The organism is Mycobacterium sp. SA01 (genome assembly GCF_041287105.1).
GTDB lineage: Bacteria > Actinomycetota > Actinomycetes > Mycobacteriales > Mycobacteriaceae > Mycobacterium.
The window spans coordinates 55,753-111,634 of the sequence record NZ_JBGGNO010000018.1 but is presented as its reverse complement, the minus strand read 5'-3'; the positions used below and the strand labels follow the sequence as shown (position 1 = coordinate 111,634).

At 64.7% G+C, this 55,882-nt stretch carries 59 protein-coding genes and 5 tRNA genes (2 of these 64 running past the window's edge); 26 read left to right on the top strand and 38 right to left on the bottom strand.

Annotated features, from left to right (window positions below; all coding sequences use genetic code 11):
- From AB4879_RS13570 to AB4879_RS13560, 3 genes are all read left to right on the top strand, one after another.
- Window positions 1-27, top strand: partial view of a hypothetical protein gene (locus tag AB4879_RS13570; protein WP_370507992.1) — the 3' end only. It extends 582 nt beyond the left edge of the window; only the last 27 of its 609 coding nucleotides appear in the window; its start codon lies beyond the left edge, outside the window; it ends in the stop codon at window positions 25-27.
- Between the two features lie 363 nt (window positions 28-390).
- A complete protein-coding gene (locus AB4879_RS13565; RefSeq protein WP_370507991.1) occupies window positions 391-540 on the top strand; it encodes a hypothetical protein in 150 nt (49 codons plus the stop codon).
- 90 nt (window positions 541-630) lie between these two features.
- Window positions 631-888, top strand: coding sequence for a hypothetical protein (locus tag AB4879_RS13560; protein ID WP_370507990.1), 258 nt, complete (start codon window positions 631-633; stop codon window positions 886-888).
- Between the two features lie 35 nt (window positions 889-923).
- Here the strand turns inward: AB4879_RS13560 and AB4879_RS13555 are convergent, their stop codons facing one another.
- The 6 genes from AB4879_RS13555 to AB4879_RS13530 all read right to left on the bottom strand — a co-directional run bounded on the left by AB4879_RS13555 (window position 924) and on the right by AB4879_RS13530 (window position 2,745).
- On the bottom strand, window positions 924-1,454 hold the full coding sequence (locus AB4879_RS13555) for a hypothetical protein (protein WP_370507989.1): 531 nt from the start codon (window positions 1,452-1,454) through the stop codon (window positions 924-926).
- Entirely contained in the window at window positions 1,444-1,833 is a 390-nt protein-coding gene (locus AB4879_RS13550) for a helix-turn-helix domain-containing protein (RefSeq protein ID WP_370507988.1), read from the bottom strand. Before AB4879_RS13550 ends, AB4879_RS13555 begins: the two co-directional genes overlap by 11 nt.
- Before the next feature lie 44 nt (window positions 1,834-1,877).
- Window positions 1,878-2,102: a hypothetical protein gene (locus tag AB4879_RS13545; RefSeq protein WP_370507987.1), complete on the bottom strand. Its 225-nt coding sequence runs from the start codon at window positions 2,100-2,102 to the stop codon at window positions 1,878-1,880.
- A 381-nt stretch (window positions 2,103-2,483) separates the two neighbouring features.
- A tRNA-Val gene (locus AB4879_RS13540) sits at window positions 2,484-2,555 on the bottom strand.
- Between the two features lie 13 nt (window positions 2,556-2,568).
- A tRNA-Cys gene (locus AB4879_RS13535) sits at window positions 2,569-2,642 on the bottom strand.
- Window positions 2,643-2,672: 30 nt separating this feature from the next.
- Window positions 2,673-2,745: transfer RNA gene (locus tag AB4879_RS13530), tRNA-Gly, on the bottom strand.
- Between the two features lie 175 nt (window positions 2,746-2,920).
- Between AB4879_RS13530 and AB4879_RS13525 the strand changes: the two genes are divergently transcribed.
- Window positions 2,921-2,992 (top strand) — tRNA-Val (locus tag AB4879_RS13525).
- A 414-nt stretch (window positions 2,993-3,406) separates the two neighbouring features.
- On the opposite strand, the gene AB4879_RS13520 is transcribed toward AB4879_RS13525, so the two are convergent.
- Genes AB4879_RS13520 through AB4879_RS13480 form a run of 9 tightly spaced genes read right to left on the bottom strand, consistent with a single transcriptional unit; the run spans window position 3,407 to window position 12,585 of the window.
- Window positions 3,407-5,095: an FAD-dependent oxidoreductase gene (locus AB4879_RS13520; protein ID WP_370507986.1), complete on the bottom strand. Its 1,689-nt coding sequence runs from the start codon at window positions 5,093-5,095 to the stop codon at window positions 3,407-3,409.
- Window positions 5,088-5,351, bottom strand: a complete 264-nt coding sequence (locus AB4879_RS13515; RefSeq protein ID WP_370507985.1) for a UBP-type zinc finger domain-containing protein — start codon at window positions 5,349-5,351, stop codon at window positions 5,088-5,090. The genes AB4879_RS13520 and AB4879_RS13515 overlap by 8 nt, the downstream gene beginning before the upstream one ends.
- Complete coding sequence (gene trxA / locus AB4879_RS13510) at window positions 5,348-5,800, bottom strand: thioredoxin (RefSeq protein WP_370507984.1); 453 nt, start codon at window positions 5,798-5,800, stop codon at window positions 5,348-5,350. Before trxA ends, AB4879_RS13515 begins: the two co-directional genes overlap by 4 nt.
- A gap of 13 nt (window positions 5,801-5,813) precedes the next feature.
- On the bottom strand, window positions 5,814-8,438 hold the full coding sequence (gene clpB, locus AB4879_RS13505) for an ATP-dependent chaperone ClpB (RefSeq protein WP_370507983.1): 2,625 nt from the start codon (window positions 8,436-8,438) through the stop codon (window positions 5,814-5,816).
- Window positions 8,420-8,737, bottom strand: coding sequence for a chaperone modulator CbpM (locus AB4879_RS13500; protein WP_370507982.1), 318 nt, complete (start codon window positions 8,735-8,737; stop codon window positions 8,420-8,422). The genes clpB and AB4879_RS13500 overlap by 19 nt, the downstream gene beginning before the upstream one ends.
- Window positions 8,734-9,651: a DnaJ C-terminal domain-containing protein gene (locus tag AB4879_RS13495; RefSeq protein WP_370507981.1), complete on the bottom strand. Its 918-nt coding sequence runs from the start codon at window positions 9,649-9,651 to the stop codon at window positions 8,734-8,736. Before AB4879_RS13495 ends, AB4879_RS13500 begins: the two co-directional genes overlap by 4 nt.
- Before the next feature lie 6 nt (window positions 9,652-9,657).
- Window positions 9,658-10,182, bottom strand: coding sequence for a nucleotide exchange factor GrpE (locus AB4879_RS13490; RefSeq protein ID WP_370507980.1), 525 nt, complete (start codon window positions 10,180-10,182; stop codon window positions 9,658-9,660).
- 6 nt (window positions 10,183-10,188) lie between these two features.
- Window positions 10,189-12,078 carry a molecular chaperone DnaK gene (gene dnaK, locus AB4879_RS13485; protein WP_370507979.1) on the bottom strand — a complete coding sequence of 630 codons (1,890 nt, stop codon included), beginning with the start codon at window positions 12,076-12,078 and terminating at the stop codon, window positions 10,189-10,191.
- Window positions 12,079-12,081: 3 nt separating this feature from the next.
- Complete coding sequence (locus AB4879_RS13480; RefSeq protein ID WP_370507978.1) at window positions 12,082-12,585, bottom strand: general stress protein; 504 nt, start codon at window positions 12,583-12,585, stop codon at window positions 12,082-12,084.
- Between the two features lie 354 nt (window positions 12,586-12,939).
- Here AB4879_RS13480 and AB4879_RS13475 point away from each other — a divergent pair, with 354 nt between their 5' ends.
- Window positions 12,940-13,128: a hypothetical protein gene (locus tag AB4879_RS13475; RefSeq protein ID WP_370507977.1), complete on the top strand. Its 189-nt coding sequence runs from the start codon at window positions 12,940-12,942 to the stop codon at window positions 13,126-13,128.
- Between the two features lie 364 nt (window positions 13,129-13,492).
- On the opposite strand, the gene AB4879_RS13470 is transcribed toward AB4879_RS13475, so the two are convergent.
- The 5 genes from AB4879_RS13470 to AB4879_RS13450 all read right to left on the bottom strand — a co-directional run bounded on the left by AB4879_RS13470 (window position 13,493) and on the right by AB4879_RS13450 (window position 17,634).
- Window positions 13,493-14,335, bottom strand: coding sequence for an aldo/keto reductase (locus tag AB4879_RS13470; RefSeq protein WP_370507976.1), 843 nt, complete (start codon window positions 14,333-14,335; stop codon window positions 13,493-13,495).
- A gap of 109 nt (window positions 14,336-14,444) precedes the next feature.
- Window positions 14,445-15,008: a DsbA family protein gene (locus tag AB4879_RS13465; protein ID WP_370507975.1), complete on the bottom strand. Its 564-nt coding sequence runs from the start codon at window positions 15,006-15,008 to the stop codon at window positions 14,445-14,447.
- Between the two features lie 247 nt (window positions 15,009-15,255).
- Window positions 15,256-15,957, bottom strand: a complete 702-nt coding sequence (locus AB4879_RS13460; protein ID WP_370507974.1) for a ZIP family metal transporter — start codon at window positions 15,955-15,957, stop codon at window positions 15,256-15,258.
- Window positions 15,958-16,553: 596 nt separating this feature from the next.
- Window positions 16,554-16,850 carry a putative quinol monooxygenase gene (locus tag AB4879_RS13455; RefSeq protein ID WP_370507973.1) on the bottom strand — a complete coding sequence of 99 codons (297 nt, stop codon included), beginning with the start codon at window positions 16,848-16,850 and terminating at the stop codon, window positions 16,554-16,556.
- Window positions 16,851-17,067: 217 nt separating this feature from the next.
- A complete protein-coding gene (locus AB4879_RS13450; protein ID WP_370507972.1) occupies window positions 17,068-17,634 on the bottom strand; it encodes a type 1 glutamine amidotransferase domain-containing protein in 567 nt (188 codons plus the stop codon).
- 429 nt (window positions 17,635-18,063) lie between these two features.
- On the opposite strand from AB4879_RS13450, the gene AB4879_RS13445 reads away from it, so the two are divergent.
- The 3 genes from AB4879_RS13445 (at window position 18,064) to AB4879_RS13435 (ending at window position 22,850) form a co-directional block, all read left to right on the top strand.
- Window positions 18,064-19,203 (top strand): glutathione-independent formaldehyde dehydrogenase, encoded by a 1,140-nt coding sequence (locus AB4879_RS13445; RefSeq protein WP_370507971.1) that lies wholly within the window; start codon window positions 18,064-18,066, stop codon window positions 19,201-19,203.
- Window positions 19,204-19,260: 57 nt separating this feature from the next.
- Complete coding sequence (locus tag AB4879_RS13440; protein WP_370507970.1) at window positions 19,261-20,460, top strand: low temperature requirement protein A; 1,200 nt, start codon at window positions 19,261-19,263, stop codon at window positions 20,458-20,460.
- A gap of 1,040 nt (window positions 20,461-21,500) precedes the next feature.
- Entirely contained in the window at window positions 21,501-22,850 is a 1,350-nt protein-coding gene (locus tag AB4879_RS13435) for a PucR family transcriptional regulator (RefSeq protein ID WP_370507969.1), read from the top strand.
- Window positions 22,851-22,874: 24 nt separating this feature from the next.
- Here the strand turns inward: AB4879_RS13435 and AB4879_RS13430 are convergent, their stop codons facing one another.
- Window positions 22,875-23,339 carry an Hsp20/alpha crystallin family protein gene (locus AB4879_RS13430; protein ID WP_370507968.1) on the bottom strand — a complete coding sequence of 155 codons (465 nt, stop codon included), beginning with the start codon at window positions 23,337-23,339 and terminating at the stop codon, window positions 22,875-22,877.
- Window positions 23,340-23,438: 99 nt separating this feature from the next.
- A complete protein-coding gene (locus AB4879_RS13425; RefSeq protein WP_370507967.1) occupies window positions 23,439-23,891 on the bottom strand; it encodes a DUF1931 family protein in 453 nt (150 codons plus the stop codon).
- A gap of 350 nt (window positions 23,892-24,241) precedes the next feature.
- Between AB4879_RS13425 and AB4879_RS13420 the strand changes: the two genes are divergently transcribed.
- Window positions 24,242-24,303, top strand: a tRNA-Val gene (locus AB4879_RS13420).
- A gap of 29 nt (window positions 24,304-24,332) precedes the next feature.
- Here AB4879_RS13420 and AB4879_RS13415 read toward each other — a convergent pair.
- The gene (locus tag AB4879_RS13415; RefSeq protein WP_102806662.1) at window positions 24,333-24,809 is read right to left on the bottom strand and encodes a MarR family winged helix-turn-helix transcriptional regulator; all 477 of its coding nucleotides are present in this window, start codon (window positions 24,807-24,809) and stop codon (window positions 24,333-24,335) included.
- A gap of 126 nt (window positions 24,810-24,935) precedes the next feature.
- Entirely contained in the window at window positions 24,936-25,874 is a 939-nt protein-coding gene (locus tag AB4879_RS13410) for a hypothetical protein (RefSeq protein ID WP_370507966.1), read from the bottom strand.
- A gap of 695 nt (window positions 25,875-26,569) precedes the next feature.
- Here AB4879_RS13410 and AB4879_RS13405 point away from each other — a divergent pair.
- Together AB4879_RS13405 and AB4879_RS13400 are read left to right on the top strand one after the other, a co-directional pair.
- Complete coding sequence (locus tag AB4879_RS13405) at window positions 26,570-26,719, top strand: hypothetical protein (protein ID WP_158249001.1); 150 nt, start codon at window positions 26,570-26,572, stop codon at window positions 26,717-26,719.
- Window positions 26,720-26,732: 13 nt separating this feature from the next.
- On the top strand, window positions 26,733-27,911 hold the full coding sequence (locus tag AB4879_RS13400) for an FAD-binding domain (protein ID WP_370507965.1): 1,179 nt from the start codon (window positions 26,733-26,735) through the stop codon (window positions 27,909-27,911).
- 50 nt (window positions 27,912-27,961) lie between these two features.
- Here the strand turns inward: AB4879_RS13400 and AB4879_RS13395 are convergent, their stop codons facing one another.
- Complete coding sequence (locus tag AB4879_RS13395; RefSeq protein WP_370507964.1) at window positions 27,962-28,498, bottom strand: MarR family winged helix-turn-helix transcriptional regulator; 537 nt, start codon at window positions 28,496-28,498, stop codon at window positions 27,962-27,964.
- A gap of 124 nt (window positions 28,499-28,622) precedes the next feature.
- On the opposite strand from AB4879_RS13395, the gene AB4879_RS13390 reads away from it, so the two are divergent.
- The 11 genes from AB4879_RS13390 to AB4879_RS13340 all read left to right on the top strand — a co-directional run bounded on the left by AB4879_RS13390 (window position 28,623) and on the right by AB4879_RS13340 (window position 40,433).
- Window positions 28,623-29,150: a hypothetical protein gene (locus tag AB4879_RS13390; RefSeq protein ID WP_370507963.1), complete on the top strand. Its 528-nt coding sequence runs from the start codon at window positions 28,623-28,625 to the stop codon at window positions 29,148-29,150.
- Window positions 29,147-30,949, top strand: a complete 1,803-nt coding sequence (locus AB4879_RS13385) for a glycoside hydrolase family 15 protein (protein ID WP_370507962.1) — start codon at window positions 29,147-29,149, stop codon at window positions 30,947-30,949. Before AB4879_RS13390 ends, AB4879_RS13385 begins: the two co-directional genes overlap by 4 nt.
- Window positions 30,946-31,962 carry an SDR family oxidoreductase gene (locus tag AB4879_RS13380; protein WP_370507961.1) on the top strand — a complete coding sequence of 339 codons (1,017 nt, stop codon included), beginning with the start codon at window positions 30,946-30,948 and terminating at the stop codon, window positions 31,960-31,962. Before AB4879_RS13385 ends, AB4879_RS13380 begins: the two co-directional genes overlap by 4 nt.
- Window positions 31,963-32,016: 54 nt before the next feature.
- Window positions 32,017-33,813 (top strand): thiamine pyrophosphate-requiring protein, encoded by a 1,797-nt coding sequence (locus AB4879_RS13375; protein WP_370507960.1) that lies wholly within the window; start codon window positions 32,017-32,019, stop codon window positions 33,811-33,813.
- Window positions 33,810-34,262, top strand: coding sequence for a hypothetical protein (locus tag AB4879_RS13370; protein WP_370507959.1), 453 nt, complete (start codon window positions 33,810-33,812; stop codon window positions 34,260-34,262). Before AB4879_RS13375 ends, AB4879_RS13370 begins: the two co-directional genes overlap by 4 nt.
- Window positions 34,262-34,972, top strand: a complete 711-nt coding sequence (locus AB4879_RS13365) for a gluconate 2-dehydrogenase subunit 3 family protein (protein ID WP_370507958.1) — start codon at window positions 34,262-34,264, stop codon at window positions 34,970-34,972. The genes AB4879_RS13370 and AB4879_RS13365 overlap by 1 nt, the downstream gene beginning before the upstream one ends.
- 85 nt (window positions 34,973-35,057) lie before the next feature.
- The gene (locus tag AB4879_RS13360) at window positions 35,058-36,608 is read left to right on the top strand and encodes a GMC family oxidoreductase (RefSeq protein WP_370508313.1); all 1,551 of its coding nucleotides are present in this window, start codon (window positions 35,058-35,060) and stop codon (window positions 36,606-36,608) included.
- Complete coding sequence (locus tag AB4879_RS13355; RefSeq protein WP_370507957.1) at window positions 36,605-37,699, top strand: enolase C-terminal domain-like protein; 1,095 nt, start codon at window positions 36,605-36,607, stop codon at window positions 37,697-37,699. The genes AB4879_RS13360 and AB4879_RS13355 overlap by 4 nt, the downstream gene beginning before the upstream one ends.
- A gap of 79 nt (window positions 37,700-37,778) precedes the next feature.
- Window positions 37,779-39,026, top strand: coding sequence for a glycosyltransferase (locus tag AB4879_RS13350; protein WP_370507956.1), 1,248 nt, complete (start codon window positions 37,779-37,781; stop codon window positions 39,024-39,026).
- A gap of 1 nt (window position 39,027) precedes the next feature.
- Window positions 39,028-39,735, top strand: a complete 708-nt coding sequence (locus AB4879_RS13345; protein ID WP_370507955.1) for a PAS and ANTAR domain-containing protein — start codon at window positions 39,028-39,030, stop codon at window positions 39,733-39,735.
- Between the two features lie 359 nt (window positions 39,736-40,094).
- Window positions 40,095-40,433 (top strand): hypothetical protein, encoded by a 339-nt coding sequence (locus AB4879_RS13340; RefSeq protein WP_370507954.1) that lies wholly within the window; start codon window positions 40,095-40,097, stop codon window positions 40,431-40,433.
- Between the two features lie 44 nt (window positions 40,434-40,477).
- On the opposite strand, the gene AB4879_RS13335 is transcribed toward AB4879_RS13340, so the two are convergent.
- Entirely contained in the window at window positions 40,478-40,876 is a 399-nt protein-coding gene (locus AB4879_RS13335) for a nitroreductase family deazaflavin-dependent oxidoreductase (protein WP_370507953.1), read from the bottom strand.
- A 24-nt stretch (window positions 40,877-40,900) separates the two neighbouring features.
- Complete coding sequence (locus tag AB4879_RS13330; protein WP_370507952.1) at window positions 40,901-41,728, bottom strand: RsiV family protein; 828 nt, start codon at window positions 41,726-41,728, stop codon at window positions 40,901-40,903.
- 169 nt (window positions 41,729-41,897) lie between these two features.
- Between AB4879_RS13330 and AB4879_RS13325 the strand changes: the two genes are divergently transcribed.
- Complete coding sequence (locus AB4879_RS13325) at window positions 41,898-44,444, top strand: ABC transporter (protein WP_370507951.1); 2,547 nt, start codon at window positions 41,898-41,900, stop codon at window positions 44,442-44,444.
- Here the strand turns inward: AB4879_RS13325 and AB4879_RS13320 are convergent.
- From AB4879_RS13320 to AB4879_RS13280, 9 genes are all read right to left on the bottom strand, one after another.
- The gene (locus AB4879_RS13320; protein ID WP_370507950.1) at window positions 44,430-45,101 is read right to left on the bottom strand and encodes a TetR/AcrR family transcriptional regulator; all 672 of its coding nucleotides are present in this window, start codon (window positions 45,099-45,101) and stop codon (window positions 44,430-44,432) included. The genes AB4879_RS13325 and AB4879_RS13320 overlap by 15 nt on opposite strands.
- Window positions 45,094-46,347: a cytochrome P450 gene (locus tag AB4879_RS13315; protein ID WP_102806680.1), complete on the bottom strand. Its 1,254-nt coding sequence runs from the start codon at window positions 46,345-46,347 to the stop codon at window positions 45,094-45,096. Before AB4879_RS13315 ends, AB4879_RS13320 begins: the two co-directional genes overlap by 8 nt.
- A 205-nt stretch (window positions 46,348-46,552) precedes the next feature.
- Window positions 46,553-47,419, bottom strand: coding sequence for an ABC transporter substrate-binding protein (locus AB4879_RS13310; RefSeq protein WP_370507949.1), 867 nt, complete (start codon window positions 47,417-47,419; stop codon window positions 46,553-46,555).
- Window positions 47,420-47,425: 6 nt separating this feature from the next.
- Complete coding sequence (locus tag AB4879_RS13305) at window positions 47,426-48,169, bottom strand: SDR family NAD(P)-dependent oxidoreductase (protein WP_370507948.1); 744 nt, start codon at window positions 48,167-48,169, stop codon at window positions 47,426-47,428.
- Entirely contained in the window at window positions 48,169-49,131 is a 963-nt protein-coding gene (locus AB4879_RS13300) for an aldo/keto reductase (protein WP_370507947.1), read from the bottom strand. Before AB4879_RS13300 ends, AB4879_RS13305 begins: the two co-directional genes overlap by 1 nt.
- A 184-nt stretch (window positions 49,132-49,315) precedes the next feature.
- Entirely contained in the window at window positions 49,316-49,903 is a 588-nt protein-coding gene (locus AB4879_RS13295; protein WP_370507946.1) for a TetR family transcriptional regulator C-terminal domain-containing protein, read from the bottom strand.
- A 164-nt stretch (window positions 49,904-50,067) separates the two neighbouring features.
- The gene (locus AB4879_RS13290; protein WP_370507945.1) at window positions 50,068-50,352 is read right to left on the bottom strand and encodes a hypothetical protein; all 285 of its coding nucleotides are present in this window, start codon (window positions 50,350-50,352) and stop codon (window positions 50,068-50,070) included.
- Window positions 50,353-50,477: 125 nt separating this feature from the next.
- Window positions 50,478-50,861, bottom strand: coding sequence for a DUF6319 family protein (locus AB4879_RS13285; protein ID WP_370508312.1), 384 nt, complete (start codon window positions 50,859-50,861; stop codon window positions 50,478-50,480).
- A 179-nt stretch (window positions 50,862-51,040) separates the two neighbouring features.
- The gene (locus tag AB4879_RS13280; protein ID WP_370507944.1) at window positions 51,041-52,393 is read right to left on the bottom strand and encodes a cytochrome P450; all 1,353 of its coding nucleotides are present in this window, start codon (window positions 52,391-52,393) and stop codon (window positions 51,041-51,043) included.
- 160 nt (window positions 52,394-52,553) lie between these two features.
- Here AB4879_RS13280 and AB4879_RS13275 point away from each other — a divergent pair, with 160 nt between their 5' ends.
- The 3 genes from AB4879_RS13275 (at window position 52,554) to AB4879_RS13265 (ending at window position 54,855) form a co-directional block, all read left to right on the top strand.
- A complete protein-coding gene (locus AB4879_RS13275) occupies window positions 52,554-53,807 on the top strand; it encodes a PP2C family protein-serine/threonine phosphatase (protein WP_370507943.1) in 1,254 nt (417 codons plus the stop codon).
- Window positions 53,808-53,964: 157 nt separating this feature from the next.
- On the top strand, window positions 53,965-54,354 hold the full coding sequence (locus AB4879_RS13270) for an STAS domain-containing protein (RefSeq protein WP_081844951.1): 390 nt from the start codon (window positions 53,965-53,967) through the stop codon (window positions 54,352-54,354).
- A 30-nt stretch (window positions 54,355-54,384) separates the two neighbouring features.
- Window positions 54,385-54,855, top strand: a complete 471-nt coding sequence (locus tag AB4879_RS13265; protein ID WP_102806684.1) for an ATP-binding protein — start codon at window positions 54,385-54,387, stop codon at window positions 54,853-54,855.
- 3 nt (window positions 54,856-54,858) lie between these two features.
- Here the strand turns inward: AB4879_RS13265 and AB4879_RS13260 are convergent, their stop codons facing one another.
- Together AB4879_RS13260 and AB4879_RS13255 are read right to left on the bottom strand one after the other, a co-directional pair.
- Window positions 54,859-55,269, bottom strand: coding sequence for a Zn-ribbon domain-containing OB-fold protein (locus AB4879_RS13260; RefSeq protein ID WP_370507942.1), 411 nt, complete (start codon window positions 55,267-55,269; stop codon window positions 54,859-54,861).
- A gap of 2 nt (window positions 55,270-55,271) precedes the next feature.
- On the bottom strand, window positions 55,272-55,882 hold the 3' portion of the coding sequence (locus AB4879_RS13255; protein WP_102806768.1) for a thiolase family protein. 595 nt of this gene lie beyond the right edge of the window; only the last 611 of its 1,206 coding nucleotides appear in the window; the start codon falls outside the window, past its right edge; the stop codon is at window positions 55,272-55,274.

Genomic DNA, 55,882 nt, shown 5'->3' with positions numbered 1-55,882 from the left:
TGGCGGTCTGGCCCGGGTGATTGGTGACGACCATTTGCGTGGGTCCACGAAATTGGTCTGCGAACTGAGGGACAAGGTGTCTTTGAGTGGAATCTACCCTGGTCAGGTCATTGTTCGTGAGGTCCCGAAATATGCAGCTTCCGGGCGCCGGGGGATCCGAGGATGTGCGTGACCGGCGTAGCGGTCAGGGGTGGTGATTATCGTTGCCTGATGGCCGATGAGCATGTCCATGAGTGGCGAATTCGTGCGTCGCGTTACCTCGTGGGGGTGGAACCCCGTACGAAGGTGAATGACCTTGTGTGCGATTTCTGTGGGGCTACGAAGCAGACCGAGGTCGTCGTCGGTGACCAGCCATAGGGCCTTGTCGGTGGTGCTGGGCATGATGCCCGCATGGGTGAAGTTGCAACGTGGGCGGCGTCGGCATCGGTGAAGTTCCGCGAGGTGCAGCGCCGGACCGAGAGTGAGCAGACACGACTGCTCGCGGAGGGGCTGGCCCACCTCGCGCACGCGGTCCGGGCGCTAGATCCGGACCGCCCCTGACTGTCGGCGCTCCGTGTCAGGGGTTTTGGCTAGCGTTGTTGGGTGCGTGCAATGCCGAGCGCGCCTTATAGGTCGGAGAAGGTGTTTTGAATGGAGCAGTTCACAGAAGAACCGGTGCTCATCGACGAGGTTCGGCCGGGCGATTCGCTGGCGGTCGTAGACGACGAAACGGGACGCCGGGTGTTGTTCCAAGTGGAGAACAAGAGATTCAGTTCGGTGCGTCAGGAGGACGGAACGTACCGCAACACCCTGACCGTTGAGTCGGAACCATTGCCGGAGACCGGCGAACCGTGGTCAATCACGTACGCGTCCGGGGACATCGTGACGCGGATTCTCCGTGTGAGATAGCGCTTGGTCTTTTGGGCCTCGAACCCGGCCGGGGATCAGCCGATGCTGCCCCATGCCCAAGCAGTGACGTCGCTGATACGCACGCGGAGGTATTCGTGATTAATAGGGTGAGGTGAACCGCCTACCCAGCATCGAGCGTCCCTGAGTGCGAAGAAGGACACCAGATTGAATCCGTCGACGATGTTGTCCTTGGTGCGCTCGTCGAAAGACATCTCGGCCAAGGGATCGAAGTGGACTGCCGCAAACTGGTCAATCAACTCGACCCAACCGTCTGGTACTTCGTTGGGTAGTTCTCCACCACGGACACTTGCAGCCAGATGTTCGTAATACCTGCTCGGAGACGCGGTATTGCCGGCGGCGATGCCCCACGGGAGGTACAGGGTGATGGGAAAACCGATGAACTCAGCGACATGCGCGATCGCTTGCAAGTTACCGTCCGGTTGGTGGTGCAAGGCGACGACCGGCGAAATTTTCATCTGCTCGGCCCCGGCCTCGCCTTCCGTTGCATCTGTCATTTCATTCCGCATCGCCTGTGAGGCAAGGGGCGTTGAGACGTCACGACGCACTTACATATCGCGTGGCGACTGCCTCCGCGAATACAGATCGCGGCGGCATTTCGGTGGTGATCGCGTACACCGCTGCTAACGGCTGCGGCCGTTTTTCGGTCTCTGCGAAATCAGAGACGTCATGGGTGATGAGCGCGCCAACCGCACGCGCATATCTACGAACCGTCGACATGCGTGGGTCAGAATCGAGCCGCTCGAAGCGACTAACGGAACTCTTGTCGCGGCCAAGCGACGCAGCAACAGTTTCTTGTGTCAGACCTTTGTCCCGCCGCATCTGTACAAGGGCGGCCAGCATCTGCAGATCGGTTCGCGCCAGTGCTTTCGCATTGCGTTCGGCTTCGGTGAGATCACCGGGGGCGAACGGGTCGTCCACTGTCATCAGTCGCTCCTTCCGCAACACCAGTTGTGATATACCGCAACATCCTAGCTTCCGCTTGTCATCCCGTATTCCTTCAGCCAACCCATGAACAGGTCGCGTGCAGACCTGATGTCGGCATTCTGAGCCTCGGTTGTCGAGAAGCTGTTCGGAAACGTTCGCTTGAGAAGGACGCAAAGCCCGACCGCGAGATCGTCTTGCTGATCAGGTTCTCCGTAATAGAGGCGGTACATGCTGCGACCGTCGCCACCACGGGCCTTGAGTTCGCCCATCCAATGCTTCGATAAGACGCGAAGCGGCGATACGTGGTTACTTGACAAGCCATTTGACGACCTCGACATGTCTACGAGCTCACCCAGGAAAGCCCACGCGTCGACATCACGCTTGCGGAGATCGGCCAGGTGATCAAGGCAGGCATCGGTGTGGTTCCACGTGCACCCGCCGCGTTGCAACCGACAATTGCCGTGGGCGCACTGGTCGCATTCGTCAGCGATTCGGACGTCCTCCCAGCCGCGAGTCAAGTAGTTCTGTCGCAGCCTAAGCGACCAAGGTCGAAGTATCGCAACGATGAACGCGTTTCGCGGGAGTCCACGCGGAGTCCACGTTTTCGGGGGAGTGGGCTAAAAAGCGCCTCTAACCTGCATCAATCTTTGTGCGCGATACTGGGATTGAACCAGTGACCTCTTCCGTGTCAGGGAAGCGCTCTCCCGCTGAGCTAATCGCGCGGGACCAATCTCTTGGAGGTGGAGACGGGAATCGAACCCGTGTGCACGGCTTTGCAGGCCGTTGCCTCACCACTCGGCCACTCCACCGTTGGGTCTGATGCCGCACTTGCACCTTCGAGCGGATGACGGGATTCGAACCCGCGACCCTCACCTTGGCAAGGTGATGCGCTACCAACTGCGCTACATCCGCGCGCTTCGGACGAGATCGTCGCCCGCTGCGAAGGACGACAATAGTCGACGTAGGCGAAGCCGCACAAATCCCCTCGCCGCGGCGCCGCGACGAGCGCATTCTGGCCGGACGGGTGTGCCGTGATAATGTTCGTCCTCGGCGAATCGGGCACCATTCTCATGGTGTGCGCGCACCGGGTCTCGTAGCTCAGTGGGAGAGCGTCCGCCTCACACGCGGAAGGTCGCTGGTTCGATACCAGCCGGGACCACTTCATAAAAGCCCAGTTCAGAGTGCATATTTTCGGCCAATCGGCACCTCAAGAAACCACGATCGCGACATCTATAGGCCCAGAACTGGGGCTCATCCTCAGGGGTGATCAACCTACCGGTAGCCCAGGAGCCGACGCGACGTCGTCCCAGATATCGATGCGCAGATGACGCATTGGTGTGCCGCGGACCGCGTACGCCCGACCGTCCGGTCCGAATCCGCCGCGACACCAGGACGGCCCGCGTGGGAGACGGTGCGTTCGAATTCCGGAGGGTATGGCTTACGCCAGCATCGAACTCAATCCATGGCCGGCGAGTTGGTTCTGCCCTGGGCGCCTTGCTGGGAGCAACAGCTGATTGCGCCCACCGCCCGGCTGAGGCGCTGCCCCGTACAGCTCATTCGACACTGCGCCCGATCAGGTTCCGAAGTACTCGTGGATTTGGCGGATCGCCATCGACCCCTCGCCGACCGCGGACGCCACCCGTTTGACCGAGCCGCTGCGCACGTCGCCCACTGCGAACACGCCGGGTTGGCTGGTCTCGAGCGGCATCGGCCGACGTTGCATTTGCCCCTGATGGCCGTCGGTGTCCGAGTAGAGTGCGGCCGGGCCGGTCGGGACGAAGCCGTGGTCGTCGAGTTGGATGGCGCCGACGAGCCACGAGGTGTGGGGATCCGCGCCGATGAAGACGAACAGCGCGCGGGTCTGGATCGAGTGCCGCTCGCCCGTTCGTTTGTCCTCGGTCACGACCTCGCTGAGTTTGTCGTCTCCGTGCACCTCCCGGATCTCGGTGCACGACCGGATGGTCACCCGGGGGTGCCGGTCGATCTGGTCGATGAGGTACCGGGACATGGTCTTGCTCAGGTCCTCGCCACGGATCACCACGTACACCCGGGACGCCTGACCGGCGAGGAAGACCGCCGCTTGCCCCGCGGAGTTACCACCCCCGACGATCACCACCGGCCCGGTGCCACACAGCAGCGCTTCCTGAACGGTGGCGGCGTAATAAACGCCGTTACCCTCGAACGATTCGAGACCGGGGACGGCGAGCTTGCGATACCTAGCTCCCGTCGCCAGCACAACGGCCCTGGCCACCATCGTCCCACCGTCGGCAAGTGTCAGCCGGTGCTGGCCGTGGCCGGATTCCAGCCGGGTGATCTCGGCGGACACCAAGATCCGCGCTCCGAACTTCGCGGCCTGCAGGGCCGCACGTTCGGCCAGGTCGCCTCCGGAGATTCCGCCGGGAAACCCGAGATAGTTCTCGATCCGCGACGACGTCCCGGCCTGGCCGCCGGTCGCGATCCGCTCCATGGCCGCGGTGGTCAGGCCGTCCGACGCGGCATACACCGCGGCGCCCAGTCCCGCGGGACCAGCGCCGACCACGATGACGTCGCATTCGTCCGGGGCCGAGTCTGCCACCGGCAGTCCCACCCGCCGGGCCAGCTCCGTGTTGGTCGGGTTGCGCAGCACCGCACCGCCCCAGATCACCACCGGTGTGTCCTGGGCGGTCACCCCGAACCGCTGCAGCAGTCGTTCGGCATGCGGATCGCGCTCGAGCTCGAACCAGCGGTGCGGCAACCGATTTCGTGCGGCAAACTCACGTAACCGAACGGTGTCCGGCGAGAAGCACGATCCGATGATCCGGAATCCAGATCCCTCCTGAATGAGCAGGCAGCGCCGCCACAGGTAGGCGCGCAGGATCAGATCACTGAGCGCCGGATCGTGGACCACCAGGGCCCGCACCCGTTCGGTCGGAACCACAAGCACTTCACCGGGTTCCACCACTTCCGCGCTGTAGAACGCTGCCTGGCCCTCGAGGTCACCCAACTCGCCGAGGAACCGCCGGGGGCCGTGCACCCGGGTCACACGCTGGTCGCCCGCGTCGTCTGCGTTGCTCACGGCCACCTTGCCGGACAGGATGACGAAGAAGTAGTCGGCGCGCTCACCTTCGCGAACGAGCATCTCGCCCGCGCCGACGGTGCGCCGGGCACCGCCTGACTCGAGGGTGGCGATCTGATCGTCGGACAGTCGCGGGTAGGCGCCGTGTATGTCGGGTGTTTCGACCAGCGGCGACGATTCGCGCTGGTCGACGACGGTCTCAGACATAGTCTTCGTGGACGTAGCACCAGCGCCAGTTCTCGCCGGGCTCGAAGGACTGCACGATCGGGTGCCCGATCGAATGGGCGTGTGCCCGGGCATGCCGCATGGGTGATGAATCGCAACAGCCCACGTGTCCACACGCCAGGCACAGCCGCAGGTGCAGCCATGGTGTGCCAAGCCGCAGGCAGTCCTCGCAGCCATTCGACCGCGGGCGCACCGGGCGTATCTCCGCCACGTGCGGATCCACATACACAGACGTCATGATCGTGCCTCCTTCGAGCTATCCGTTGACAGAGCTTCATCCAGCCAATTCCGCAGCGTCGCAACGGGGGCGGCGCCCGCTTGCCGCGCCACTATCTGCCCCTGGTCAAGGACCAGCAGCGTCGGCACTGCCTGCACCGTGAACCGCTGTGAAATCGCCGGCGCCTTATCCACGTCGACCTTGACGAGTTTGAGTTGCCCGGCCCGTTCGGTGGCGAGTTGCTCCAGCGCCGGGCTTACCATCCGGCACGGCCCACACCAGGGTGCCCACAGATCGACAAGTACTGGGATGGAGGGCTTTTCGGCAACTTCCGCGAAGTCACTGTCGCCGGCCGCAGCGATCCACGGCAGCCATTGGTGACAGTTGGCGCACCGTGGCTTCCCTGCGGCCGCTGCCGGTACGCGATTGCGCTTACCGCAGTGCGGGCACGCGATGATGTCGGTTTCCATGGGGTCTCCTCTGTCAAGCTGCCAGCGCGGGTTTCGAATAGTGCACGGCGAGTTCGCCATTCTCCACGGTGACGCGGACCGTCCCGCCGCCGCCGATGTCGCCGCGCAGCAGCGCCCGGCCGATCTTGGTTTCCACCTCGTGGGCGATGTAGCGGCGAAGGGGCCGTGCTCCGTACACCGGATCGTAGCCGTGTTCGGCGATCATCCGGCGAGCGTCCGGGGTGACTTCGAGCTGGATCTGCCTTTGCGCCAATCGATCCCGCAACTCGGCCAGCTGTAGCTCGACGATCCGCTCGAGCTGCGACATCGACAGCGGAGCGAACAAGACGATGTCGTCGACGCGGTTGAGAAACTCGGGCCGGAAGTGTCCGCGCAACTCTGCCATCACCAGGTCGCGCGCATCGGGCTTGATCTCGCCATCTGCGGTGACGCCGTCGAGCAGATAGTGCGATCCGATGTTGGAGGTCATGATGACCACCGTGTTGCGGAAGTCGACCTGACGCCCTTGGGAATCGGTGAGTCGACCGTCGTCGAGCACCTGCAGCAGGGTGTTGAACACATCGGCGTGCGCCTTTTCGATCTCGTCGAGCAGCACCACCGAGTAGGGCTTGCGGCGCACCGCTTCGGTGAGCTGGCCACCCTCCTCGTAGCCGACGTATCCCGGTGGGGCACCGACCAACCGGCTCACGGTGTGCCGCTCCTGGTACTCGCTCATGTCGAGCCGGACCGTGTTGTCCTCGCTGTCGAACAGTGCGGCGGCCAGCGTCTTCGCCAGCTCGGTCTTACCGACCCCGGTGGGGCCGAGGAAGATGAACGAGCCGATAGGGCGGCGCGGATCCCGGATTCCGGAGCGGGCCCGAATCACCGCATCGGCGACCAGCTGGACCGCCTCGTCTTGGCCGATCACCCGTTCGTGCAGTATTTCGTCGAGCCGCAGCAGCTTTTCCCTTTCGCCCTCCTGCAATCGCGCGACCGGTATGCCGGTCCATGCGGCCACGATCTCGGCGATCTCGTCCTCGGTGACGACCTCGCGAAGCAGCCGAGTCTCGCCCTGCTTGGACGCCAGCTGTTCCTCGGCCGCTTGCAGTTTGCGTTCCAGTTCGGTGATCTGGCCATAGCGCAACTCGGCTGCCCGGGTGAGGTCATAGTCGCGTTCAGCTTCTTCGGCCTCGTGCCGCAGCTGCTCGAGTTGCCCGCGCAGTTCCTGTACCCGCCGGATCGCCTGGCGCTCGGCATCCCATTGCGCGTGCCGCGCATCGGCGTCGGCTCGCAGATCGGCCAATTCTTTGCGCAGTTCCTCCAGCCGGGACTTGCTCGCCGCGTCGGTCTCCTTGGCCAGTGCCGCCTCCTCGATCTCGAGGCGGGTGACCCGACGGGTCATCTCATCCAACTCCGCTGGCATCGAGTCGATTTCGGTGCGCAACCGTGCACACGCCTCGTCCACCAGGTCGATCGCCTTATCGGGCAGGAAGCGGTCGGTGATGTAGCGGTGCGACAGGGTTGCCGCCGCTACCAGCGCGGCATCCTGAATCTTCACACCGTGGAACACCTCGAGGCGTTCGCGCAGCCCGCGCAGGATCGAAACGGCGTCTTCTACGTCAGGTTCGTCGACCAGGACGGTCTGGAAGCGGCGCTCCAACGCAGCATCCTTTTCAATGTGCTTGCGGTATTCGTCGAGGGTCGTGGCGCCGATCATGTGCAGCTCACCGCGGGCAAGCATCGGCTTGAGCATATTGCCGGCATCCAGGGACCCCTCAGCCGCCCCGGCGCCGACCACGGTATGCAACTCGTCGACAAACAGCAGGATCCTGCCCTCGCCCGCCTTCACCTCTGACAGCACCGCCTGCAGCCGTTCCTCGAACTCACCCCGATACTTCGCGCCTGCCACCAGCGAGCCCATATCGAGGGAGAAAATTGTCTTGTCCCGCAGGCCTTCCGGGACATCGGCGCGAACGATCCGCTGCGCCAGGCCCTCCACGATCGCCGTCTTGCCGACTCCGGGGTCGCCGATCAGAACGGGGTTGTTCTTCGTCTTGCGGCTGAGGATCTGAATTACCCTGCGGATCTCGGCGTCTCGGCCGATCACCGGATCCAGCTTGCCGGCGCGGCCCTCCGCGACCAGGTCGCGGCCATACTTCTCCAGCGCCTCGTAAGCCCCTTCCGGGGACGCTGAAGTGACCCGCTGGTTGCCGCGGACTTTGGTCAGCGCGCCCAGGAACGAATCTCGTGTCACACCGTTGGCCGCGAGTATCCGCCCGGCGGCGGTGGCTGCGCCTTCTTCGGCGAGGGCTACCACCAGATGCTCCACGGACACGTATTCGTCCTTGAGCCGCTTGGCTTCCCGCTCGGCGGCCTCCAACAGGTTGGCCAGCCGTCTGGTGACAGAGACCTGGCCCGGCGCGGCGCCCGGACCGCTCACCTTCGGGCGCCGGTTCAGCTCGCGTTCCAGGTCCGAGCGCAGCGCCGCGGTGTCGGCGCCCGCCTGATCAAGCAGCCGCGGTACGAGACCCTCGGGCTGGTCGATAAGCGCCATCAATAGATGTTCGCCGTCGACCTCGGTATGACCCATCCTGGTCGCGATGCTCTGTGCTTCGGCCAACGCCTCCTGTGACTTCTGCGTCAGCTTGTTGATGTCCACGGTGATGTCCTCCTTCTGCGAGAAGCGGATTCCAGCTCTTCGATGTGGTCCAGCAGGTCGAGCACCAGCCCGATGGCCGCGTAGTTCAGTCCTAGGCCGGCCCTCAACCGCTGGATCCGGGCAACTGTCACCAACGCAGAAGGTTCGAATGAGGGCTCGCCGCGGGAACCCTGCCGGCAAGCGATGAGACCGAGTGCGACCAGTCGGCGCACCATGTCGGGATGCAATCCGCAGCGAGCTGCGAACACCCCGAGTTGCATGCCGGGCCGCCGTGTCAGGACATAGCGTGGTGCGGTCATCGTCCCCTCCTCGGATCGAACGTGGACGCCGCCGCCAATTGTTCGAACAGCTCGCGCTCCCGCGCAGTCGGTCGCGGTGGCACCATCACCTTGATCTCCGCGTAGAGGTCGCCGGCGGCACCGCGCGGGTTGGGCATCCCTTCGCCGCGCAGACGCAACCGCCTGCCGGTCGACGACCCCTGGGGGACCTTGACTTTCGCTTCGCCGCCGGGTGTCCGGACCGCGACAGTGGTCCCCAGTGCCGCCTCCCAGGGCGATACCGGCAAATCGGCGGCGATATCGCGTCCGTCGAGACGGAATTGGGGATGCGGCTTGATTCGCACGCTCAGATAGAGGTCGCCGGCCGGTGCATCGCCGTTACCCCGGCCGCCCTCCCCGGCCAGCCGGATGCGCTGACCGTCGATGACACCGGCGGGGATGTTGACCCGGTAGTTGCGGCCATCCAGTGAGATCTGGCGTTTGCCGCCCCGGTAGGCCTCTTCGACGGTCAGCTCCAGTACCGCTTCCTGGTCGGCGCCCGGAATCGGCCCGAATCCACCACCGCCACCGAACATGTCGCCGAAAAGGTCTTCGATGTTGATGCCGCCGCCGGTACCGCCGAAGCCTTGGCCGTAGCGCACCCGCCCGCCCGATCGCGCGGTGCCGCCGAAGCCATCGACACCGGCGGCTGCTCGCTCTTCCCAGTCCTCGGGGACCTGCCGGAAGTCTTCGCCGAATCGGTCGTACCGCTTGCGGGTGTCGGGATCCGACAACACGTGATAGGCCTCATTGAGCTCTTTGAACCTGTCTTCGGCCGTTGGATCCTTGTTGACATCCGGGTGATACTTGCGGGCCAGCGTGCGGAAGGCCTGCTGGAGCTGGTCGGCGCTCGCGTCCCGCGACACCCCGAGGACGTCGTAATAATCGCGGGCCACCCGATCTCACTCCTCGCGTCGGCTGACCACTACGGCCGCCGGCCGTAGTTGGCTCGAACCTTGTCCGTAGCCCGGGCGCACCACCTCGACAACCGTCCCGGGTGCGCTCTCGCCATGCTCGACGACACCGACCACCTCGTGACGTTGCGGGTCAAACGGCACCCCCGACTCCGTATCGCGCGGATAACCGAGCTGCTCGAGTACCTGCAGCGCCTGGCCCAGAATGCTCCGCACGCCCTCTACCACCGCATCGGAGTGGTCACCCGTATGAGCAATCGCCCGCTCCAAGTTGTCTACGACGGGCAGCCACGCACCGGCCACCCTGGACCGCTCCGTTGTTCGTTCGCGGTCCAATTCGCGGGCGTATCTCTTTCGCAGGTTGTCCAGATCCGCGACCGCGCGTCGCCAACGATCCTCGAGCTTGGCCAGCTCGGCGTCCGAATCGGTCTGGGAGGCAACCGCTTCAGGCGGGCCATCGCCGACCGCGTCACGGTCCTCGTCGGTCTTCGAATGTTCCGTCGAACTGACCATGGCGGCCTAGCCTCGGTCGAACTCGGCGTCGACGACGTCGTCGTCGGCGACTCGCGAGCCGTGGCCGTTACTAGACGGCCCCTGCTGCCCGTTGCCGCCGCCTGCTGGGGCAGGTTGCAGCCCGTAGAGCGCCTGCTGAAGTTCGGATGTCAGCGATTGCACCCGCTCCAGCGGCGCCTCGTCCTTGACGGCTTGCCGGGCGTCGGCGACCAGCATCTCGGCCCGGGCCCGGTCATGTGGCGCCGCCGAGTCGCCTAGCTCGGCGAGGCGACGCTCGACAAGGTATGCCGCCGAATCGAGTTCATTGCGTGCATCGACCTGCTTGCGCAACTGTTCGTCCTCGCGGCGGTGCGCCTCGGCCTCGGCGAGCATCCTTTCGACCTCGTTCTGATCGAGGTTCGACTGTTCGCTGATGGTGATGCTCTGCTCGGCGCCGGTGTCCTTATCGCGCGCGGTGACATGCAGGATCCCGTTGGCGTCGATGTCGAACGTGACCTCGATCTGTGGCTCACCGCGCGGGGCCGGTCGGATGTTCTCGAGCTTGAACCTGCCGAGTACCCGGTTGTCCTTGGCCATCTCTCGTTCGCCCTGCAGCACAACGATATCCACCGCGGGTTGGTTGTCTGCAGCAGTGCTGAACACCTCGCTGCGCCGGGCCGGGATGGTGGTGTTGCGCTCGATGATCTTGGTCATCACGCCGCCTGCCGTCTCTACTCCCAGCGAGAGCGGTGTGACATCGAGCAGCAGGACGTCAGAGACCTCACCCTTGAGCACGCCCGCCTGGATCGCGGCACCCATTGAGACCACTTCGTCGGGGTTGACGGTCATGTTCGGGTCCTTGCCGCCGGTGAGCCGGCGGACCAGGGCCTGGACGGCAGGGATACGGGTCGACCCGCCGACCAGGATGACCTCGTCGATGTCGTTCGCGGTCACCTTGGCGTCGTCCATCGCCTGCTTGACCGGACTCATGCAGCGCTCAACCAGATCGTGGGTGAGTTCCTCGAACTTCGACCGATTGATGGTCATGGTGAGGTGCTTGGGGCCGTTGGCGTCGGCAGTGACAAACGGCAGATTGACCTGGGTCTGCGTCACCGACGACAGTTCGACCTTCGCCTTCTCGGACGCCTCGAACAGCCGTTGTAGCGCCTGCGAATCCTTGCGTAGATCGATGTTGTTCTCGCGCTGGAACTCGTCGGCGAGATAGTCCACGAGCCGGCGGTCGAAGTCGTCGCCACCCAGATGGGAGTCACCCGCGGTGGAACGAACCTCGACCACCCCGTCACCGACGTCGAGAAGGCTGACATCGAACGTGCCGCCGCCGAGATCGAAGACCAACACGGTCTCGTGGCCCTTCTTGTCGAGCCCGTAGGCCAGCGCCGCGGCCGTGGGTTCGTTGATGATGCGCAGGACATCCAGACCGGCGATCCGGCCGGCGTCCTTGGTGGCATTGCGTTGCGCGTCATTGAAGTACGCCGGAACGGTGATCACCGCTTCCTTGACGCGTTCGCCGAGGAACTTGCTGGCGTCGTCGACGAGCTTGCGTAGCACCTGGGCGCTGATCTCTTCGGGCGAGTACTGCTTGCCGCGAACGTCGAAGCGCGCGGCACCCCCCTCGCCTTCGACGACGTCGAAGCTGACCGCCTTGGCTTCTTCCGATATCTCGTCATAGCGGCGCCCGATGAATCTCTTCGCCGAATAGATGGTGCCCTTCGGGTTCATAATTGACTGCCGCCTGGCCAGTTGTCCGACCAGACGCTCGCCGTTCTCGGTGAAGGCCACCACCGACGGCGTGGTTCGCGCGCCCTCGGTATTGGGAATCACAACCGGTTCCCCGCCCTGCCAGGCGGCGATCACCGAGTTCGTTGTCCCAAGATCGATACCTACCGCTGTTGCCATGGTCTATTCCTTTCGGTTGTCACTGGTGAGCAGTTGCAGCGCACGGTCGGCTACCTCTACGTCGGCGACGACGTCGTAGTACTTGGCCTTCAGTGCGCCTACGGAGGCAAAGTCGCGGCGACCGCCCTGCAGCGCGTGGGTCAGCAAGCCGATCAGGGCGCCGACAATGGCACCGAAGATCACCCCGAAGGCGGCCAATAGCAGTGCAGAGGTCAATGGTTCAATCAAGTTGAACAGCCCGAAGATCCAGCCGATCAGCGCGCCGACCATGGCGCCCGAGCCGGCACCGCGCAGAGCCGCCCCGCCGTAGCTCATCCGGCCAAGGACCTGCTCGACGTACTCGAGATCGCGGCCAACGATCGCCACCCGGTTCACTTCGAACCGGTGATCGGACAGGTAATCCACCGCGCGTTCGGCGTCGGCGTAGTTGTCGAAGGTGGCGATCACCTGGCGGGCTGGTTCATTGGGCCGCACCGCCGAGTCAGCCACGGTCGAATGCCTAACCATCACTTCTCCTACGCATTGAAGCCATGGGCTTCTCCTAGCTTCCGAGGGTGGCTGTACTCCGAACACCGAGTCTGGCAATCGAGTTCGCCCAGCGCGTGCTCCCGACGAGCCAGAGTTGTCGATCGGAATTGGTCCTGTCAGCACAAGAGGATGCATTCCGCGGTCGGCCGCGGCTGCACCGCCGGTTTCATCGCAAGGAAGTAGCGGCGCGAGGGCACTTCATCTGTCTCCCAAGGACGATACGGGCGCTGCTTCCTCGTGCTTACAGGTCGGCGACGGCGGCCGGATCATCCGCCAAGGTACTGGTGGGGCGGGCTCGCCGCCTCTACGACGGTTCCGGGAAGGAGTCTCACCGTGACGACACAGGCTGGACTGGAGAAGAAGGAACGGGAGTTTTTGGCGCAGTGCGTCGGCGATGCCTACACGATGCTCGACCTGCTCCCCGGCGTGGATCCGAACGGCCCGGCCTTGGTGTGGCTGGCGGATCAGTTCGTGATCCTGCGCCGGGGTGACTGCCCGCCTGCGCATGCGATGACGCTGTGATCAGCTTGCGGCAGTTCGCACTGCCGCGCAAAGCATCGCGGCTCGCACCCAGACCGGCGGGCGTCTGATAGGCCGAATCGGAAATCACGATTCTGCCTACGGGGGCACGCTACCGCGGCGATATCTCGGGGCGCGACCTGCAGGACGTCGATGACCGACTGAACCTGCATCTAGCGACCCGGATTGTCCGCACCACCGGGGTGCCGCTGCCACAGGAGTAACCGGTACCTAGGAGGCTGGATCACACCAAAGTGATTGATCTACTCAGTGTTTCAACGGCCCGCAAAAACAGACACACCACGCGTCACTACACGGCACATACGATGGTGTGGACCGGCACGGGCGGTGATGTATCGGATGTCGTTCAGAGAACTTCGAGCGGACGCGGCCGGGTAGGTGGCGGAAACGCTCGGTCGAGGTCATCGAGGTCGCTCCGGGACAACTCGATGTCGCGGGCGGCGGCGTTTTGCCGAACGTGGGCCGGTGTTCCGGCGCGTGGGATGGCGTTGACGCCGTCGTGTTGAAGCACCCAGGCTAGCGCGATCTGTGCCGGAGTGGCCTTGTGCCGCCGCGCGATCGGTTGCAGTGCCGGATGCTCGAGCAGTCGGCCCTGCTCGATCGGCGAGTAGGCCATGGCCGGGACGCCGTGTTGAGCCAGCCACGGCAGCAGCGCGTACTCCGGGCCTCGGCGGGTCAAGTTGTAGAGAATCTGATTCGTCTGAACCTCGTCGCCGCCTGGGAGGCTAGCAAGTTCGATCATGTCGTCCATATCGAGATTGCTCACGCCCCAGTGCCGAATCATCCCCTCCCGCTTCAATTCAGCGAAGCCTTCAATCGTCTCCACCAGCGGGATGCTGGCCCGCCAATGCAGAAGGTAGAGATCGATGTGGTCGACGCCAAGCCTGCCCAAGCTAGCCTCGCACGCGCGAACGGTACCTACCCGAGTCGCGTGATGTGGGAGAACCTTATCGACGAGGAAAACTTCGCTGCGCCGTCCGGCGATCGCCTCGCCGACCAAGACTTCCGCCGCACCGTTGCCGTACATCTCCGCGGTGTCAATCAACGTCATTCCCAAGTCGATACCGAGCTGGATCGAAGCGACCTCGTCGTCCCGCCGCCCAAGGCTTTCGCCAAAATGCCACGTCCCCTGGCCTATCGCCGCGATCTTCTCGCCGGAGCGCAACGGTACAGACTGAGCTGGATTCATTCTTCGACCGCCTTTCGAACGTGTCAGTTGAGCGGGAAACCACCGCTCCGCCGGATCGCCTGATCGCGACCCATGCGGACCTTGTGGGTCAGGTCTCAGGTGGCGGACGTCAGCTCACCACCCGCGCGACAGCCGCCACGATCAGATCCGGCCGGGCCGGAACCGGTATGCCCTGAACAAAAACGCTTGGTGTGCCGCCGATGCCGCGTACGAACGCACGCTCCGTCACGAAGCTGGGCCAAGGAAGGTATCTGCGCTCCCGGATCTCGCTGGCGAACGAGGGATCCGTGATGCCGATGGTCTGTCCGAGATCGATGAGCTGGTCATCGGTCAGGCCTGGACCGCCCTCGGGCGGCTGATATTCGAACAGGGCGCGGGCGTACTCGTGGAATCGTCTCGCGTCCGACGCCGCTGCAGCCGCCGCAGCCGCCCGGGTCGAATACCGAGTCGTGGATGCGTTGTCCAAGAAGTTCATCGGGTGACGGACGAACCGAATCATCTGCCGGTCCAGCAGCACGTTGATGGCCTCGCCGGAAGCCAGCTCGAATTGTTTGCAGAAGGGACATTGGAAGTCGATGTAGGCGTCGACGTCGACCGGGCCGGCGCCGACGGCAACGCCTGTCTTGTCGTCTGTAGCACCACGCGGGACTGGAATGTCGAGGGTCTGGGTCATGGACGACATGCTGCCCGCCGTCGATTGGCGTGGCTTCGGCCCAGCGGCGCGAGCCGTTCGACGTCGGTTAGGCATCGTGGGACGGGATTGCTTGGCGCAGAACACGTTTTCAGTACCCACCGCAACCATGCCTGCGCAGCCGGTCGGGCAGCGCGGCGAGGCGGACTCGTACGGTCTTCTGGCGAGGTGGCGCCCGGCGTCGAGGGCAGAATCAAGCGGCCGCCGACGCGTCACGGGGTCTGTTCTATTAGGCCAGCGACAGCCCGGCCGCCAGCGCGAAACCCAGCACTGCGGCCAAACCGGCCTGTTCACGCGCTTTCTCGGTCGCTTCCGGAATCATCGATCCGACGAGCATGACCAGCAGTGCGCCCGCCGCGAAGCCGTCGACTCCGCCCTGCAGCGACGCCCCGGCAGTCTCCTGCAACTGGTAGCCGCCCAGGGTGGCGGCGGCGCACAGTGCCGCGACAGCCGTCCAGCCGAGCACGATGCGCCCGACGCGACGACCAGCGCTGCGCAGGTCGCTGGCAGACCCGATCGACTCGGGGAGATTCGAAACGAAGATCGCGAGGAGCAGAGTCGGACTCACAGCACCGCCACCGGCGATGCCGATACCGAGCACCGCCTGCTCGGGGATGCCGTCGAGCAGCGCGCCGAGCAGCAGGGGTATCCCCGCCGCACGGGCGGTATCGCCACCGAGGCGTTCGACCAAGTGATCGGCGACGAAGAACGTCACTGCACCGAAGGCCAGACCGAGCGCGACCGGCAGCGCGCCGCCGACGCGGAATCCCTCCTCCGCCAGTTCGAACGAGATGCTCGCAATGAGGGCACCGGCGCCGAAGCCCAGCACCAGCCCGATGAAGCGCTGGTTCCAGGTGCGGGCCACGCCGGCAAGGGCGCCGATGATCAACGAGGAGGAGGCGACCAGCCCCCACAGCAGTGCGGTCAGCATCGGTCATGCGCTCGACTTGGCCCGTGGCTTGACGCGGGGATTCGGCTGATTCTGCCGGGGGGGCCACGTGCGCGGCCCCGTCCAGGTACAGGCCATTGTGCGTCCGGCGACGCCAGACATCGGGTGCACGAGCCTGCGCGGCCCATTGATTCCGCAAGGCAATGAACCCCGAACACGCCCACCACCCGCCATCCGAAATCCCAACTTTGAGAGGAACACTGGCACCACAGACGACAGGCACGACCTTAGTTTCATTGACCTTGGTCCAAGGTCTGCCCACATGAGGGTCCGGGTTACGCTGTGACCAGACGAACTCCCGTAGGGAGGTCGCATACGTCCACCCCGCCGTCTTTGTTGATGACGATACTCATCCGTGATCCGGCACGTGGCAGATTGTCAAAGCGCATGGGTAGCAGCCGATCACGCGCCATTACCCGGTCGCCTCGCTTGACGTTTTGCACGGACGAACCGACCTTCTAGACGACCCGAAGAACTCGTGTCCAAAGGTGTTGTCCGACTCGGATATCCCACGCTGCTGCGAGCGTTTGTGGATTGAGCAACAGCGCGACAACGACGGCGCCACAGCGACAGCGGCGTCAGAGCTTGTTGGCGAGAACGTCGAGATCGCTGATCTCCGGTGGCGAGGCGAAGAGCTCGTCAGCCCTCTCCGCCAGGGCTTTTCCAACGGCACCGCCAAGATGAGCCTCGCGTGCCGCGTCGTTTGGGAATGCGTCGATGATGCCAAAAGTCGACGGACCGAACCGAACCGCGAACCATGGCTTCGTGTCGGGTTCCTGTTCGACGAGCGGGAGAGCCGAGACAAGAAATTCCTCAACTGCGCGTTCTTTGCCGGGCTTGGCCTCGAGCCGTACGAGCAATGCCTTGGTAGCCATGGGAATCTTCCTTCTAGGTGGCGGATGACGGAGGAGCGGAAAACCCAACCGCAGAGGCGAGGTGTCCCAGCACTTCTCGGGACCACACTGCCCATTGGCTGGCGTCGCAGCGTCGGTCCCGGCAGACCAAAAATTCCATTTCGAATGGCTCTCAGGGGACGATGCCGTAGATCGATTCGTGATCCGGCCTAGAGACCCAGCGAGACGGACGGCAACATCAGCGTCCCACTGCGCCCGCCGGAGACTGGGCGAACGCATCAACGATGGCGCGGCAGAACGCTGGCAGGTCGTCGGGCGATCGACTGGAGATCAGATTTCCGTCGATGACGACCTCCTCATCTACCACGGTGGCACCCGCGTTGCGTAGGTCGGTGCGCACGCTTGGATAGGACGTCAGGGTCCGGCCTTCAACCACATCGGCCTCCACCAGCGTCCACGGACCGTGACAGATCGTCGCCACCGGCTTTCCTGAGCCCACGAAGGCTCGCACGAACGAGACAGCGGTTTCATCGATGCGAAGCTTGTCGGGATTGACGGTCCCGCCGGGCAGCAATAAGGCGTCGTAGTCGTCGATCGATGCGTCGGCGACCACTCGGTCGACGGTGAACGTACCCGCCGATTCGAGGTCGTTGTTGCGTGCCTGAATCTCACCCGCCTTCAATGACAACAATTCGGTGTGCCCGCCGGCGTCCTGAACCGCCTCGCGTGGGGTCGCCAACTCGACGCGTTCTACGCCGTCCGCGGCCAGGATCGCGACTTTCTTGCCCTGCAATGTATTCGCCATGGGGAACTCCTTCGTTTGTGGACCTACACCACAGGCTCGTCCGTCGGGTGCGGTGATGTGGGTGGCGCCTGCTAACCAAATGCTCGGCGTTCTGGTCACCGACTTCCTGGACCCGCCACTGTGAAGGTGCGGTCCAAATTTCATCCCGGTGTATCAAGCCCGGCGCCAAATGCATTGCCCACATGCGGGATCGGTTCGTCAGTCATCGTTGCCACTTCTCAAGTCGGCGGTCGCCGGTGCGAGCGGCGGATTCGCACGACCGTTGGTCTCGCCAGACTCCGGATGACGCCCGCGGCTTGCACTGATAGGGCGAACTCGGCCCCGAATATTCGGCTTGCCGGCCCAGTCCCCGGGCCCCCTTCGGCATCGCACACTACGAGGAGGCAAGTACGGGACATCGCGGCACCAGATGGTTAGGGAGATTCTCGAATGAAAGCACTTGTGTACGACGGACCGCGTGACGTCGTCGTCAAAGACGTCCCGGATGCCAAGATCGAGCACCCGACCGACGTGCTGGTGAAGATCACCACCACCAACATCTGTGGGTCGGACCTACACATGTACGAGGGCCGCACGGATCTTGACCCGGGCATGGTGCTCGGTCACGAGAACATGGGCATCGTCGCGGAGGTCGGCAGCGCAGTGGTCAAGGTCTCGCCAGGTGATCGAGTGTGTCTGCCCTTCAACATCGGTTGCGGTTTCTGCCGTAATTGCGAACAGGGTCTGACAGCGTATTGCCTGACGACGAACCCGAACCCGGAGATGGCCGGTGCCGCCTACGGGTTCGCAGATATGGGTCCCTACTGGGGTGGGCAGGCCGAGTATCTGCGGGTGCCGTTCGGCGATTTCAACTGTTTGCGCCTGCCAGAGGACGCGCAAGAGAAGGAAGCCGACTACGTGATGCTGTCCGATATTTTCCCCACCGGATGGCACTGCACTCGTCTGGCTGACATGCAACCCGGTGATTCCGTAGTGGTGTACGGGGCCGGCCCGGTGGGTTTGATGGCGGCGTACTCGGCGATGATCCAGGGCGCCAGCAAGGTGATGATCGTCGACCGACACCCCGACCGTCTGCGGCTTGCCGAACAGATCGGCGTCATCCCCATCGACGATTCCAAGGGTGATCCGGTTGAGCAGGTACTCGAGCAGACCCGCGGAAGGGGTGCCGACAAGGGCTGCGAATGCGTCGGCTATCAAGCACATGATCCGCAAGGACAAGAAGATTCGGCGATGACCATGAATCGGCTGGTCGATTCTGTGCGGTTCACGGGGCACATCGGAGTGGTCGGCATCTTCTTGCCCCAGGACCCCAATGCGCCCGACAACCTGGAGAAGAACGGGAAGATCGCCTTCGATATGGGCAAGTTCTGGATCAAGGGGCAGAAGATCGGCACCGGGCAGGCCAACGTCAAGCACTACAACCGCCAGCTTCGTGACCTGATCCATGAGGGTCGTGCCAAGCCGTCATGGATCGTCTCCCACGAACTGCCGCTCGACGAGGCTCCGTCGGGCTACCAACATTTCGACGCCAGGGACGACGGATGGACCAAAGTCATACTCCACCCATAGATCGATGCGTCAATCGGCTCTGCTGCGACAGTCGATGATCATGACCACTGGTCGACGATGACGGTCCATGACGGCGACGCCGCCGAGGGATCGGCCGGCCGCGAGCCCGGTACCGACGAAATGCAGGAACCGGATGATCGCTCGGTGGGCTTCCTGGAATTGTTCTTCGACCTCACGTTCGTCTTCGCGATGTCGCAGGTCACTTATCTGATGCTCCATGACATCTCCTGGCAGGGCTTCGGCCGAGGTGTGCTCGCTCTACTAGCCCTTTGGTGGGCGTGGGTGTGCTACGCCTGGCTGACCAACTTGTTCGAAATCGCACGGGTAATCCACACGACTATGGTCATCGTCGCGATGGCGGCGATGTTCATCGCGGTGATCGCGCTGCCGACCGCATTCACCACCGCCGCCCTCGTTTTCGCGCTCGCCTTGTTCGCCGTCCGTCTTATCAACGCCGGCATGTTCATCGCCTCGGCATCCCGAGGCGAGGCTGAATTGGCGTCGGCGATCCGCCGACTGGTCCCCGGTCTGCTCGTCGGGCCGGTCCTGATCGTTGCCGGCGCATTTGTCGACTCCCCCTACCGTGAGTTGCTGTGGGTCGCGGCGGCGGCGGCCGACTTCGGCAGTCCCCTGATAGCCGGAATCAACGGACTTCGGGTCGTGCCTGCGTATTTCATCGAGCGCCACGGTTTGGTGATCATCATCGCGCTGGGCGAGGCGATCATCTCGCTGGGAGCGGGCGCGTCCGAAAGCCTGCACCGCCCAGGCGTCCTCGGCGCTGTGGTTCTCGGGGTGTTGATCACGGGCACCCTGTGGTGGACCTACTTCGGCCTCACCACCGGTGCCGAGGAGCGTCTGCGGCTAACGCCCGCTTCCGAACGGGCACAGTTGGCGCGCGACGCGTACAGCTACCTGCACCTGCCGCTCGTCGCTGGCGTTGTCTTCTTCGCCCTCGGGGCAAGGGTTTCGGTGGAACACATCGGCGAGCCGTTGGCGCCGCTGCCCGCCCTCGCCCTCACCGGTGGGGTGGCACTGTTCTACGCCGGGGAGGTGGCCTACCGATGGCGGGATCACCATCTGCTTGTTGTCGATCGGCTCCTGACAGCCGTCGCGTCTCTTCTGATGTTTCCGGTGGCAACGTCTGTCCCGGCCGTCTTGTCGCTGACCATACTCACCGCGATCGGAGTCCTGCGACTCGCATGGGAGCTGTGGCGACGCCCGCAGATCGGCACCATCAACGCGGGAACCGTGCGGTGAGGCAGGACAATTCGCTACCGGTGGACGCAGGGCGCTGCAATGCGTGTCGAAAATCTCACCTAATTCAGGGAGTCTGGCAATCTGCTCCGCAGTCTGGTGAACCCGGCAACAACGGGGCGCTGAATCGTCCTACGAGAACCACCACGACGACGTAGGCTGACCAGCGGGTTTCCGGGCAGACAACTTCCGGCCCGGAAATGCGCTTCGGAACAGACTTCGGGTAGCCCATTCTTAGAAGGGGGTGGGCTCGAGAGGCCCGAGCCCAAGGCTCCAAAAAGAACGATCACTCGCACAGCCGGTCACAAGGCACTCGCGCAACCGAACAAGCACTATCAGCTGGACTGGCCGCATTGACGCAGGTCAGTTTGAGCGACTCCGACGCCGGCGAAATCTTCCGCGTCGCTACGGATCTTCCGCGTCGCTACGGCCGCCGTCGGCGGACTTGGACCCTGCCAGGTCCAGGCCAGTTACCGGTCGGTCAACGGCGAATTCATCCGGTTTCCACAGTCGCAGCCAGCACACCGTGACATCGAATGGCACCGCCGGTCCAACTGGGATGGCCAAGTCGAGGCGAAAGGCGGCCGGTGGCGGTGGGCGTTCCCGCTGCGACACCGACGCACCACCAACGGGTGTTTCGTGGTCAGTTCCACCAGACCTCCGTCGAACGACGCAACCCAGTTGCTGACCATTTGTGTCGAGCGCGCAACCCACACTATTTAGTGGCGGCAATGCCAATATCCGCAAAGATGGCGACACCCTGTCGCGCGTGCTCGGCCCTGTCGTCGTGGACGGGGTCATCCAACTGGACACCGTGTGGACGTTCGTCCGAGGCCAGTGCGCACGACTTACTCGGTTCACCCCTCGACCAAGAGCATGCGTGCCCCCGGGTTATTGCCCCAGGGGGTGGTGCGGATGGTGATACAGGAGCACACTGGGTAGGCAGCTCTCGATTCCGACAGCGATCCGTGTCCCCAGTTGCTCCAACTCCGGGTTAGACGCACGCCACCGACTTCTCCAACAGGTCGGCGGAGGAATCTCTGATGACTTTCCTGGATCCAACCGCGGAGGTTGCTTTAGCTGCCGCCGGAGAGACTCCTGCTGAACTGGCCCAGCAGACCGACGCTGCCCTGGCGCATGCCGCAACGCATGCCCGGGTCTCCGGCGACGCGGCACAGCTGACAAAAACAGTCGCCGATTTGGAAGTAGCAAACCGTGAACTCGCCGCAACGGTGGGGCGGCTACAGCGGCAGACGAAGGTGCACGAAGCATTGAGCACGGGAGTGGCCGCGGGTACGGGCGAGCAAGGAATTGCGGACGCACTAAACGACCTGACAGGGCATTCGGTGGCTATTGAGGATCGGTTCGGCAACCTGCATTGCTGGGCCGGACCCGGCCTACCGGACCCCTACCCCAAGCAACGGGCGGACCAGCGCGAGCTCCTACTGCACGAGCTGGCCGCGCAGAATGGTCGAGCTCGAATCGGACGGCGAGTACTCACACTCGTCCAGCCCCGGACCGAGATCCTCGGTGTCCTCGCCTTGAACGACCCGGACGACACGGTGACCGAGGACAAGTTGTTCGCCCTGCGTTACGGCGCCACTGTTCTCGCACTGGAACTTTCCCACCAGCGAACCGTCGCTGAGATCGAACTGAACTTGCACCGCGATCTCGTCGACGACCTGTTGGCAGGCACCGACCGGGATGGGGCCTACGCTCGTGCCGACGCCCTGAACCACGACCTGCGGCGCCCCCACTACGTGGTGGTATTGCAAAGTACCGGTCGGACCGAGAACACGCTGACAACCGCCGCCGGGCGTGCCGCAACCGCATTGAATCTGACCTACCTGCAAGGGCGCCACGCGGGTCTGGTCGTGCTGCTCATCGCCGGGCGCCCGGACCCCCCGGCGCTGCACCGCACGATCAGTGACATCCTCGGCAAGACCACCAGCGTCGTCGGTGTCGGCTCTCGATGTCTGGTGCCCGAGGACTTTCCGCGGTCCTTCATGGAAGCCCGTCGGGCCATGAGCATCCGTTTGCGCTCAGTCAGTCCACAAGGTGCAGTGGCGTTCGACGAACTCGGTTTCTATCGGCTCATCGACGCGGCAGACGGCGGCGGCGAGGTGGAAAGCTTTGTGCGCGAATGGCTTGGCGCACTGCTGGATTACGACACCAAGAAGAAGTCCGACCTGGTGATGACCCTGAGCGATTACCTGGAGTGCGGTGGGAACTATGACGAATCCGCGGCTGCACTGCACATCCATCGCAGCACGCTGCGTTACCGGCTGGCGCGCATCGCTGAACTGACCGGTCACGACCTCCGCAATGTCGATACCCGGTTCAACCTGCACGCCGCAACGCGGGCGTGGCGCTTCCTGAACCCTGCTGGCTGAACGGAAACCGGCTGCGAGCGGTGGCTAGGACGAGTCGTCGCCAGATTCACTGACGGGGATCTTGCTGGACTTGGTGCTTTCCGCCTTCGGTACGTAGAGCTTCAGCACGCCATACGCCAAGGACGCTTCGACGTCACTTTCCCGAAGCTGGCCCGGCAGCGCCAGCCGCAACTCAAACTCACCGACCCGCCGGGTTCGGCGGCGGAACAAACCTTCGCGCTTGCGCTCCTTGACCTCGCCAGTTATCGCAAGTTCGTTGCCGTTCAGATGGACATCGACATCCTCGCGCCGCACGCCAGGAAGCTCGATCTCGATGATGTAGGCGCTGTCGGTCTCGACGACGTCGGCTGCGGGCAACCAGGCACTCTCACCGCCGTGGCCACCGAACACCGACTGTGCCAACCGGTCTATTTCCGCATAGAGACTCTCGAACTCGCGAAACGGACGCCACTGCGCCTGTCCAGCAGAATGTTTCACCGGCAGAGTCATATCAGCTCCTCTTCTCATTCATCAGCGCCCGTCGCACTGTCGGGCCGATTTCACGGCCCGCAATTTCAGTTGTGGGGGTTTCCGTCACGACGGTCGGAATCAGAACACCAGCCGGAAAAGCGTGAACACCCGGTTCCAGTGCTCAGTCGACGGGTGGGACACCGTCGGGTCCACCAGGCGAAACGACCGGGCCAGCGCGATGCCCAACCCGCCGAACAACTCTGGCAACAGCTCCTCGGTTTCAGCTGCGAACGTGACGTCACTGGGCGGCTGTCGTACCACTTGACGCAGCAGCTTACGGATCTCTTCAGCTTCCTCGAGCTTGTCGAATTCGCGCATTCGTTCCTGGACACCCTTGGTGATCGGAAGGTCCTGCGCCATAATCACGTCACGCCCGTTCCATTTGGCCGTATTGCGCCCCGCTATGGCGATGTCGTCGATCTGCTCGTCGACAAACGCCCGGAAGCGTCGCACATCGTTCTTGTCGATCTTGATGCTTGCGACCGAGCGGAAGAACCGTTCGAACACTGGAATACCCGACGGATGGGTCACGCGTCACCTCCGGTCCACAGATCCTGGCTAGCCCGACCGGGCTCGTACTCAACGTTGGCATTTCGTTGGTCACCGCGAACCGGACTCGCAGGTGCAATCTCGCCAGGCCGATTCGGCCTAACAGGTCGATAGACACCAGGGAGCACATGGGGCTGACTTATCTCGCACGGGGTCAATCGGTTTAGGTGTTCGATCGTGAAGGGCCGACCTCCCGCTTAGTGTCCGGACACTCGGAGGCGTTTGAGCCCGATTTTCGTAGGGCCAAAATAGGGCCAAACTTTCAGACCAGGTGCTCCAGAGGGTCCAATTCGGCCCATCTACAAGCCTCTGACCAGCGCAAACAGAAAGTTAGTGTAGCTAAATCAGCCTCACACGCGGAAGGTCGCTGGTTCGATACCAGCCGGGACCACCACATAAATACTTCGTCGCACGCGATCAGTTTCAGAACGCCTGGGCATCCAAAGTGGCGACCGCGGCCGTTTCGCCCCCGGCGTCAGTGAATGCGGTCAAAGCGCGGACCAGGCCCTGCCGTTCGCGCGGAGGCATCTTTCCTACCACTTCGGCTATCTCGTCACGGCGGTGGGCAGTCACAGCCTTGACGACCTCTCGGCCGCGGGCGGTCAGCTCCACGACAAGTTCGCGGCGGGACTCCGGATGCGGTTGGCGATCGATCAGGCCGGCCGTGACCAATCTGTCGACCATCCGCCCGGTGGTGGACGGTGCGACATCGAGCAGGCCGGCCAACGTGGCGAGGTTGACCGGAGGCCGCGTCGAGAGGATGACCAGTGTGCGGAACTGGGGGATCGTGATGGTTTCGTCGACTTCGGCTATCGAGCGCGCCGACATGGCTACGAGTAGTCGGGACGCTGTCAGCAACGCGTCGGTGACGGCGTCGGTCGAGTCCGCTGCGTCCGCCATGACATCCCTTCGATCTTTCGGAGCTATTTTGCCAGTACGGGAAAACTGTCGCTTACTGCAACTATGGCAGATGTGATGGGCGAGCGACGAGAGCTTTCAACAAGATCGGACCGCCCGAAACCATCGTTAGCCTCGGCACCGCGCGTACTTGTCAATGAGCGCGCGTTCTGCCGGAATTGGGCTATACACCAAAGGATCCCGTGGCGTACATCCGCCTACGGTGATGACGACGGGGCCGCGGGCGTGGCCGCTGGCGCCGATATGGCCGGACAGTTGGTCGCTGGCGCTGTAGAGAACGGGCGCGGGCAGCGTGGCCACAATCGGCAGATGCCGGGCGGCCAGCGCAAGAGCTGCGGAGACGTCGTGCGAGCGGGTTGTCTTCTCCGAGAACCACACTGGCGGAGTTGTCGACCAGTTGATCCTGAGCGCATCGATGTGGGGTATCGACTGATCGGCATTGACGCGGCGCCACGCGTCGAGTTCGGCGGCGGTGGGATACCGCCGCGAGAAGGACATCTCCGCCGGGTGAAGTAGGCCGGCTGAAATCGTCCACCCCAACTCGGCGAGTCCGGCGAATTCCGTGGACAACACTCTCGCGACATCGGCGACACTGGTGAAGTCGGACGGATCGGCCAACGCGACGCTGGCCACATTCGAATGTCCGGCTTCCTGCTCCGCGAGAGGCGCGGAGGCGTGAACAATCGTGGCGCGCAATTCGACTGTCGCCAAGGGAAACTCGCTGCACAGCCGCACCCAGTCCCGGGCCTGCTGGACAATTTTCTCGGTGTTGGCAATTGTGTGTTTCCCGCTATCGACGGCGAAGACGCTTCGGCCGTGTCGCAGATCGAGCTCGGCGCGGTAACCACGGAATGCGCCGCTGCCCAGAGCAGTCAGGTAGTGCGACGTGACGGCTGCGGCCTTCTCGGCGGTGACGCCATCTTGCACCTCTACGTCGATGGTGAAGTTGACCATGTCCTGCGCAGGCCTGTTGTTGAACGTATGGCCGATGGTTCGGACGCCTGGCATGGCAGAAATCTGCTGCACCAAATGGATCGACGGCCGCACCGCGATCGGGGACTATGGCGTCACAGGCGCCCGACACCAGAGCTACCGCAGCCAGCGCGACGGCCAGAGAGCGGGCGCGCAACACGCCGAAATTCTCTCGCATGCGAGGTGACCAGACCCCGGGCCAGATAGCCCCCCGCAGCGCGCGAGCGCAACCGAATCCCACACCTAGCCGCACATGACAACTATTGCATAGTGCTACCGTGTCGTGGGATCATCGCAGCTGATACCGCATTCGGTGCGCCTCGGGCCGGACTCGGCTCGTCCCTCCCGGGGCGAGCGGCTTTCGCAGTCGGCCTGACAGTGCTGGCAGGTGCAGTCTTTGTTTAAGACGATGACCGGAGGACCTTATGCACACACGGACACGATGACCGGTGAGCGGACCAGTCGCTTCGGCCCCTAAATGGTTGTGCGGCTTCGTGATTGCTCTGACGCCGGCGTCCCTGGTGGCGGCCGGCTGCTCGGCAGGCACCTCGGCCTCGCCCGCCAGTCCGTCGTCATCCGCACCCCGATCGAGCTCGTCTGTCGGTGCGCTGTCTGACAGGCGGGTCGCGAGGGCTGCGTTAGGAGCGCGCGGATTGGTCGACGCGCTGAACGAGGCGGGGTTTGCGGCGCCGAACCCCCTGGACACGACCGCACAAGACTGCCCGGCAGCAGGGTGCTCCCAATCAGTGGTCACCGACACCCTCCGTGTGATGTCATTCCGCGCTCCCGGCCAGGCGCAGATCTACGCCGCAGACCGAAATCTGTTTCAGACGGCCACGATCGTGGTGGAGTTCGCACCCCCGCTCACCCGTTCCGAACGGGTCCGCTATCAGGTCGAGATTCCCAAACTCATCGAATAGTCGCGAGGTACGCATGAAGATAGCGATCAGCGGCGCCGGTGTGGCCGGCCCCACGCTGGCACATTGGTTGCACCGCAGCGGACACCAGCCAACGCTGATCGAGCGTGCCCCACGATTTCGAACCGGTGGCTACGTGATCGACTTCTGGGGGGTGGGTTTCCAGGTCGCGCAACGCATGGGCATCGAGGCGACCGTGCGCGAACGTGGCTACCAGGTCCAGTCGATCCGCTCGGCCCGTCCCGATGGGCGAACCCGTGGATCGTTGAGTGTGGATGGATTCCGGCGGGCGGTGGGAGATCAATTCACCAGCATTCCCCGTGGCGATCTTGCTGCCGCCGTCTATGCGACGATCGAAAACGATGTCGAAGTGATCTTCGGTGACAGCATCACGGCGGTCGACACACACGCCGACGGTGTCGGTATCAGCTTCGAGCGAGCCAACTTTCGCGAGTTCGACCTTGTGGTCGGTGCGGACGGTTTGCACTCCACTGTGCGCCGGCTGGCACTCGCGGCTGATTCGACCGTCGAACACTATCTGGGGTATGAGGTTGCCGCCTGCGTCGTCGACGGTTATCGCCCGCGGGATGAGCTCGTCTACGTCACCTACTCCGAACCGGGCCGATCCATCGGCCGGTTTTCGCTGCGGGACAACCGAACCATGTTTCTGTTCATACTTCGGTGCTCACGTCCGCGCGACCCCGGCGACACTTCGGCCCGCATTGCGCTACTTCGCGACCACTTCGCCGACTTGGGCGGCGAGTGTGCGCGCATACTTGCCGCGCTCGACGACGTCGGTGACCTGTACTTCGACGTCGTCAGCCAGATCCGCCTCGATCGCTGGTCTCGAGGACGTGCGGTTCTCGTTGGTGATGCGGCTGCCTGCGTATCGCTGTTCGCGGGCGAAGGCACTGGTCTGGCGATGACTGAGGCCTATGTGCTTGCCGGCGAACTGCATCGGGCCGGCAGTGATTATCGGAGCGCTTTCGACCGCTACGAAGCACGCCTGCGGCCCTTTGTCGAAGGCAAACAGAAAAGCGCCGAGCGACTCCTTCCCGTCTTCGCCACCCGAACCCGACTGGGCATCTGGTTCCGCGATCTCGTCATGAACACCCTTGATGTGCTTCCGCGCGCGGATCTGTTTCTGCGCCGCGATCTGCGAGACGATTTCGACCTACCGGCCTACGCGATGTGAACCTCGGCGCAACGGCCCGGCAATGTCGGCCGCCGGCGCAGGGGAGGTGTTCAGTTTGTGGACCCGTCGTCACGTGGTGACTCCTGGTCGACGGGGTGGTCGTCACGATGCTGTGCGGCGAGTTGCTGGTAGGTGGCGGTGAAGGCCGCGGTGCCGCGCAGCAGCGCTGCGCGGTCTTCGGGATCCATCGCTTCGGTGACGGTCTCGAACAGCGTCATGCGGTGGTGGCTCAGGTCGTCGAGGATGGCTTGGCCTGCGGGGGTGAGTTCCAGCAGGGTGGCCCGACGATTATGGGGCGCCACGCCGCGACTGATCAGCCCTGCTTCGGCCAGTCGGTCACTGAGGCGGCTTGCACTCGACGGCGCCAGCCCGAGGTCATCGCCCATTTCGGTGACCAGGCTGGGGCCCAGTCGCTGCAGCGATTGGAGGGCCCGCAGTGGAGCCATGCCGATGCGTTTGACCGACTCTTCGAGAACGACCAGGTTGAGCGCGAACAGTCCGCGGGTGGCGTGTTCGAGCTCATCGGCATACCTGCCGGTGCCACCTGCGCAACCGCGACTCGTGTCGGTGCGGCCGGAAGGTTCCATGCGTGCACACTAGCCCGTGCGTGCTAGGACCAAATTGCACATCATCATGTTTGGAGATCATCCATTTCGGTCAAACGGTGTCCAGGGGGTGAGCGAGCAGGGACGAGCAGAGTAAGGAGCGGCGGTGGCGCGCGATACCCGGGGCCCGGTGCCCGGCGAAACGGACGATCTGCGACGGGTCAGCTTGAACCCGCCGCACTGGCGGGAAGCGCGCAGAATGCTTGCCGCCGAAGCCGCCGTCCTGGCGGTTCTGGCCGTAGTCACTCTGGTGATGGCCATCACCGCGCGGTCGCGAACCCCGGGTCCTCAGATCTTGGATATCGGAGTCAGTGCACCCTTGGGTTGGACTCTGCTCGGCGCGGCCGTCGCCGCTGGGGTGGCGGTGGTGTGGCGCCGCGCCGCGCGGGTGATCACCGCGACCTTGAGTATCGGCGCGGTGATGCTCGTCGTGATCTGCGCGGTCGCTGCCGTGCACCATACGCACCTCTTCGGTTCCACCACCCCGGTGCTGCTCGTGTGGGCGTTGGTGTTCTGTTACAACTTCGCAGTCGCAATCTGGCTGGTGCCCAACCACATTGAAGGTCCGGACTGGATCGCCCGGCGAACCGCACGACCAGCTGCGCAGCACGGCAAACGGGGTCGCCGGCCGTGAGCGCGACGATTCCTGAACCTCATGTGTTACGCGAATATGCGCTGTTGGCCGATGGGCAGCGCGGCGCGCTGATCGGACCGCGTGGCGACATCGCCTGGATGTGTGCGCCGCGTTGGGCTGATGACGCCGTCTTCAGTAGCTTGATCGGCGGTCACAGTGTGTGGGCCCTCACGCCGGCGGCGAGGTTCGTCTGGGGTGGCTACTACGAGGACGGCACCCTGATCTGGCGGTCCCGCTGGGTGAGCACCGAGGGGATCGTCGAATGCCGGGAAGCGTTGGCCTATCCCGGCGATGCGCACCGGGCGGTGCTCATGCGTCGGGTGATGGCGATCCGTGGCGAGGCTCGACTCGACATGAACTTCCGTCCGGCAGCCCGATTCGGTCACGACGCAATGACGCGTCTGACCCGAGACGACCAGGGCTGCTGGCACGCCATCGCCGGCGAGCTTCGCATTCGAGTATCCGGAGCGCCGGGTGCTACTCCGGGTGACGGCGGATCAGCCTTGCACGCTCGCCTCGTGGTGCCCGAGGGTGGCACCCACGACCTCGTCGTGGAGATCTCCGACCAGCCTGCCGAGGGTCGCGTCACGAATCCCGACATGCTGTGGGAGTCCACGGAAAACAGTTGGCGGCGTGCGGTTCCCGTGATGCAGCACAGCATCGCGCGACGCGACGCCCGCCATGCCTACGCTGTTCTGCGCGGGCTGACCGCCCCTGATGGAGGGATGGTTGCGGCGGCCACGACCAGCCTGCCCGAACGTGCCGAGCAGGGCCGCAACTATGACTATCGCTACGTCTGGATCCGCGACCAGTGTTACGCCGGGCAAGCAGTCGCGGTCGACGGCCCCCATCCGCTGATGGACGACGCCGTCGCTTTCGTCGCCGACAGGCTGCTGGCCGACGGCCCCCAGCTGCGCCCGGCCTACACCATCGATGGCGGTCTTGTCCCGAATGAGCGCTCCCTGCACCTGCCCGGTTATCCCGGCGGCAGTGACATTCTCGGCAACCACGCCAACGGTCAATTCCAACTCGATGCGTTCGGGGAGGCCTTGCTGCTGTTCGCCGCCGCCGCCCGTCACGATCACCTGCACACCGACGCCTACAACGCCACCGTCGCGGCGGTCGACGCGATCGCCCAACGCTGGCAGCAACCCGATGCCGGGATCTGGGAGCTCGACAACCGGCACTGGACGCATTCTCGACTGATCTGCGTCGCTGGTTTGCGCGCCATCGCAGGCGAAGTCGGCGGTGGCGACGGCGGCCGGTGGAGTGCTCTGGCCGACGCCATCCTGGCCAGCACCGACGACTGCGTGCATCCGAGCGGGCGCTGGCAACGCGCCCCGGACGACTCCCGCATGGATGCCGCACTGCTCACACCGGCATTGCGGGGGGCGCTGCCTGCCCGCGACCCGCGCAGCGTCGCAACCGTGGCCGCGCTGAGTGCCGAACTTGTCGATGACCAATTCGTCTACCGATTCCGCCACGACGAGCGTCCGCTGGCCGCTGCTGAGGGCGCCTTCCTGTTGTGTGGGTTCTGGGCGGCGCTGGCCCACCATCAGCTCGGCGACGACGTGACTGCGATGCGCTACTTCGAACGCAACCGGGCAGCCTGCGGACCACCAGGACTGCTGTGCGAGGAGTACGACATCGAACAGCGCCAGTTGCGCGGGAATCTCCCGCAAGCCTTCGTCCACGCCCTGTTGCTGGAAACCTCTCTGACGCTTGGCCATCCGCTCGGTGGCCACGTGTCGGCCGAGGATTCCGGTCACCTCATCCCAGCCCTCAAGGAGACACTATGACAACATCCTCGCCCCGCACGATCGTGATCACCGGAGCCAGTGCCGGTATCGGACGTGCTGCCGCACAGGCTTTCGGTCGCCGCGGCGACCGCGTCGTATTGCTGGCCCGCGGAGAAGCCGGCTTGGCGGCGGCGGCCGCCGAGGTCGAGTCCGCGGGAGGCAGCGCCTTGCCGATTCCCACCGACGTCGCCGACGCCGCCGCGGTCGACGCGGCGGCCACCAGAGCCGAGGAAACTTTCGGGCCGGTGGACGTCTGGGTCAATGACGCCTTCACCTCGGTCTTTGCTCCGTTTGCCGACATCAGTCCCGAGGAGTTCCGCCGTGTCACCGAAGTCAGCTATCTAGGGTTCGTCTACGGCACCATGGCCGCGCTGGCCCGTATGCGCACGCGTGGCCGGGGCACCATCGTGCAGGTCGGCTCCGCCCTGGGGGTGCGGGCGATTCCCCTACAGTCGGCGTATTGCGGCGCCAAACACGCCATCAACGGATTCACCGAGTCACTGCGCACCGAGCTGCTGCACGATCACAGCGACATCCACGTCACCATCGTTCAGATGCCTGCGCTGAACACGCCCCAATTCTCCTGGGTGCTGTCCCGGCTGCCGCGACACCCGCAGCCGGTGCCGCCGATCTACCAACCTGAGGTGGCAGCCCGGGCGATTGTGTACGCCGCCGACCACCCGCGCCGCAAGACCCACTGGGTCGGCGCGAGCACCGTGGCCACCATCATGGGTCAACATGCGGTTCCTGCCGTGCTGGATCGCTACCTCGCCAAGACCGGCTTCTCCTCACAACAGACCGGGGAGGCCACCGGCCCGGACCGGCCCAACAATCTCTGGGAGCCCCTCGACGGCGTGGACGGCAAAGACTATGGCGCCCACGGGATCTTCGACGACCGTGCGTGGTCGCGGTCACCACAACGGTGGCTGGCCGAGAACGCCCACGGGTGGTCACTGGCCGCCGCCGGCGCGGCATTGATCGCCGGCGGTGCCGCTGTCGCGCGGCTTCGCTGATCAGGAACGACATTCGACGCAGACCCATAGACAAGAGATTTCGGGAGCATAGATATGAAAGACACCGTTGCGGACGTCCTGTTGGCCCGGCTGCGGGAGTGGGGTGTGCGACAGGTCTTTGGATTTCCCGGCGATGGCATCAACGGGTTACTGGCGGCTTGGCAGCGGGCCGGCGACGATCCGCAGTTCGTCCAAGCCCGTCATGAAGAGATGGCAGCTTTTGAGGCCGTCGGGTTCGCGAAGTTCTCCGGCCAGTGCGGAGTTTGCGTGGCCACCAGCGGTCCCGGTGCGGTGCACCTGCTCAATGGTTTGTATGACGCCAAACTCGACCACGTTCCCGTGGTGGCGATCGTGGGTCAAACGGAACGCTCGGCAATGGGTGGCTCGTATCAGCAGGAGATCGATCTGCTCAGTCTGTTCAAGGACGTGTGCAGCGACTACGTGCAAATGTGTACCGTCCCTGAGCAATTGCCCAACCTGATCGACCGGGCGATCCGTGTTGCAGTCAGCGAATCCGCGCCGACGGCGATCATCGTGCCTTCGGATGTCTTCGAGTTGACCTACGAGCCCCCTGGGCACGCGTTCAAGCAGGTACCGTCCAGCCTCGGACTGAGTCGGCCGTGCGTGACACCTGACGACACCGCCGTCCGCAAGACGGCTGAGCTGCTCAATGCCGGGCAGAAAGTCGCCCTGCTGGTCGGTCAGGGAGCGCGCGGCTGCGAGGACGAGTTGGCCCAAGTGGCCGACCTACTCGGTGCCGGCGCGGCAAAAGCTCTGCTGGGCAAAGACGTTCTACCTGACGACCTGCCCTGGGTGACCGGTTCGATCGGCCTGCTGGGGACGACCGCGAGCTGGCACCTGATGATGGGCTGCGACACCCTGCTCACTGTCGGATCCAACTTTCCCTACACCCAGTTCTTGCCCAAGCTCGACCAGGCCCGCGCGGTGCAGATCGACCGCTCCGGCAAGTGGATCGGCATGCGATACCCGTACGAGATCAATCTGGTCGGCGACGCCAAAGCCACCTTGCAAGCGTTGATTCCATTGCTGCACCGAAAGACTGACCGTTCCTGGCGGGACAAGATCGAGAAATGGGTCGACAGCTGGTGGACGACGGTGCAACGCACCGCGATGACCGATGCCGACCCGATCAACCCGATGCGATTGTTCTGGGAACTGTCACAGCGCATGCCCGCCGATGCCATCATTGCCGCGGATTCCGGCTCTTCGGCCAACTGGTATGCCCGGCACCTGAAGTTCCCCGCCGGAGTCCGCGGCTCCCTTTCCGGAACGCTGGCCACGATGGGCCCCGGGGTTCCCTATGTGATCGGCGCCAAATGGGCACACCCGGACCGTCCGGCCATCGCCTTCGTCGGAGACGGCGCGATGCAGATGAACGGGTTGGCCGAGTTGATCACCATCGCCCGGTACTGGCAGCAGTGGGCCGATCCCCGTCTGATCATCGCCGTACTGCACAACAACGACCTCAACCAGGTCACCTGGGAAATGCGGGCCATGGAGGACTCGCCCAAATTCGAAGCGTCGCAGTCACTTCCCGATGTCGACTACGCCGGTTTCGCTCGCAGTCTGGGCCTACACGGCGAGAACCTCGACGACCCGAACGCCCTGGGCGGAGCGTGGGCGCGAGCGCTGGGCGCCGACCGTCCCACCGTGCTCGATGTGCGCTGCGACCCTGACGTACCGCCGATCCCGCCGCACGCCACCTTCGAGCAGGCGACGTCGCTGGTCAAAGCCGTCCTCGGCGGCGACGACGACTCCGCCGGATTCATCAAGCAAGGCGTCAAACAAAAAGTGCAACAGTACTTCCCAAAAGAAAAGGCTGACAAGTGAAACCGATCGCCGCAGCGCTGCACGCCATTCGAACCGGCCGCTTCGAACGCACCCTGGCGGCGCTGACCGCCGGTGGCGCGGCTGTCACCACCGCCGAGATCTACCTGTCCCACGACGGCGCCAGCTTCGGCAACAAGATGATGTATTGGCCCGTCGTCATCGTGCCCACCGCGATACCGGCCGGGGTGGCCGGGTTCTTCTCCGCTCGCGCCGCGCGCACCGTCCTACCGGCGGCAAGTGCGCTGATCGTGGCCAACGGTGTTCAAGGCGCCTACCTGCATCTGCGGGGAATCCGACAGCGGCCAGGCGGAATCACCAAGTACAACATGGAGTCCGGGCCCCCGGCCTTCGCGCCGCTGTTGGCATCGTTGGTCGGCGGCATGGGCCTGCTGGCTGCGTTGCTGCGCCGAGAAGACCTACCGGGGCCCGGGGCGGGAGCGTCGCGCTGATGCCGATCCGCCCTTCTCACCCGCGGGCCATCACACCGCAGAACCGGGGTCGCTTCCCGGGCTTCGACGTGCTGGCCCTGGCCGATCAGTGGGACGAGGTGACCGCGGGAGTCGTCCTGGCCCGGCTGGCGCTGCCCAAGGCGCTGGCGTTCTTCACCCCCCAGGAAGTCGCTGTGGCTGCGCCCATGCTCGATCTGCTGCTGGCACAAGACGACGACCCGCGGGTGCCGGTGCTGGCGCTGATCGACCATCGACTGGCCGTCGGCGAGACTGACGGCTGGCACTACGACGACCTTCCCGCGGACGGCCAGGCCTGGCGCGAGTCGCTCGCGGCCCTGGATGCCGACGCCCACCGTCGCTACGAACTCGGCTACGCCGAGCTGGGACGCTCCGCACAGGCGCGGCTTCTTCAGGATGTCCAAGACCTCGCCGATCGCGGCCAGACCTGGTACAACTGGTCCGCCACCCACATGTGGAGCCTGTGGACGCGCTACGCGTGCACCGCGTTCTACTCCCATCCGTGGGCGTGGAACGAAATGGGCTTCCCCGGCCCTGCCTACCCCCGCGGCTACCTGAACCCCGGTATCAACGCGCGCGAGGGCTTCGAGGTCAACGACCACGACGACATCGACCCCGTCCCCTTCGCGCGACGCGTGGAACGCGCCCGGCGCGCGGACGACGACCTGCCCGCCAGGAGTGCCGATGGCTAACACACGGGAGGTGCGCGCACGCAATGAATCGGCGTGGTTGCTGCCCAACGACGGGACCCGCACCAATCACCGGTTACGTGCCGACATGCGTCGGTATGGGCACGACGATGTGGTCGACCTCGTCATCGTCGGCGCGGGCGCCGGCGGTGCCACGCTGGCGCAGCGATTGGCCCGTGCCGGGTGGTCAGTGGTGGTGCTCGACGCCGGACCGTTCTGGGACCCCGACACCGACTGGGTGAGCGACGAGCGGGGCTCGCACGGCCTGTACTGGACCGACCCACGTCAGATCGGCGGGTCGGATCCGGTTCCCTTGGGCTCCAACAACTCCGGGCGCGGTGTCGGCGGGTCGATGGTCCATTACGCCGGCTACACGCCGCGCTTTCACCCTTCGGACTTCCACACGCACGCCGTCGACGGAGTCGGTGCCGACTGGCCGATCGCGTACCAGGACCTGCGACCCTATTACGAGCAGATCGAGGCCGAACTCCCGGTGGCAGGCCAGAATTGGCCCTGGGGCGATCCGCATTCATACCCGCACAGTCCCCACCCGGTCAGCGGCAACGGCCTGACCGCACTGCGTGGCGCCGAGGCCATGGGCATCGACATGCGCGTCGGGCCGGTCGCGATACCCAACGGCCGCTTCGGTAACCGGCCGCACTGCATCTACCGAGGTTTCTGCATCCAGGGCTGCAAGGTGAACGCCAAGGCCAGCCCGTTGATCACCCACATACCCGACGCGCTGGCCCACGGCGCCGAGGTCCGGCCCGACAGCCACGTCAGCCGCATCCTGGTCGATGAGCGCACCGGCGCCGCAACCGGCGTCACGTATTTCCATGCCGGCAGAATGCACCGCCAGCGCGCACACGCGGTGGCGGTGGCCGGCTACTCCATCGAAACCCCCCGCCTGCTGCTGCTTTCGGCAACCGAGGCGCACCCCGATGGACTGGGCAATGACCACGACCAGGTGGGCCGTAACCTCATGGTGCAAGGGGCGCCCCAGGTGGCCGGCCGCTTCGACGACGACATCCGGATGTACAAGGCGCCCCCGCCGGAGGTCAGCACCGAGCAGTTCTACGAAACCGACCCGACCAAGCCGTACCGACGCGGCTTCTCCATCCAAACCGTCAGCCCATTGCCTATCGCATGGGCAGAACATGTTGCCGCACAAGGGCATTGGGGACAGACGTTGCGGGAATACATGCGCGATTACGTCCACTGGGCCACTCTGGGCGCACTGTGCGAGCTACTGCCACAGCCCGGTAACCGCGTCACCTTGGCCGACGAGACCGACCGGCACGGTCTGCCGGTTGCGCACTTCGCCTACAGCCAGTGCGACAATGACCAACAGCTCATTCGCGCCGCCACTGACGTCATGTCCGACTTGTTGCGCGCGGCCGGCGCACAAGAGGTCATCACCATTGAGCGCTACGCCCACCTCGTCGGCGGTGCCCGGATGGCGCAGCGCCCGCAGGACGGGGTGATCGACTCCGAGCACCGTGTCTTCGGTGTGGACCGTGTCTACGTCATCGACGGCAGTGTCATGCCGACCCAGGGGGCAGCCAACCCGGCGCTGACGATCATGGCACTGGCCGCGCGCGCTGCCGATCTGCTTGCCGTTCACGCCAAATCGTCATGACCGCGCCCCCACTGATTGAGGACCTGCAGGTCGCCACCTACACCGTGCCCACCGACGGACCCGAAGCTGACGGCACCCTGACCTGGGATGCCACCACCGCAGTGGTGGTCCATGTGCACGCCGACGGCACCTCGGGAATGGGGTGGACCTACAGCTCGCCCGCCGCCGGCTCCGTCGTCATCGAACACCTTGCCGAGGTGCTCACCGGCCGAGATCCGTTCGCTGTCGCCGGCGCCTGGGAAGCGATGCGCCGCACCTGCCGCAACTACGGCACCCGCGGGCTCGTGATGCAGGCGATCTCGGCGGTCGACATCGCATTATGGGACCTCAAAGCCAAACTGCTACACCAGCCGCTGGCAGAAATGATCGGTCAACGCCGTGGGGCTGTAAGAATCTACGGCTCAGGTGGATTCACCAACCTCGACGATGACCGGCTCGCTCGACAGATCGAATCGTGGCAGGCCGCGGGGTGCACGGCGATGAAGATCAAGATAGGACAGGATTGGGGTGCCGACCTCAACCGCGACCTGACCCGCGTTCGCCAGTTGCGGCTGCTGGCAGGTGACGATGTCGAGCTGATGGTCGATGCGAACGGCGCATATACCCAAGGCCAGGCTCGGCGGATCGGCGCGGCGCTCGACGACCTCGGCGTTGTCTGGTTCGAAGAACCCGTGAGCAGCGATGACACCGAAGGTCTCAATGAGGTGCGACGCGCACTGCGCTGCGATGTGGCGGCGGGGGAGTACGTCGCCGATCTCTACGACGCGCGGCGCCTACTTCCGGTGGTCGACTGTTTGCAACTCGATGTCACTCGCTGCGGCGGTTACACCGGCTGGCTTGCGGCAGCATCGCTGGCCGCCGCTCACAACCTGCAAGTCTCCGCGCACTGCGCTCCCGCCCTGCACGTCCCGGTGGCCGCCGCGGTCCCCGATTTCCGCCACCTCGAATACTTCGTCGACCACGCCCGCCTCGAGGCGGAAGTGTTCGACGGCGCACCCACCCCCCGAGACGGTCACCTCCATCCTCCGCGCGATCGCCCGGGCCACGGCGTGGCTGTCGCCGAGGACGCCGAACGATACCGACACACCTGACGAGCGGTTCGCTGCCCATCGGGCACATGGACGGCCCGCATGGCGGCACCAGCTCGGCACTCGACGAAAGGAGTACGGGATGAAAGCAGCAGTAGTGTCCACACATGCCAGCCCGCTGGCGGATACCACCGCCCCATACACGGACGCTCGAAGTATCTACGTCGCACAGCTATCCGCCGCGGTGGCACGGCAAGGCCACGAGGTCACGGTATACACGCGGCGAAGCGACCCGGACAGCCCGGATCGCATCGCGACTGCACACGGGTACACCGTGGTGCACGTGGATGCCGGCCCCCCCGAGCCGGTGTCTGAAGCCCAAATCCCGGATTATCTCGGCGAATTCGGCCATTCTCTGGCTCTCGGGTGGGCCGAATCCGCACCAGATGTGGCGCATGCGCACTTCTGGACATCTGGTGTCGCAACGGAATTGGCGACCCTTGGCAGCGGGGTCCCGACGGTGCAGACCTTCCATGAGCTTTGTGCTGTCAAAGAGAGACAGCTTGGTCGACGGGAGGCCGACAGTGACGCACGCGCGAAGCTCGAGAGACTGGTCGCCCGGCATGCATCGTGGGTTGTCGCGACGTGCACCGAAGAGGTACAGGAACTGGCCCGGTTCGGGGTTCCGCGCTCGCGCCTGTCGGTCGTGCCGTGCGGCGTCGACGCAGACGAGTTCTGCGCTCACGGCACGTGCGTCGAGCACGGCGAGCGCCCACGTATTGTCGCGGCGGCTACATCGTTGGCCGACAGGGGATTTGACACAATAATCCTGGCTCTCCGGCATATTCCGCAGGCCGAGCTGATCATTGTTGGTGGCCCTGACCCCGGACACCTGAGCGACAGTGCCGAAGTGCGACGGCTCGCAGAGCTCGCCTCCGAGCTGGGTGTCGCCGACCGGGTGGTGTTCACCGGGGCAATCGCGCATAGCAGCATGCCGCACATGCTCCGCTCAGCCGACGTCGTGATCTCCGCACCGTGGTACGAGGGCTTCGGAACCGTTCCCCTGGAGGCAATGGCCTGCGGGATTCCCGTGATCGCGTCGGCGGTAGGCGGCACGCTGGACACCGTCGTCGACGACGTGACCGGCCGGCTGGTGCCGCCGCGCAACCCCCGCGCCATCGCTGCGGCCGCCTCACCGATCCTGGACGATACGTTCCTCCGGCGCAGCCTGGGACTCGCCGGACGGGATCGCGTCTGCGCGCGATACACCTGGGACCGGATCGCCGAGGAGATGCTGCGTATCTACCACAAGGCGACCGGAACTCGCGGCGAGCACGACCGCAACCGCACGCCGGGGGTGGATTCGGCCATCTCACGGAGAGGGTCGTGACGTGTCCGCCGACAACCGACGCCAGTGCGGCAGCTTCACCGCTGCGGCTGCGCAGCCGACAGTCCACGGACCGGCGCCAAGCCCAACGGACGAGGCGGTGCTCGATGGTCCGCCGCAACGCGTCGGCCGATTCGAATACCACTACGGAACCGACACCTGGATATGGTCAGACGCCGTGGCTCGAATGCACGGTTATCGGCCCAGCGAGGTCACTCCCACCACCGAGTTGGTGCTCAGCCACAAACATCCCGACGACCTCGCGCGGGTGCGTGCGCTACTCACACCGACATCGGCGCCGTTCAGCAGCCGCCACCGCATCCGCACCGCCACCGGAGAAATCCGCAGGGTCGTCGTGGTCGGCGACGCCGTAACCGACCACCACGGCAGAATCACGGCCACTCGGGGCTTCTACATCGACGTCACCGAGGGTTTCGCCGACGATCTGGAGCTTTCGCTCAACGAGAAGCTCGATGAGATCGTCGCGCACCGCGAGACCATCGACCTCGCCAAAGGGATGCTCATGGCGATCTACCGCATCACACCCGACGCTGCTTTCGACGTGTTGAAGTGGCGATCTCAAGAACTGAACGTGAAGTTGTTCACTGTCGCCGAACGGCTCGTCGCCGAATTGCCAGGCCTCATCGGCCTTCCCGCGGCCACCAGCACGACGGTGCACCGCTACCTGATGACAATGACCTTCGATGACTGACGGGCACCTGCCGAATTGAGGCGAACCGCAGGTGTCACTGAGCGTAATTACCCGCGCCCAGAGCGAAAGTCGTCTGGCATCCTATGTCCGTCAACGTGAATCGATTGCGCTGCAACGTCATCACTATGCATCGGCACCGCACGCCGTCGCCTTTTCCAGTCCCGAAAATAATTCCCGTGACAGCTTTTGCTCAGCGCGACTGTGGGTATAGGTTACGTAGCCCGATGCGACACGGAGCGACCCGAGCGTCAGGGCTACGGACGAGGACTGCGTGTCACCGCCGTTTCGTTTGTGGGGGGCATCGAGCTACCACGGTCCAGCCACACGGCATACCGCAGCACACGGAGAGGAATTTTTCGGTGAAGAGCACAACACGACTAGCCACGATGATCGGTGGTTTGTCTGCCGCGACGGCGTTTCCGCTGGCGATGGGAATGATCCAGGCCTCGCCTGCCACCCCGATTGCCGATCCCTGCCCGACCAACGAAACCAGCCAGATCTACTTCGACGGCTGCTTGCCGTCGATTGATCCGCCACAGGCTGAAGTGAACCAGCGCGGCCCCAATCAGTTGCCCGAGATCCGCGGAGTACCGTGTGACGGCTCCGACACCGGGACGTGCATCGGTCTGAGCGAGCTTCCCGGTGGGGCGGCACCACAACCAGCGCAGCCCGACACCGAGGTTCGATCCTCCCCGTGACGGCGTGGCAGGGCGCCGGTGGGATATCGATCGCTGCCACGCGTTCAGGGCGACGTGTGTGCACTCCTCGTCAGCACCAACGCTGCTTCGTTGTAGGGGAATAGCCGATAGAACGGCCGGAATGCGGGTGTGACGAGGTTCGCCGCGTCAGCCTTGCTGCAGATCCGCGGATTGTCCAGAGGGATCGCTGTGGTCCGCTTCTCCAGCGCCGTCACCCCGCCGGCCAAAACGTTTTTCAGCCAGTGCGATTCGAGCCCGTAGCCGATGAGGATGACGAAGCCGTCTCGGGTCGGGAAAACCAACAGAGGTGTCCGGTATCGCTTACCGGACTTGCGTCCGACGTGCTGGAGCGTTCCCAACCCTGGAAGCCACGGGGTGATCGATTGAGCCGCGCGGTTGGTGACGTGGCGATTGAAGCGTGCGATCTCGCGCGGCACTCGCATGAAAGCCCCTCCCTCACCCGAGTGTTAGGCGATCATCGGGTCGATCGCGGACCGAGGCACCAGAACGTGCAGGGCGCCGGCTGAGGCGGGCAACAACGCGCCTTGGTCAAAGAAGAAGATCACCCCGTCGTTGACCACTGCGAAGTTCTGATAGTTGGCCGGGTTGTAAAGCGCCCCCGGCACGAACGCCAGCGGCGGCGGCGGTGGCGGCGGCGGCGGTGGCGGCGGCGTGGTGGAAGTAGTGCTGGACGGTGTCGTCGTCACCGGCTGCCCGGGTTGCGTGGGTGGCGCAGCCGGCGGCGGCGGTGGCGGTGCCAGCTGCTGCTGCAGTTCGGACGCGACGATGGGCGCGACGGTCTTCAGCGGATCGTCCACCCGCCACAGCGGTGTGTTCTGCTTGTCGTCGGGTGCGGCCGTGTAGGTAATCGCCTTGCGGTAGCTCTGGTCCCAGTTGAACGCCTTGTAGGTCGTCGTGGAGGGCCCGCCGCCGACGTTCTGGGTGACGGTGAACACCACGGCCTGCGTGCCGCGCGGGGGAATCGCCGAGTTGTACTCCGTCGCCTTGATGCTCAACGTGGCGGGCGTGCCGCTGGGCGCGCCGGACTTGGCCGTGCTGAGGAACGCGTCACGCGTCTGGGAGATGTAGTCGGCGACCGATTTCTGGTCCGGGTAGTCCAGCGGGATGCTGATGTCGACGCTGTACGCCGGGTCGGAGAGCTGGATCTCGCAGGTGCTGCCGGTATTGCCGCCTTTGAGGTCGGCGCAGTAATCCTTGGGGGCGGCTGCCGCCAGTCCGGACGAAAAGGACATGGCGGCAACTGTGGCAATCACAGCCGCGCTGAAAGAACGCATGGCTTCAACCTCCAGGCAAACGCGGCACGTGCCGCGACCAACGATCATCGTCACCACGCCAGAAAAGCGCCCCCGACGGCATCGGCGCTAGATAGCCTAGTCGAGGCTTGGATGCGGGTGACGCGAAGGTGCGTCGCAGCACCGCAACAAGGGTACTCGTGAGGCCATCATGACTGACTCGTCCTTCACAAGTACGGACGGCATCGACCCTTGTGTGCGGGTCTACGGGACTCGGGTGCACAACCTGCGGGGTGTCGACGTCGCGGCACCGCGTGACGCGCTGGTGGCGTTCACGGGCATCTCCGGGTCCGGGAAGTCGTCACTGGCCTTCGGCACCATCTATGCCGAAGCCCAGCGCCGCTACTTCGAGTCGGTCGCGCCCTACGCGCGCCGCCTGCTGTTGCCCACCGGCGCACCCAAAGTCGACGACATCACCGGGCTACCCCCTGCAGTCGCATTGCAGCAGCGCCGGGGTTCGGCGACGTCGCGGTCGACGGTCGGCACCGTCACCACCTTGTCCAATCTGCTCCGAATGTTGTTCTCCCGCGCCGGAACCTACCCGCCCGGCGCGACGGAACGATTGGACTCCGATGCGTTCTCCCCGAACACAGCCGTAGGAGCATGCCCGGAGTGTCACGGGCTGGGACGAATCCACCGGGTCACCGAAGAGACGCTGGTACCCGACCCGTCACTGAGCATCCGCGACGGCGCAGTCGCGGCATGGCCAGGCGCATGGCAGGGACAGAACCTGCGCGACATCCTCGTCACGCTGGGATATGACATAGACAAGCCCTGGAACAAACTGCCTAAGCGACAACGTAAGTGGATCCTGTTCACCGACGAGCAGCCAACGGTGGAAATCGATCCGACTCGGCACCCCGTGCAGGCTGACTACTACTACAACGGCACCTTCTCCAGCGCCGAACGTCACGTACGCCACACGCTGGCCAACTCGCAGAGCGCGATGATGCGCCGCCGGGTTCTCCAGTTCGTCGACAGCGTCGAATGCCCATTGTGCGATGGTTCCGGTCTTCGGCCGGAGGCGCTGCAGGTGACGTTCGCCGGACGCACCATCGCCGATTACGTGGCCATGCCGCTGACCGACCTCGCGGACACGTTGCGCCCGGCAGCATCTCGGACCGACGCGGCCGCTGCATATGAGTCGACAGACTCCGGTGAACTGACCGAAGTGGCGACCATGATCGCCGCCGACCTCGTCGCACGCCTGCAGGTGCTGATAGATCTCGGCCTCGGCTATCTGACGCTCGGTCGCCGCACGCCGACGGTGTCACCGGGTGAACTGCAGCGGCTGCGGCTGGCCACCCAATTGCGTGCCGGCTTGTTCGGTGTGCTGTATGTGCTTGACGAACCGTCAGCCGGACTGCACCCCGCCGATGTCGAACCGCTCCTCGACGTGCTGGATCGGCTACGGCGCGCGGGCAATTCGCTCTTCGTCGTCGAGCACGACATGGACGTGGTGAGCCGTGCCGACTGGATCGTCGACGTGGGGCCCGGAGCCGGGGAGTGTGGCGGGGACGTGCTCTACAGCGGCCCGGTCCCGGGTCTCGCCCAGGTCGAGGAGTCGGTCACTCGCCAGTACCTCTTCGGAGGGCGCTCCCGGCCGTCTCGCCCGCTGCGAACGCCGTCCGGGTGGCTCCGGCTGCGCGGGATCCGATTCCACAATCTGAAAGACGTCGACGTCGAGGTGCCACTCGGGGTGTACACCGCCGTCACCGGAGTGTCCGGGTCGGGAAAATCGACGCTCGTCGTCAAAGTTCTCGGCGATGTCGTGAGCAGCCATCTCGGCACGGCCCACGCCGCCGAGCCGGCCGAACCGGCTGACGACGAAACTGACAGTGGGATAATCGATCTCGATCACGACGCAAGCCTCGGCGTGGCCGCAGAGGGCGTCGAAGAGATCAGCCGGCTGGTATCGGTCGACCAGCGCCCGATCGGACGGACGCCGCGCTCGACGCTGGCGACCTATACCGGCTTGTTCGACGCAGTCCGCCGCGAGTTCGCCGCGACACCGAAAGCCCGTCGCCGCGGCTGGACGGCAGGCAGGTTCTCGTTCAACGTGGCCGAAGGTCGCTGCTCGACCTGTCAGGGGGAGGGGTTCGTATCGGTCGAACTGTTGTTCCTGCCAGGAACTTACGCAACCTGCCCGGCGTGCAAGGGTGCGCGCTATTCCGATGAGACGCTCGACGTACGCTATCGCGACCGTACGATCGCCGACGTGCTCGCGATGACCGTCGACGAGGCGTCGGAGTTCCTGGTCGACGTCGCCGGCGCGGCGCGGAGCCTGACCACGCTGCGCGAGGTCGGCCTGGGATACCTCCGCCTCGGACAGCCCGCGACCGAGCTGTCCGGCGGTGAGGCCCAGCGGATCAAACTCGCATCCGAGCTGCAGCGCCCCCGCCGAGGGCACACGCTGTATGTCCTCGACGAGCCGACCACCGGGCTACACCCCGCCGACGTGGATCTGCTTGACCGCCAATTACATCGCCTGGTCGACGCGGGCAATACCGTGGTGGTGGCGGAACACGACATGCGAATGGTCGCGGGTGCGGACTGGGTGATCGACCTGGGTCCCGGAGCCGGCAGCGACGGCGGTCGGGTTGTTGCGGCCGGGCTGCCCCAGGACGTGGCGCGTGCGACAGACAGCCGCACAGCGCCGTTTCTGGCGAAGCGATTGGCGGTGTCAGCTACCCGATGACGACGGTTCGCGTGCCCGAGATGGCGGATTCATCCCTGCGGGGAGTGCGAGCGACACGATGCGCGGATAGAGGATCGCCGGACCGAGCCATCGAGTGATGAAGCGGCGCAGTTCGATTCCCTCGCGTGGCTGCTGCCCGGGATCGATGAGGATGGATTGGACGGTGCGCAGCATCATTTCGGCGAGTTCACCCAAGGCGGCACTGTCGTAACCGTGCAGAGCCCAATCCACGTCGAGGCGCCGAAAGACCGATAGACAGAACGTGACCGCGGTCTGCGACGTCAGCGAGGTGATGGCCTGCCCCTCGTGGCGCTGCGTCAGCAGATTCTCCAGCTGGGGATCGCCCGCAAGGTTCTCGATTCCGAACGCCAGGCTTTCGACGATGGCACTCACCGGATCTTTGAGTCCGCTGACGTGGCGGACAACCTGGTCGATGAAGCCGTCGACCGCACGCATCGCGCTGGCCATCAGTAGCGCATCGGCGTTGGGGAAGTACCGGTACACCGTCTGGCGAGTAACGCCGAGGGCGCGGGCGACGTCGGCGAGGCGTAGCGCGGACCCGTTGGCGAGAACCACCTGATCCACCGCGTCCAGTATTCGGCCGATCGCTTCCTCGTCGGAGGCAGGTGTGGAGCCCGCCCAGCCGCGGCTACGCACCGGCTGTCACCAACATGTCGGCATCGAAGGCGATGGGAAGTGTTGTCGGCCCTGTCATTCCGAGTATGGATTTCCATGGGGCGGGACCGGTGCGATGAGGGGCAGACAGGCGGCGAGTGAGCACGACGAGTGCTTCTGCGAGTTCCCGGCGCGCGAGGTTGGCGCCGAGGCAGTAGTGCGCACCGCCGCCGAAGGTCAGGATTGCGGGTACGTCCTTGCGGGCGATGTCGAAGCGGTCGGCATCGTCATAGATCGCGGGATCTCGGTTGGCGGCAAAGGTGTTCGCGAAAACGAAGGTCCCGGCGGGGAACAGGTAACCGCCGAACTCGGCATCCTCGAGGGCCGCACGCGGCACGATGCAGGCCGCGGGTGAGTGTCGCATGCTCTCCTCGACCGCCTGCATCGCAAGCTCGGGATGCTCCCGCAGTCTCGTCCACTGGTCGGGATGCTCGCAGAGCACCTGCACCGATGCCGCCAGCTGGTTTCGCGTCGTATCCGTTCCCGCCATCAAAAAACCGGCCACCAGCCCGCGGAGTTCGTCCAGATTCAAACGGTCGCCGTCGCTTTCCGCGCGGATGAGCTCCGACAGCAAGTCGTCGGTCAGATTGTCCCGGCGGGCGGCGACCATGTCGTCGACGTAGGCGTCCAGTTCGCCCCATGCGCGCATGATCTCGGACTCGTCGAAGTTGGCGTCCGGCTGAAAGTTGAACGCCTTGAAGATCTGCTCGGTCCAGTCCGAGAACAGCTGCCAGTCCTCCGAAGGCGCACCGATCAGCGCGCACATGATCGGAGTGGGGTAGGGGCGCGCGATGTCGGTCACGACGTCGCAACTCCCGGCATCCACCACCCGGTCGATCAGTCCGTTGACCACCTCGTGGATCGTCTCGGTGAGTCGCGATGTCGCGCGGGGGGTGAACGCCTTGGAAACCAGCTTGCGCAATCGAATGTGGGGTGGGCCGTCCAAGCCGAGAAGACTGCTCGCCAACTTGTCGAACAGCGGGCCCGACGTGATGCCCTGCGCCGCCAGGGTGATGCCGGGCGGTAGGCGGAATCGGTTGTCGCGCAGTATTTCCCGAGCCAGATCGTAGGACAGGATCTCCGGGCCCAGAGGACCGATCGCGATGGGCGCCTGCGATTGCGCAGTGCGAAGGTCAGCGAAGATGTCGTTTGGTGTGGCGTCGAGGTCGTAACTGAACGTGGGCAGACCGGCGTCGAAGACGTTGGGCGCGCTGGTAGCGGCGTTCATCGGTGTCTCTACTTCCCTGTCGGCTCCAGGTCGCGGGCACGCGGACATGTAAGGAGAAAGTGTATGACCATATCCAAGTAGCGTCAATGAAAGGCCCAAAAATCTGCACAATGTGCAGCGGTCCCCCCGGGCAGATCATACGTTTCAGGGTCTGATGTCCTGAGTGATCAAGAGGGCGGACTCGTGAGGAACCAACAGCGCTGCTTCACTGGGGCAGTCGATAGATCTGGTCGGCAGGCATGGAATCGACACCCAGTTCGCCTGCAGCTGCGTCGAGAGCGGTTTGCGCGGCCTTGATGTCGGTGCGCCCGTCTGCGGTGAAGTACGGCCCGATGAAGCGATCGTGGTAGCTCGCGACCTCGTCGCGGGTCAAACGATTCAGGAACGACGCCAGGTAGTCGATCGCGAGGTCAGGCTGTTCGGACAGAGTCTTCAGCGCTCGCTGATTGGCTCGGATGAGTGCCTGCAAGGCCGGGTCCTCGGCGGGGAACCGTGTGGCGTCAGCTGCTATCCCGACGGTGGGGATCTCGAAATGATCGCCCACCCACGCCAATACGTGCCAACCCTCTTCTCGGGCAATCTGCTCTGGGCCCAGGGTGCTGCCGACGTACGCGGCGTCGATCGAACCCTCGCGTAGCCGACGTAAGTCCATTTGATAGTCGCCGGGATGGCGTATTACACAACGAACGTCGTGATCGGGGTCGATCCCGTGCCGGCGAAGCACAATTCGGGCGAAGCAACCCGGAGCGGTGTGTGGAGCATGCACCGCGAGTCGGCGACCGCGGAGCTCGGCCATCGAAGTGACGGTGTCGCGCCCGATGAACCAGAACAGCGGGCGATTGGTGTTGACACTGTGAACGGTCCACGGAATGCCATCGGTCAGCCGCGCAAGCACGCCTCTGCCGAGTCCGATCGTCGCGCAGGAGCGCAGCCGATCTTCGTCCCACCCGGTTCCGTCGTGAACCGCGACGTGGACGCCCTCATCGCTGAAATAGCCCTCCTGGTCGGCAACATGGGCGACCAGCTCTTCGTGAACGCCTCGGCCTACGTAGGCCAAATCGATCGTCTCCATGGTCATTCAGTCCATCGCTAGGCCGCCGTTGACCGGCAGGTATTGACCGGTCGTGAACGCGGCGTCGTCGCTCGCCAGGAACGCCACAGTGGCAGCGACCTCGTCCGGCCGGACCAAGCGTCCCATCGGGTTCGTTTCACGCAGGCGCTCCAACTTCTCGGAAGCGAGCTGCGCCGTGATCGCCGTCTCGTCGACCGTGGCCGGTGCGACGAGGTTGGCGGTGATTCCATCTGGAGCCAGTTCGAGAGCGATGTAGCGAACGAACTGATCCAGCGCGGCCTTCGCGGTGCCCAACGCGATCATGCCCTCGCGGGGGCGTCGTGACAGCCCGGTGCTGAGAAAGACCAGGCGGCCGTATCTGCGCGAAATCATGCCTGGTGTAACCGCTTTCGTGATCAGGTACGCGGCGCGCAACTCGCGCTCCAACTTGCCGCCCAGCTGCTGCCAGGTGAGATCGGCGTACGAGGTGACGTCGAAGGGAATCATCGCGTTGTGTACAACGACGTCGACAGCGCCCCAGTGGCGTTCGGCCTGGTCGACCATGCCGGCAACGTCGTCGGCCTGGGTGACATCTGCTTTGATCGCCATCGCCTCACCGCCGGCCGCAGCGATGTCGGCGGTTACGCTCTGCGCCTCCGAGGCGCTGGATCGATAGTTGACGACCACTCGGTCACCCCGCTGAGCGAGGGTCCGCGCCGTGGCGGCGCCGATTCCTCTGCTCGCCCCGGTGACGATTGCAACTCGTGACATCAGCTCTTTCCATTCGTTGTCATGGTCGACGGCACTTCGAGGAAGCCCGGCTCGCCAGCGTCCACCACGGAGTTGAACCGGTGGCGAGTGCGGAGGTGCGTGCTGATCTCGTCGATCGCGCTCGCGGGGAGTGCGGCGACGTTGACGTTCTCAGCGATGCGTTCGGGCGTGACCGTCGACGTGAGAACCGCCGTGCCACGCTGCACGCCCCACGCCAGCAGGACCTGAGCGGGTGTGCTGTCGAACCGGCGGGCAGTCTGGACGACCAGAGGGTCGTCCAGCAGGCGCGGAGTCAGCGCGTGCCCCAGCGGTGCGAACGCCAACAGGACAATGTCGGAACTGCGGCAGTATTCGTACAGCTCCCACTGCGGGTGGTACGGATGCGACTCGACCTCGACAACCGCCGGTGCGATGCGCGCGAATTCGACGATCCGCCTGGTGTTCTCGACGTCGATGTCCGATAGGCCGATTGCCCGGGTGAGTCCGTTGTCGACGAGTGCTTCCATGGCACTCCAGGTCTCTTCCAGCGTGACGCCGTCGTCGTAGATGACGTCTCCGTTCGCGTCTCTGGGATCCTGCTCGTCGCCAGGCTTGAACGCGAACGGGGTGTGCATGAGGTAGAGGTCGACCTCGTCGAGACCGAGCCGGTCCAGGCTGGCGCGCAGCGCGGGCTCGACGCGCTCAGGGCGATGGTTGTTGTTCCAGAGCTTCGTTGTCACGAACAGGTCCTCGCGTTTGACAGTACCGTCCGCGAGCAGATCCTTGATAGCCCGACCGACCTCGTATTCGTTGCGGTACCGCTCGGCGCAATCGAGATGTCGAAATCCCGCTCTTACAGCAGATTTCGTGGCGGACCGTGTCTGACTCTGATCAGAGAGCAGTGTGCCGAAGCCGAGCGCCGGCATCGTGCCGCCGCTGTTGAGAGTGAAACTCTGATCACGGGGGTTATCGATCAGTGTCATGCTTTTCAGGCTTTCTCGAGGTGGGTCAAGGAACCGACGGACTCGGCGGCGTCCGGGGTGTGGGATCGGCGTAGTTGGTGCGTTCTGTCATGCGCGTGATCCTCCGGTGGGAATCTATGTAGTATACGCGACCGGTCGTCTATTAATCCGAACAGGCCGCGGCGGCTTGTTTATTTCCGTCGGGTCAGCGAAGTAGCGCAGGGACGACGGTGTCCTCGAAGCGGTTGTACGGTAAGCGGCTTCGAGTCACCTTGCCCCGCAGCGCCGCTCCCTCCCACCCCTCGATCAACAGTGCGGCAAGTTCGGCCGGATCGAGGTCCGAGCGGACCTCCGAGGCGGCCTGCCCGGCGCGAATACAACCGGCAAGGGCGCTGTCCCATCGGCCCAGAATGCGGTTGAGTTCGGTGCGCACCGCCTCGCTCGAGCCCCCAAGTTCCAGGGACATATTGCCTACCAGGCAGCCGAGCAGAAAGTCGCTGGCCTCGTGCTCGTCGGCGAGGGCGTGGAAGAAGCGCGTGATGCGCTCCTGCGCCGAACCATCTGACTCCAGGATGGGCAAGATGCGAAGTTCGATGTCGGCCCAGTAGTGCTCGAGGATCGCCACCGCGAACGCTTCCTTGCTTGCGAAGTAGGCGTAGAACGAGCCTTTCGGCACACCGGCCCAGTCGGTGATGTCTTTTACTCCGCTCGCGGCAAATCCGTGCGAGTGAACGAGGGCCATGCCGCAGGAGAGGAGTCGCCGCCGGACGTCAGGATTCGCTGGCCGCGGCATGTAACCGATAGTAGTCGACTGGTCACTTACTGGCTGTTTCTGACCACCAAGTGGTCGGCACGCCCGGCGAAGGACGAAAGTGCCTGTCGGACCGGATCAGTCGAGATCGGCGAGCGCCTTGCGCGCCCCAATCGTCCGTCGCCGAGCGATACGCGAGGGAGTGCTCAGCCGTGCGGAGCCTCAGAGATCTTGGTGTCTTCCTTGCCAAGCGTCTGGCAGTACACCGTCACCGAAGTCCTGGTGGCAGTGATCTCCAGGTTCGCCGGATCCTGCCCGCTCTTGTCTTTGAGCATCTTGCTGACTTCGTCGTTCTGCTTCTTCTCGTCTTGAGTGAGGAAGTCCTTGCACTTGGTGTCGCCGCCGGTGTTCACGACCTCTGAGGCCGAGCAGCCGCTCAGGACGGCTGCCGCCGCCGATGCCGCCAGGACGGGGTACACGATTCGCTTCACTGGGAACCTCTCTCGGTTGGGAACAGCACGCAGATAATTCACAGATTCGGCCGATTCGAAACCCGTAGGTGCGGCTTCACCTGCATGTCGCACTGATCTCGGTGACATCACGGCCGGTTGCGGCGTCAGTCCAGATCGGCAAGAGCCGCGCGAGCGGCCTCCAGCTCGGCCTCGAGTGCGGCAACCCGGGCGGCCTGCTCCGAGCGCGCTTCCTCGATGACTTCGTCGATCGGAGCGGCCAGATCCTGATGCAGTTCCCTGGCTGCCCGCGACACGGCGGCCGCCGCGATCGCGAGGTTGCGAGCCACGTAGGTGGTGCCCCGCTTGAGTTCGGCGCGCCATTCGCCGTCGGCCGTACTGGTGACCGTGAGGGTGAGTTCAAGCGTCTTGGTCTTCTTGCCGGCCTTCCTGGCCGGCGCCTTCACGGGCTCGGTCGACTCGGCGGGCCCAGGCGGAACCGGGTTGTCGGCCATCGTCGTCTCGATCGGGCGAAGCAACGCCTCGGGCATGTCAGCGCGGGTGGACGGTGCTTCGGTTGCCTGGGTGTCTAAGGTCGTGGTCACGTCGTGTTCCTCCTGAACAACATTCGCAGTGGCTTGCACGTGCGCTCAGTAGAACATACGTTCGACGGATGGCAAAGCGATCCGCGGGGCATGTCATGGCCGAGAACGGCCGATCGGCCGACGAATTATGTTGTTGCCGCTGTGTTTTCGTGACCCACGATCGGGTGTGGTGTCCGCCGTCCTGTCACCGTGATTCGGCCGCCGTGCTCGGGTGTGAGGATGACGTGCTTGACCCGCTGCCGTTCACCGCGTTCCGTGGTGGTCGCGAGGTTGACCCGCCGCAGCACTTCCCGCAGTACCACCCGCATTTCGGCCATGGCGAACGTCGCGCCCAGGCACCGGCGCGCGCCGCCACCGAACGGCAGCCACGTCGTCGGGCTCAATGTCGCGCCGATCATGCGATCCGGATCGAAGCGGTCGGCGTCGGGGTAGATCCGGTCGTCGGAGTGCACCAGCCCCACGCCGGGCGCCACCATCACGCCGCGCGGCAACAGATGTCCGGCGATCTCGACGGGCTGTTTGAGGATCCGGCCGACGTCGAACACCACCGGTCGACTACGCAGGGTTTCCTTGGCCACCGCATCCAGGTACTCGTCGTCGCCCAGCTCGGCCGCGCGCACCGCTTTGGCCAGCGCCGCGGGATTGCGGCTGAGCCGCTCCAGCGCCCAGGACAACCCGGTCGCCGTGGTGTCGTGCCCGGCGACGAGCAAGGTCATCAATTGGTCGCGCAATTCCGCGTCGGTCATCGTCCGGCCGGCCTGATCGGCCGCGCGCACCAGCATGGCCAGGGCGTCGGTGCGGACGGCCAGGTCGGGGGCGGCGCGGCGCTCCGCGATCTCGGCATACAGCAGCCGGTCGGCTTCCTCGATGCGGCGGCGCACCCCGCGCCACGGCAGCCGTTGCTGCAGGCTGGGCGTCCCGATCGCCAACAGTTGGAAGGCCGACAGGTTCAGCAACCGTGGCAGCACCTCGCGCAGCGCTGCCAGTCGGGTTGGATCACTGGCGCCGATCACCAGACGCATGATCACCTCGAGGGTGATCTGCGACATCTTCGGTGCCACCGGGAACGCCGTGCCCACCGGCCAGCCGGCGATGTTGGCCGCCGCGATCTCGGCCATCACCTCGGTCTGGCGCGCCACCGCGTCGCGGTGGAAGGGCTCCAGCATCAGTCGCCGGCGGTCGCGGTGCACCTCGCCGTCGACCACCAGCACCGACGCCGGCCCCAGCAGGCCGGACAGCATCGAGTTCGCCTCGCCCGCATGGTAAATCGCGGGATCGCCCGCGAACACCTGCTTGATGTCCGCCGGATCGTCGAGATAGACCAGAGTGCCCAGGCCGGCGATCCGCAGCGTGAAGGTGCGGCCGTAACGGCGCCGGCACGCCGAAACGAATCGCGGCCAGTAGCGCAACATCAGCATGGCTTGCACGACAGGTGGCAGCGCAGGACCCGGTGGCAGCGACGACGTCTTATTAGACATGAGTCCAGTATAGGAAGAAGATGCCCCGGGTCCTCGGGATCGAACGAAAATCCTGCGGACGGCGCGAAGTGATCAACGCGCGTAGGGTTGAAATGTCAACTAACCGGACGGCCGAAAGCCCATGGTGACCACTGATTTCACTGCACCCAGCAGCGCAGACGTGGAAAGCGAACGACTGCGGGCCCTGCACCGTTACGCAATTCTTGACACCGCACCCGACGCGGCATTCGATCGCATCGCCCGGGTGGCCGCCCGATCGTTGGACAAGCCCATGGCGACGATCACATTTGTCGATGAGCACCGGATCTGGTTCAAGGCGACGTACGGCGTCGAGGGCCTTACCGAGATTCCGCGCGAAGCGGGGCTGTCCAGCCTGGCGATCGGCGACAACCGGACCTACGTGGTTCGCGATACCGCCACCGATCCGTACGTCTCCCGAAACCGCAGCGTCGCGGGTGATTTCGGAATCCGCTTCTATGCCGCCGCGCCCGTCACGACAGACGACGGGCATCAGCTGGGAACTGTCAGTGTTCTCGACTCCGAGCCGGGTGACGTCACCGACGCCCAGCTGGCCACCCTGGAGGATCTCGCCGCAATCGTGATGAAGGCTCTCGAACTGCGACTGTCGGCGCTGACAACGGTTCGTGCCGAGCGCGAACTGCGTGACACCGCCCAGCAGTACGCCTCAGTGCTGCAGCGCGCCCTGCTGCCGTCGGCGCTGCCGGTGATCCCCGGTCTGTCGATGGCGGCGCACTATCACCCGGCCGCTTCCGGTCAGGTCGGCGGCGACTTCTATGACGTGTTCGGCGTGGCTCGCGACGAGTGGGCCGTTTTCCTCGGTGATGTCGAGGGCCACGGGGCGGGGGCCGCGGCCGTCACCGCCCTGGTGCGCCACACCCTGCGCGCGGCGGCTCTGCACTACGACGACCCGACCGACGGCCTCGACGAGCTCAACGCGGCGCTGATCGCCGACGCAGAAGAGCGACGATTCTGCACCGTCTTGTCGGGAAAGCTTCGACCCGAAGCCGACGGTTTCCGGATCACCCTGGCGACCGGGGGCCATCTGCCCGCTCTGCTGCTGGATCGCGACAGCGGATCCATTCGCCCGGTTCGCTCATCGGGCGGCATGTTGATCGGTGCCGTCGCAGACGCGACGTTCGAGGCGTGCGAGACGTTGCTGAGCCCGGGGCAAACCCTGCTCCTCTACACCGACGGGATCGTGGAGGCCCGGCCCGACGGGCACACCACCTTCGGCGAATCGGCCTTGCGGCTTTTCCTGGCTGAGCGGGTCGGACTACCGGCCACCGAGCTGGTGGCCGAGTTGGCCGAACTGGTAGCTGTACTGCGTCCCGACGACGATGTGGCGTTCTTGGCGTTGACTGTGATTGACGCATCCGTTGGCGCGGTGCGTTAGCCTTGGACGGTCGGCCCGGTAGAATTTCGGGCATAGACAACGCGCCGCAAGCAGATCGGCGCACAGAGCTAGTAAGTTCTTGCCAGGTTCAGACGGAAGCCTCGCAGGCATTTTATGATTGCGAGCGCGCCGTCCGGCGCGCGTAGTGAGGTGAATCTTGGACGAACAAGCCACTGCCACCACCGGCACGACCACTGCGGCCAACACTGGCTGCGTGATCAACGAGGAGTGGTTCGGGCGGACGGTCGTCATATCTGCAGCCGGCGTAGTCGACATGCTGACGTCGCCTCAGCTCGAGGCCAGCATCACCGCCTCGCTGACCAAGAACCCGACTGCCATCATCGTGGACCTGTCCGACGTCGACTTCCTGGCGTCCGCCGGAATGGGTGTTCTCGTCGCCGCCCGCGACAAAGCGTCCGCGGAGATCGGCTTCGGTGTCGTGGCCAGCGGGCCCGCCACAAGCCGGCCGCTCAAACTGGTCGGCCTCGCCGACATCATCGGCCTCTACGCAACATTGGATGAGGCGCGCGCCGCACTTGGTGAGTAATTCTCGGAAGTTGGGTATAAGAGATTTGCCATGACGACACCGAGTTACTCAAGTCACACAGCCGACGGTGACCGCTTCGCGCGCAACGATGTCGTCGCTGATGCGCACAACGCAGCCAGGGTTCGCGATGAGTTCGCGACCTGGCTGCGGGCCTGCGGAGATATCGATCGAGTTCGTTTCAGCGACATCGTGCTAGCGGTCAACGAAGCGCTGGCCAATACGGCCGAGTTTGCCTACCTCCTCAAGGGCGGGGTCGGCACCATCGACGTGGAAGCCGTGCGCGACGGCAACACCCTGACGATCACGATCGCCGACCAAGGTCAGTGGCGGGAGTCCACCCCCGCCACGCAGAGCCGCACGCGGGGTCGCGGCATCCCGTTGATGCGGGCGGTGGCCGATGACGTCACCATCGACTCCTCCGCGCTGGGCACCACCGTGTGCCTGCGCTTCGAGCAGGTTCACGCAGTCCAGAAATCCGACGACGACGCCCGAGTCGGATAGCTCTCAGGCCGGCTCGTAGCGCAGCATCGTGACGCCCGCGTCGGCATAGTCGCAGAACACCGGCTTCAGTCGCATCCCGATTTCCAGCTCCGCGGGTTCGGCGTTGACGATCTCCGTCGAGAACCGTGGCCCCTCATCCCATTGCGCGACCGCGAGTAGCTGAGGCACCTCGCCGGCAAAGTGTGGTGCCACTGGCCGGTAGGCCACCGTGTACGTATACAGCGAAGCGGCTCCGGAAATCTCCCGCCATTCCAGATCGTCGGCCAACGTGCCCGGCGCCAGCACCCGCGGGTAGAACACGTACTGCTGAGCCGACGGCGAATACTGGATCCGGATCCGGTGCTCGGCCAGGGCATCCCAGAACGGTTGGGTGGTCGGCGTCGGGATCGGCATCGGCTTGTCGAAGTCGCCCATGATTAGTCGCCTTCCAATACCAGGGTGGTTTGTTCGCTCAAGATGCCGCCATTGCCGGAGACGAAGGCACGGTTGCAGTCTGTGACCTGGGTGGCACCCGAGCGGCCCATGATCTGGCGGGTGGCGTCGCAGATGTGGTGCATCCCGCCGGCAGTGCCGGCCTGCCCATAGCCGAGCTGCCCGCCTGCGGTGTTCATCGGGAAATCGCCGCGGAACGTGAGGTCGTGCTCGGCGACGAACTGCAGGCCCTTGCCCTTCTGGCAGAAGCCGGCGTCCTCCAGACTGAGCAGCACGGTGATCGTGTAACAGTCATAGATCGACACCATGTCCATGTCGGCCGGCGTCAGCCCGGCCATCGAGAACGCCGACGCCGCCGCCTTGATCATCGGAGTCTGCAACAACTCCTGGGCGTACGTCGGCGTCTTGTACGGCACCCGCTCGCCAAATCCTTTGATCCACACCGGGCGGTTGACGCTGCGACGGGCCAACTCGGCTCCGGTCACCAGCACCGCGGCGCCGCCCATCACCGGCATGACGATCTCGAGCATGTGCAACGGTGCGGCGATGACCGGACTGGTGAGCACGTCGTCGACGGTGATCGGCACGTCGCGGA

Bases quoted from the DNA above. Each gene is read 5' to 3' on its own strand.
- AB4879_RS13565 (WP_370507991.1), top strand. From the start codon at position 391: ATGGGTGAAGTTGCAACGTGGGCGGCGTCGGCATCGGTGAAGTTCCGC.
- AB4879_RS13560 (WP_370507990.1), top strand. From the start codon at position 631: ATGGAGCAGTTCACAGAAGAACCGGTGCTCATCGACGAGGTTCGGCCG.
- AB4879_RS13550 (WP_370507988.1), bottom strand. From the start codon at position 1,833: ATGACAGTGGACGACCCGTTCGCCCCCGGTGATCTCACCGAAGCCGAA.
- AB4879_RS13545 (WP_370507987.1), bottom strand. From the start codon at position 2,102: ATGGGCGAACTCAAGGCCCGTGGTGGCGACGGTCGCAGCATGTACCGC.
- AB4879_RS13520 (WP_370507986.1), bottom strand. From the start codon at position 5,095: ATGTCTGAGACCGTCGTCGACCAGCGCGAATCGTCGCCGCTGGTCGAA.
- AB4879_RS13515 (WP_370507985.1), bottom strand. From the start codon at position 5,351: ATGACGTCTGTGTATGTGGATCCGCACGTGGCGGAGATACGCCCGGTG.
- trxA (WP_370507984.1), bottom strand. From the start codon at position 5,800: ATGGAAACCGACATCATCGCGTGCCCGCACTGCGGTAAGCGCAATCGC.
- AB4879_RS13500 (WP_370507982.1), bottom strand. From the start codon at position 8,737: ATGACCGCACCACGCTATGTCCTGACACGGCGGCCCGGCATGCAACTC.
- AB4879_RS13490 (WP_370507980.1), bottom strand. From the start codon at position 10,182: ATGGTCAGTTCGACGGAACATTCGAAGACCGACGAGGACCGTGACGCG.
- dnaK (WP_370507979.1), bottom strand. From the start codon at position 12,078: ATGGCAACAGCGGTAGGTATCGATCTTGGGACAACGAACTCGGTGATC.
- AB4879_RS13480 (WP_370507978.1), bottom strand. From the start codon at position 12,585: ATGGTTAGGCATTCGACCGTGGCTGACTCGGCGGTGCGGCCCAATGAA.
- AB4879_RS13470 (WP_370507976.1), bottom strand. From the start codon at position 14,335: ATGAATCCAGCTCAGTCTGTACCGTTGCGCTCCGGCGAGAAGATCGCG.
- AB4879_RS13465 (WP_370507975.1), bottom strand. From the start codon at position 15,008: ATGACCCAGACCCTCGACATTCCAGTCCCGCGTGGTGCTACAGACGAC.
- AB4879_RS13460 (WP_370507974.1), bottom strand. From the start codon at position 15,957: ATGCTGACCGCACTGCTGTGGGGGCTGGTCGCCTCCTCCTCGTTGATC.
- AB4879_RS13455 (WP_370507973.1), bottom strand. From the start codon at position 16,850: ATGGCTACCAAGGCATTGCTCGTACGGCTCGAGGCCAAGCCCGGCAAA.
- AB4879_RS13450 (WP_370507972.1), bottom strand. From the start codon at position 17,634: ATGGCGAATACATTGCAGGGCAAGAAAGTCGCGATCCTGGCCGCGGAC.
- AB4879_RS13445 (WP_370507971.1), top strand. From the start codon at position 18,064: ATGAAAGCACTTGTGTACGACGGACCGCGTGACGTCGTCGTCAAAGAC.
- AB4879_RS13440 (WP_370507970.1), top strand. From the start codon at position 19,261: ATGACGGTCCATGACGGCGACGCCGCCGAGGGATCGGCCGGCCGCGAG.
- AB4879_RS13435 (WP_370507969.1), top strand. From the start codon at position 21,501: ATGACTTTCCTGGATCCAACCGCGGAGGTTGCTTTAGCTGCCGCCGGA.
- AB4879_RS13430 (WP_370507968.1), bottom strand. From the start codon at position 23,339: ATGACTCTGCCGGTGAAACATTCTGCTGGACAGGCGCAGTGGCGTCCG.
- AB4879_RS13415 (WP_102806662.1), bottom strand. From the start codon at position 24,809: ATGGCGGACGCAGCGGACTCGACCGACGCCGTCACCGACGCGTTGCTG.
- AB4879_RS13405 (WP_158249001.1), top strand. From the start codon at position 26,570: ATGTCATTCCGCGCTCCCGGCCAGGCGCAGATCTACGCCGCAGACCGA.
- AB4879_RS13400 (WP_370507965.1), top strand. From the start codon at position 26,733: ATGAAGATAGCGATCAGCGGCGCCGGTGTGGCCGGCCCCACGCTGGCA.
- AB4879_RS13395 (WP_370507964.1), bottom strand. From the start codon at position 28,498: ATGGAACCTTCCGGCCGCACCGACACGAGTCGCGGTTGCGCAGGTGGC.
- AB4879_RS13380 (WP_370507961.1), top strand. From the start codon at position 30,946: ATGACAACATCCTCGCCCCGCACGATCGTGATCACCGGAGCCAGTGCC.
- AB4879_RS13375 (WP_370507960.1), top strand. From the start codon at position 32,017: ATGAAAGACACCGTTGCGGACGTCCTGTTGGCCCGGCTGCGGGAGTGG.
- AB4879_RS13365 (WP_370507958.1), top strand. From the start codon at position 34,262: ATGCCGATCCGCCCTTCTCACCCGCGGGCCATCACACCGCAGAACCGG.
- AB4879_RS13360 (WP_370508313.1), top strand. From the start codon at position 35,058: ATGCGTCGGTATGGGCACGACGATGTGGTCGACCTCGTCATCGTCGGC.
- AB4879_RS13355 (WP_370507957.1), top strand. From the start codon at position 36,605: ATGACCGCGCCCCCACTGATTGAGGACCTGCAGGTCGCCACCTACACC.
- AB4879_RS13350 (WP_370507956.1), top strand. From the start codon at position 37,779: ATGAAAGCAGCAGTAGTGTCCACACATGCCAGCCCGCTGGCGGATACC.
- AB4879_RS13335 (WP_370507953.1), bottom strand. From the start codon at position 40,876: ATGCGAGTGCCGCGCGAGATCGCACGCTTCAATCGCCACGTCACCAAC.
- AB4879_RS13330 (WP_370507952.1), bottom strand. From the start codon at position 41,728: ATGCGTTCTTTCAGCGCGGCTGTGATTGCCACAGTTGCCGCCATGTCC.
- AB4879_RS13325 (WP_370507951.1), top strand. From the start codon at position 41,898: ATGACTGACTCGTCCTTCACAAGTACGGACGGCATCGACCCTTGTGTG.
- AB4879_RS13315 (WP_102806680.1), bottom strand. From the start codon at position 46,347: ATGAACGCCGCTACCAGCGCGCCCAACGTCTTCGACGCCGGTCTGCCC.
- AB4879_RS13310 (WP_370507949.1), bottom strand. From the start codon at position 47,419: ATGGAGACGATCGATTTGGCCTACGTAGGCCGAGGCGTTCACGAAGAG.
- AB4879_RS13305 (WP_370507948.1), bottom strand. From the start codon at position 48,169: ATGTCACGAGTTGCAATCGTCACCGGGGCGAGCAGAGGAATCGGCGCC.
- AB4879_RS13300 (WP_370507947.1), bottom strand. From the start codon at position 49,131: ATGACACTGATCGATAACCCCCGTGATCAGAGTTTCACTCTCAACAGC.
- AB4879_RS13295 (WP_370507946.1), bottom strand. From the start codon at position 49,903: ATGCCGCGGCCAGCGAATCCTGACGTCCGGCGGCGACTCCTCTCCTGC.
- AB4879_RS13285 (WP_370508312.1), bottom strand. From the start codon at position 50,861: ATGCCCGAGGCGTTGCTTCGCCCGATCGAGACGACGATGGCCGACAAC.
- AB4879_RS13280 (WP_370507944.1), bottom strand. From the start codon at position 52,393: ATGTCTAATAAGACGTCGTCGCTGCCACCGGGTCCTGCGCTGCCACCT.
- AB4879_RS13265 (WP_102806684.1), top strand. From the start codon at position 54,385: ATGACGACACCGAGTTACTCAAGTCACACAGCCGACGGTGACCGCTTC.
- AB4879_RS13260 (WP_370507942.1), bottom strand. From the start codon at position 55,269: ATGGGCGACTTCGACAAGCCGATGCCGATCCCGACGCCGACCACCCAA.